This window comes from Caviibacterium pharyngocola (assembly GCF_002795405.1).
GTDB lineage: Bacteria > Pseudomonadota > Gammaproteobacteria > Enterobacterales > Pasteurellaceae > Caviibacterium > Caviibacterium pharyngocola.
The window spans coordinates 1-57,671 of sequence record NZ_PHGZ01000003.1 but is presented as its reverse complement, the minus strand read 5'-3'; the positions used below and the strand labels follow the sequence as shown (position 1 = coordinate 57,671).

The window sequence follows — 57,671 nt, the reverse complement described above, 5'->3', positions numbered from 1 at the left end:
GTTAGTCACCGAAAATAAAACCGCGCAAGCCGAAGCGTTATTAGCCGAGTTGAAAGATCTGAAAGAAGAACAGCTGTTGGATAAATCCATTATCGATGCGCATATTTCCGCAGTGAAAGGCAATAATGAAACGGCGGAAAATCAATTAAAATTGATCAATTTAGGTTTGTTATCACCGTCTCAACGTTCTCGTTATTATGAAGTGGCGGCGCGTATTGCGGAAAATCGTAATAATCCGATCGACGCAGTAAAAGCACGCATTCAAGTGGATACTTTTTTAACCGATACGCAAAGAAAACAAGCCAATAATGACCGCACTTGGGCGTTATTACGCAGTGCCAATAAAGGTGCGATCAACAATGCTTCCGCCGAAGGTAGCGCGGCATTAGGCGGTTGGTTGGCATTGGCAAGAGCCTATAACGACAATTTAAATCAGCCTTCGCAGTTAAGTATGGCGTTACAAAATTGGAAAGCCGCCTACCCTAACCACAGCGCCGCTTATTTATTCCCGACGGAATTACAAGGTTTGTTCAATTTCCAACAAACCAATTTAAATCAAATTGCGCTGTTATTGCCATTAAGCGGCGACGCGCAATTAATCGGTAATACGATCAAAAAAGGCTTTGACGACGCAAAAGGCGATTCCGCCGTTCAGGTTCAAGTATTCGATACGATGTCCGCTTCTATCGATGATATTCTTGCCCAAGCGAAGCAACAAGGTATTTCTACCGTTGTCGGGCCGTTATTAAAACAAAATGTGGATATGATTTTAAATAATCCGTCTGCCGTGCAAGGATTAAATGTGCTTACCTTGAACTCCACAGCCGGCGCGCGTGCTATCGGACAACTTTGTTATTACGGTTTAGCGCCGGAAGACGAAGCGGAATCCGCCGCCGATCGCATTTGGAACGAAGGTATTCGCAATCCGTTGGTGATTGTACCGCAAAGCGATTTAGGTCAACGCACCGCCTCCGCCTTTAACGTGCGTTGGCAACGTTTGGCGGCGACCGATGCGAATATTAAATTCTACAATCAAGCCGACGATATTAATTTTGCCTTGCAATCCGGTTTAAGCGAAAACGCCCAAGCCCTTTATATCGTGGCGACCAGCGAACAATTAGCGGAAATCAAAACCGTTATCGACAATGCGGGAACGAACTTAAAATTGTACGCCAGCTCACGCAGCAATTCGCCGAACAACGGCCCGGAATATCGTTTATTGATGAACGGGTTACAATTTAGTGATATTCCGTTCTTCAAAGACATTGATTCCGATCAATACAAAAAAGTCGCTGCATTTACCAACGGGGATTATTCCTTAATGCGCTTGTATGCAATGGGATCGGATGCGTGGTTGTTAATCAATCAATTCAATGAGTTACGTCAAGTTCCGGGCTTTAGCATTACCGGTTTAACCGGCAAATTAAGCGCAGGCCCGAACTGTAACATTGAACGCGATATGACGTGGTTCCAATATCAAAACGGCGAAATCGGCATATTAAGTAATTAACAATGTTTACTTCCAAACGCCAAAAAGGGGCGAGCTTTGAGCATCAAGCTCGCCTTTTTTTACAATCGCAAGGATTGAAATTTATTGCCGCCAATCAATATGTGAAAGGCGGCGAATTGGATTTGATTATGTCCGATCAATCCACTTTGGTTTTCGTGGAAGTGCGCCAACGCAAAAACGATCGATTCGGTTCGGCTATCGAAAGCGTCGATTGGCAAAAACAGCAAAAATGGATTAATGCCGCCGCACTTTGGCTCGCCAAACAAGGGCGCAGTTTAGAAGATACGGATTGTCGTTTTGATTTGGTCGCATTCGGTCAATCGGCGACCGATATTGAATGGATTCCCAATTTTCTTGATGATTAATTAAATTATGTTAGATAAGCTTAAAGATCTTTATACCGAAAGTATTCAAACTCAAATTTCCGCTTCCAGCTTATTGTCGGAAACTATTGTTGCGGCGGCACAAAAAATCGTCACTTGCCTTCTCTCCGGACACAAAATCATTGTTTGCGGACACGGGCGCTCTTACGCTAATGCACAGTTTTTGGTCGCCAATCTATTAAACCGCTATGAATTGGAACGCCCGAGTTTTCCTTCCGTCTTATTAAGTCTTGATAGTGCGGTGGGTTCTGCAATTATTTCCGATAATGAATCCGGCGGCTTTTATCAGCGCCAATTTAATGCGGTCGCCGTGCAAGGCGATATTTTGGTGGCATTTACGCCTTTCGGCAATGAAGAAACGGTTTTAGACACCATTAACTGCGCTTTAAATAAAGAAGTCGATGTGATCGTATTAACCGGTGCGCATAATGATCATATTCAAGGTTTTTTAACCGAAAACGATTTGGAAATCGCCGCGCCTACCAGTAAGGAAAGCCGTATTCTGGAAAATCATTTGTTTATTGTAAATGCGATTTGTGAGCTTATCGATCACGCGCTATTTTCGCATCCGTAACTTGACAAAAGTGCCGGTTTCAAGCCAAACTTAAGGAAATAGAAAAGGAGTCTTTTATAATGAAAAACGATAAATTGAAAAAACTCGCGTTACTTTTAGGTGCCGCGTTTATCTTACAAGGCTGTGTCACCGCAACGGTCGCCGGCATTGCCGGCACGGCAGCCGTAGCAACCAAAGTCGCCACAGATCCGAGAACCGTCGGCACGCAAGTTGACGATGAAACCCTTGAAGAAAAAGTGCTTTCCGCCATTCGTCAAGACGAACAGATTAAATCGGAAGCGCGTGTGAATGTTGTCTCTTACAGCAGCCGCGTTCTTTTAATCGGACAAATTCCGAACGAAGGCTTAAAAGATATTGCCACTTCGTTGGCGAAAGGCGTGGATGGTGTGAATGACGTGTATAACGAATTGCGCGTCGCGCCGAAAATTACCGTGGGACAAATTAGTAAAGACAGCTGGATTACTACACAAATCAAATCGAAAATGTTAGTGGATTCCGCCGTGAAAACCACCGATATTAAAGTGATCAGCGAAAACGGTGAAGTTTTCTTAATGGGTAATGTCACCGCTGAACAAGGCGATGCAGCAGCAGAAATTGCGCGCAATGTGTCGGGTGTAAATAAGGTTGTAAAAGTATTTAAATACTTGAATTAACTCATTAAAACAGCGCATTACTGATACGCTGTCAGACTGATGACAAACCTGATTTAAATCGTATTTTATGGGTAGGATGGGCTTTAGCCCATCAAAAATATAATTATTTCAATATGATGAGCTAAAACCCATCCTACTTAAGTATACTTTGTCAATAAACTGACAGCGCATTACTAATGCGCTGTTTTTTTAATCGGGATATTTGATTTCAACCACTTTGCCTTGGTGTTGCCCGTCCCACTCGACGCCGACAATCGTTGCAGGATAGAAACTCGCCGGATTTTTACCGCACAATTCGGCGATAATTTCACCGACCAGCGGTAAATGCGAAACCAATAATACGCGTTCTTTTCCTTGCGCCGCCAACACACTGAGATAATCCGCTACATTGGTGCCGATACCGTAAGGCGTGATTCCGTCCCAAGTTTCCAACACATTGATAAGTTGATTTTCAAACACTTGATTAATCTGCGCAAAGGTTTCTTGCGCACGCACATAAGGGCTGACAATCACTTTATCGAATCGTGACTCAACGGATTTCAGCCAATTTCCTTGGGAATTCGCTTGAAGTTGTCCGCGCGTGGTCAATCGTCGTTCTTGATCCGATTGTGCAACCACCGCCGCCTCTCCGTGGCGCATAATAAAAATTTTCACAAATTGCTTTCTCCGAAAAATAGAAAAATAAGGCGTCGAGACAATCCCGACACCTTTAAAAATTAACTGTTACGCACCACTTCGGCGATTTCTTCCGCACATTGTTGTGCCAGTTCGCCGTCTTCACATTCCACCATTACGCGAATTAACGGTTCCGTACCGGATTTACGCAATAAAATTCGCCCTTTTCCGGCTAATTTTTCTTCGACATTCCGTGCAACGGTTTTCACCGCTTCGCTTTCCAACGGATTCGCACCGCCGGCAAAACGCACGTTGATCAACACTTGTGGGAATAATTTCACCGCACTTGCCAATTCATTTAATGATAATTTATGTTGCACCATTGCCGCCAATACCGCCAAAGATGCGATAATACCGTCTCCGGTGGTGTTTTTATCGGAAATAATGATATGACCGGAATTTTCGCCGCCTAATCCCCACTGATGTTCTTGCATTTTTTCCAACACATAACGATCGCCGACATTCGCGCGAACAAACGGAATCGCCAACTGTTTCAACGCCAATTCAAGGCTCATATTACTCATTAACGTACCGACCACGCCGCCTTTCAGACTTCCGGCGCGTAAGGCTTCACGCGCAATAATGAACAAAATTTGGTCGCCGTCCACTTTATTACCTAAGTGATCCACCATAATCAAACGGTCGCCATCGCCGTCATACGCCAAGCCGACGTCCGCTTTCACTTCCAATACTTTATCTTGTAACGATTTAATATCCGTCGCACCGCATTTCTCATTAATATTCACACCGTTCGGCGAAGTGCCGATTTCGATCACTTCGGCACCTAATTCGCGCATTACGTTCGGCGCAATATGGTAAGTCGCACCGTTGGCACAATCGACCACGATCTTATAATTTTCCAAGCTTAAATGCGCCGGAAAGGTACTTTTACAAAATTCGATATAACGTCCCGCTGCGTCTTTAATTCGGCTGGCACGTCCGAGTTCCGCCGATTCGACGCAATCCATCGGTTGTTCCAACATTGCTTCGATGGCTTCTTCTACATCATCCGGCAATTTTGTTCCTTGCGTGGAGAAAAATTTAATCCCGTTGTCGTAATAAGGATTATGCGACGCGGAAATCACAATGCCCGCTTCGGCACGAAAGGTGCGCGTTAAATACGCGATTGCCGGTGTCGGCATCGGACCGGTAAAGGCAGCGGATAACCCTGCCGCCGCAAGCCCTGCTTCCAAGGCGGATTCCAACATATAACCGGAGATACGCGTATCTTTACCGATCAATACCGTGCGCGAACCTTGGGTTGCCAGCACTTTACCGGCTGCCCAGCCGAGTTTTAACACAAAGTCCGGCGTAATCGGTGAAGTGCCGACTTTACCGCGCACGCCGTCCGTACCAAAATATTTACGTTCTGCCATAATTCATTCCTCAAATTAATTATTTCGCTACCTTCGTAGCCTGCCAAATTTTTAACGCTTGCGCCGTTTCCGCTACATCGTGTACACGCAAAATGCTCGCACCGTTGATCGCGGCGATTAATGCGCCTGTGACGCTGCCGATTAAACGTTCTTCCACCGGTTTATCCAACACCGCACCAATCATCGATTTGCGCGATAATCCCGCTAGAACAGGGAAACCTTGCGCGCAAAGACGGGATAATTGTTGCAATAACTTATAATTATGTTCGACGGTTTTGCCGAACCCAAACCCCGGATCCCAAATAATTTGTTCGCGTTTCATTCCTGCTTGTAGGCAAAGTGCGGTGCGATTTTGCAAAAATTCGATCACATCCATCACCACATCCTCATAATGCGGATTACTTTGCATTGTACGCGGTTGACCTTGCATATGCATTAAACAAACGGGTAAATTCAGCGCTGCCGCCATTTCTAATGCCGCAGGTTCTTGCAAGGCGCGAATATCATTAATTAAATCCATTCCCACCGCCGCACTTTCGCGCATTACTTCGGCTTTTGAGGTATCAACGGAAATCCAGCAATCAAAGCGTTGACGCACAGCCTCTACCAAAGGAACGACGCGTGCCAATTCTTGTTCAAGACTGACTTCTTCCGCCATCGGGCGAGTAGATTCTCCGCCGATATCAATAATCGTCGCGCCTTCCGCTAACATTTTTTCCGCTTGGTATAAGGCTTTATCCAAGCTAAAAAATTTCCCGCTGTCGGAAAAAGAATCGGGCGTAAAGTTTAAGATCCCCATTACTTGCGGTTCGGTAAGATCTAATACTTTATTGTTTGCATTGAGTTTCATAACGAGTATTTTTTAGAAAAAAGTGCGGTCAATTATAACGGAATATTGAAAGGAACAAAAATAAAAAAGCCTTTTGAAGCGGAAATCGTTTTGCTACAAAAAGGCTTTTATCTATCCGCAACGATAAATTTTATCGGCGCAGATGATTTTATTATGCGCTTATTCTTCGTCGGTTTCGTCCAATTCATCCGCGGCGGCGGCAAGAATATCACGCGATAAAACGGCTAAAGCACGATAAAACGGCAAATTCGCCTGACTTTCCGTGCGCGCTAAAAATTGTGTGGCACAAGGCAATAAAAAGCGTTCGAACAATTCTTTTTGCGCCGCAACAGAATCTAAATTATCTTCTATCCAAGAGGCGGTTAAAAAAACTAAGCCGAAATGATCCGCACTTTCCAGCGCAGGCATTCCGCGTTCTTGTCGAAAACTTTCGAATGCCGCCACATCAATGCCGTAAGCGGATAACGCGGGATTCGCCAACGGTGTTTCTCCGCCGAATAAGCGTTGATATTCTTGTTCTAATAACTGCGGTTCAAGCGGTAATTGCAGGTTTTCCAGCGCTTGTTTGCTTTGCGTATCGCCTTCCAACGCCCATACTTGCGACAGCCCGTTTTGACGCAGCCAGACAAAAATATTTTTTAAAATCGGATCCGTCGGTGCTCGGTAAAACAAGTTACCGAATAAACGACTGACGAGAGAAAAATTATTCAAATTATTTTCGGTCGTCATTGCGCGTCTCCGTTGTTCTCCGTTTGATTCAAAAGTGCGGTCAGATTTTGTCGCGTTATTTGTTCGGCGTCATCTAACATTGCTTGGCGTGCTTGATCATCCACGCCGTGAACATTGCCGAAAATGTGGTGTTGTATGTCACTAATTCCGCAATAATTAAACAGTCCATCTACCAAGCAATCACGCAACGAATCGGCAAAACCGCATTCTTGATATTTTTCCACGCTGTTGCCGAGGGTAATGAAATGCTGCATTTTTTTACCCTGTAACAATCCGACGGATACGCCGTTTTCGGTTTTATAAGCAAAGCCGTGACTTAAAATACGATCCAAATAACCTTTTAAAATCGCCGGAAAACCCATCCACCAAATCGGATAAATTAAGGTGATCAAATCCGCCTGATCAATCAGTTGCTGTTCATATTTAATTTCTGCCGGCGTAATTTTTTGATTCGCCGCTTGCAATTCTTCCCACGAAAGCACGGGATTAAAATTCATCGTGTAAAGATCCCGCACAAGGGTTTCCGTTCCCGATTGTTCGCCCGCCGCAATCACGCGATCCAAAATCGCTTTGTTAAAACTTTGATTCACGTTCGGATGCGCAAAAATCACTAAATGTTTCATTCTACTTCTCTATTTTTCGTACCAATAAGGTGATACCTTCCACTTTTTGCACTTCAATAACGTCGCCCGACTGTAAATCCATTCCTTGGATCCGCCACGTCGTATCGCCGAAATGACCGCGTCCGATACCATTCTGAGCGATTTCCTGCACGGTACCTCTCGCGCCCAACATTGCGTGATCACGCTGATTTAGCGAGGTTTGCCGTTGGTCTTTTTGATCTTTTTTATGTTGGTATTTCCACCAGCACATACTGAATAAAAGCGCCAAAACGGCATAGGCAATCGTTAATGCAATCAAGGATAAATCGGGCATCAGCGCGGCAACGGCGGAAATCACCAAGGCGGCTAATCCCCACCATAGCAAAAACACGCCCGGCAACAAGATTTCGGCAATTAATAACACAAAACCTAAAATCAACCAATGCCATAGCGTCCAAGTTGTAAGCCAATCCATTTTATGCTCCTTTTATGCGTTCGTTTAATACATAAAGTGCGGTAATAATTATTGCAATTTATTTTTATCGCCTTTTAACAATTCCGCGATACCGGCAACCGAGCCGATTAAATTTCCGGCTTCCAACGGCATTAGCACCACTTTGCTGTTATGGGATCCGCCGATTTCTTTTAAAGCTTCGGTGTATTTTTGCGCGATAAAATAATTAATCGCTTTGGTGTCGCCGTTCGCAATGGCATCGGAGACCATTTTCGTCGCCTTCGCTTCCGCTTCCGCCGCCCGTTCGCGCGCTTCCGCTTGCAAAAACGCTTCTTGACGTTCACCTTCCGCTTTTAGAATCCGCGATTGTTTTTCCCCTTCCGCGCGCAAAATTTCCGCTTGGCGAACCCCTTCCGCTTCCAAAATATCGGCGCGTTTATTCCGTTCCGCTTTCATTTGCGCATTCATCGCGGCAATTAATTCGTGCGGCGGGCGAACATCACGAATTTCGATCCGCGTCACTTTAATTCCCCAAGGATTCGTAGCTTCATCCACAATCGCCAAGAGACGACCGTTGATATTATCCCGTTGCGATAACATTTCGTCCAATTCCATTGAACCGAGTACAGTACGAATATTTGTCATCGTCAAATTAATAATGGCTTGTTCCAAATGATTCACTTCATAAGCCGCACGGCGTGCGTCAATCACTTGCACGAAACATACGGCATCGATTGAAACGTTGGCGTTATCCTTAGAAATGACTTCTTGCGAAGGAATATCCAACACTTGCTCCATCATATTGATTTTGCGTCCGACGCGATCCACAAAGGGCACGACAAAATTCAAGCCCGGCGTTAATGTGCGCGTGTAGCGACCGAAACGTTCGATCGTCCAGTGATAGCCTTGCGGCACGGTTTTAAGGGTAGAAGTTAATACGAACACCACTAATAAAACGAAAATAATTGCGGCAATCGGTAAACCGTCTAGCAATTCCATTTTTTTCTCCTTTTATGTTGAAATGTTACAAAAGTCTAACAAATTAGACCGCACTTTGTATATAACAATATTTTCCGTTGTTTTCAACAAATTCAAACAGATGAGTAATACAATCCGGCGCATCCTGATCTTGGTGAGAGACAAACAAAAGTTGCGTGCCGCTATTTCTTACCAGTTGATCAACAAAATGTTTCACTAGCTTACGATTTACGCCGTCCAAGCCTTGTAAAGGTTCGTCTAATATCAACACGGGCGGATATTTCACCATTGCGCGGGTAATAAGTAATAAACGTTGTTGCCCCCAAGATAAGCTGCGAAACGGGCGATTCGCCAACGCTTGCATATTCAAGCGCGCCAACCATTGCATTGCGTTGATTTTTAGCGCGTCAGGAATTTTTTGATAAATGCCGATACTGTCGAAAAAGCCGGAAATAATCACATCCAGCGCAGAGCAATTCACGCGGTAATCCATATGCAGTTGGCTACTGACATAACCGATTTTTCGTTTGATTTCCCAAACGGTTTCCCCGCTACCGCGCCGGCGACCGAATAAGGTCACATCATTGGCATAAGATTGCGGATGATCGCCGGTAAGCACGGATAATAAAGTAGATTTTCCCGCGCCGTTCGGGCCTTTTATCCACCAATTTTCTTTTGGTTTCACCGTCCAAGTTAAATCGTCTAAAATCGTTTTTTCGCCGTAACGAATCGTTAACTTACGCAATTCAAAGGTGTTACCGTTCAACTCGGTAGCAGCATCGACTATTTTTGTCGGCAATGGCACATCGATCGCCGTTTCCGCATAGCGTAACTGTTGATAAACGCTTTGCGTTTCTATGCTTTTCCGTTCACCTTGCAAAATCAATTCGTTACGATCCAGTAACGCCAGATGATCCGCTTCCGGCGGAATGTTATCGAAACGATTAATAATCAGCACCAACGCCGTTTTCGTTTGTAAGGAGGCGAGTAATTGCAGCCAATCTTGCACGGATTGTTTATCTAATCCTTCGAAAGGCTCGTCTACAATAGTTCCGGCTCGTTCACCAAGGCGCGACAAAGTAAAATTTTACGACTTTCTCCGGTGGAAAGTTGAATGAAAGGTCGATCTAAAAGTGCGGTGATTTTTAGCCGAGTTGCGTAAAAATCACATAACGCGATGTTATTCGAGCGTTCTAAAATAATCTCTCTTGCCGTTTTGCCGAAATCATCGGGACTAACGCTATCGTTATTACGATCTTTAAAGGTTTGCTCGATAATTCTTTGCTGCTTTTCGAAAGATAGCGATTCGATCACGCGAAAACGATTTTCATAGTCGCCTTGTAAAAGCGGAAGTTTTTCTTGTAACGCAAGAGAAAATGCGGTTTTCCCGCTACCGTTATTGCCGACGACCGTCCAAAAACTATGCGGTGAAATTATTAAATTTTCCACCGTTAAATGTTGATGATCCGATAATTGAAATTTCGCTTGTTGAATGTGTAACATTATTCGTAACCTAGAAAAAAAGCGGATATAAAATCCGCTTTTTGTAATGAAAATAAGTAATTATGCTTTTTGGTTTTCTTCCGCCATACATACCGCCGCGGTAAATACTACGTCAGTTGAAGAGTTTAGCGCAGTTTCCGCAGAATCTTGTAATACGCCGATAATAAAGCCTACGCCGATAACTTGCGCGGCAATATCGTTAGAAATACCGAATAAGCTACAAGCTAGCGGAATTAATAACAATGAACCGCCCGCCACGCCGGATGCGCCGCACGCACAAATACTGGACACAACGCTTAATAAAATTGCAGTCGGAACGGAAACATTCACACCTAACGTATAAACGGCGGATAAGGTTAAAACGGTAATGGTAATCGCCGCGCCAGCCATATTAATAGTCGCACCCAACGGGATTGATACGGAATAAGTTTCTTCATCAAGATTTAAGCGTTTTGCCAATTCCATATTTACCGGAATATTTGCTGCGGAGCTTCGTGTGAAGAAGGCTGTTAAACCACTTTCGCGCACGCAAGTCCAAATTAACGGGAACGGATTGCGACGGATTTTCCAATACACCAAAATCGGATTAATTACAAAGGCAGTAAATAGCATTGAACCGATTAAAACGACAAGTAATTGCGCATAATCCAATAACGCACCCAAACCTTGATCCGCTAAAGTTTCCGCCACTAAGCCGAATACCCCGATCGGCGCAAGACTAATAATGAAATGTACGATCTTTGATACGCCTTCGGAAAAATCGTTCATTACGTTTTTCGTAGTTTCGGAAGAGTGACGAAGCACAAGACCCAAACCGATCGCCCAAGCCAAAATTCCGATAAAGTTCGCATTAAATAATGCGGTTACCGGATTATCCACCATATTCATTACTAGCGTACTTAATACTTCCGTTACTTCGCTTGGCGGCGACAATGAATCCGCTTGAGTTACCAAGGCAATTTTAGTCGGTAGCGCAAAACTTGCCAAGACGGCTGTAAGTGCGGCTAAAAACGTACCTAATAAATAAAGTACGATAATGGATTTCATATTGCTTTTCGTGCCGATTTGTTTATTGGCAATCGCGGAAATTACCAATAAAAAGACCAGAATCGGTGCCACCGCACGTAAAGAACGGACAAAGACTTTACCTAAAAAACCGACTTTTTCGGCAATATTAAATCCGAGCGATTGTTGCAATGTCGGTGCGATTAAGGCAACCAACAATCCGAGAACCAAGCCCACGGAAATACGTTTTACCAAACTTCCGTGAAAAAATAGTGAATATAAGCGTGATGAATTCATAAATCTATAACACAATGTTGGACAAGATAATCTTGTCGTTAATCTTCGGATCCGTTTAGAGATCCCCCTGACAAGAGTAAAGATAGCTTACTTTTTATCTAAAGAAAATATCGAATTATAAATTTTTTCGGAATTTCTAAATAAAATTACAAAAAATCACAATAAATTTAAAAATAATCTATTTTATAAAAATTTATCATTTCTCTATTGACGACCTGTATGAAAAAACAGTATTATAAAACTGTATAAATTAACAGGTAAATTTAAGAGGTATATGATGAGTTATGTCACCGAAACAATGGCGCAACGCGATAATTTATATTCCTATCGTCCTATGCCGTTTTATAATGATACCAATCGCCCTATGCGATCTTTTAATAAAAAATTGGATTTAAACCTTTATTGTATTAAACGCCCTCAGCAAACCTGTTTTATTCAAGTCAGCAATCCGAATATGTTGGCTTGGGGTATCGAAACCGGTGATATTCTGGTTGTTGAAAAAAGTAACAGTTTGTCTGTCGGTGATTTAGTCGTGATCGAATCCGACAATCAATTTATGGTGTATGAATTTATCGCGCACGATAACGGCGAATTTATTTTTCTGCCGCTTGACGCCAAAATGAAAGCGATAAAAACAGCACAATGGACAGAGTTACCGATTATCGGCGTAGTGACGAATACGATTCATCAAATTAAACCGAAGAAAACAATGAAGTTTGCCGCTTGAACAATCAAATTCAATGCAAGAAAAACACACGGAAAAGCAAAAGTGCGGTGAAATTCACCGCACTTTCGATAACTTTCGACAATCTCTTATAAATTATAAAATACGACGGGATTGTGTATAAGTTCTGCTCCAATAACTTTCGTCTAAAGAACTAATTGTGACGCCGTTTTTTGTGCTGGCGTGCATAAATTGATTGTTACCGATATAAATTCCGACGTGACGATTAGAACGGAAGAAAACCAAATCACCAGATTTTAAATCGGCTTTTCCGATTTTTCTACCTAGGTATTGTTGTTCGGAAGTCGAACGCGGCAATTCAATCCCGAAAGCCTTGGCAAAAGCAGTTTGAGTAAATCCGGAGCAATCAATACCAAGTTTACTTAAACCTCCTAAACGATAGCGTGTACCGCTCCATTCGCGATAGATTTCGGATAACCGTTTATCCATTATTAAAGAATACTCTTGCGGCTTATTGGTTTTCAACGTGCCGATAAAGCTTGTTAATTGCGCATCATCGCGAGTTTCCGCCGGCTCATTCCTCTGTACATTGTGCGAACTACCGCACGCGGTCAATAGACCTAAGCCAACAACAATTAATAGTTTTTTTAACATAAACTTAAAATCTAAATAACTAATTTACAAAAATATGGGCAAGATACTACCGAAGTTTTTATGAAATAGCCAGTTTTTATTCCGTTTTTTTATTATTTTTGCGATCTTGATCGTATTTTTTATGAGATTTTCTATCAAAAAAGCCTTTCCGTTAGAGGAAAGGCTTATCGAATAAAAACCGACGATTATTTTTTCTTCGCTTTCGGGTTCGGTAAATCCGTAATCGATCCTTCGAATACTTCCGCCGCTAATCCGACGGATTCGTGTAATGTCGGGTGTGCGTGAATCGTTAAGGCTAAATCTTCAGCATCGCAACCCATCTCGATTGCAAGACCGATTTCGCCCAATAATTCGCCGCCGTTCGTACCGACAATCGCACCGCCGATAATGCGATGAGAATCTTTGTCGAAGATCAATTTGGTCATTCCGTCGGCACAGTCGGACGCAATCGCACGACCGGATGCCGCCCAAGGGAATTTCGCTACTTCATAATTTACGCCTTCGGCTTTACATTCTTTTTCGGTTTTACCGACCCAAGCTACTTCCGGTTCGGTATAAGCGATAGAAGGAATCACTTTCGGATCGAAATAGTGTTTTTTGCCCGCAATAACTTCTGCCGCAACGTGACCTTCGTGTACGCCTTTGTGCGCTAACATTGGCTGTCCGACAATATCGCCGATAGCGAAAATGTGCGGCACATTGGTGCGCATTTGTTTATCAGTACGAATAAAGCCGCGATCATCCACCTCTACGCCGGCAACGCCCGCATCAATCAGTTTGCCGTTCGGTGTACGACCGATAGCAACCAACACGGCATCATAACGACGGGTTTCATTCGCAGCTTTGCCTTCCATTGAAACATAAATACCGTCTGCTTTCGCTTCTACGGCGGTGACTTTAGTTTCAAGCAATAAGTTGAATTTCTTCTCGATACGTTTGGTATAAATTTGAACAATATCTTTATCCGCAGCAGGAATAACTTGATCAAACATTTCTACCACATCAATGGAAGAACCTAGCGAGTGATAAACCGTTCCCATTTCAAGCCCGATGATCCCGCCGCCCATAATCAAGAGATTTTTCGGCACTTCTTTTAATGCTAACGCGTCGGTAGAATCCCAAATACGAGGATCTTCGTGCGGAATAAACGGTAATTGAATCGGACGCGAACCTGCTGCGATAATCGCATTATCAAAGGTAATGGTGGTTTCGCCTTCTTCGCCTGCAACGATAATGGTGTTCGGGCCGGAGAATTTACCGTAGCCGTTTACCACTTGGACTTTACGCTGTTTAGCCATTCCCGCCAAACCGCCGGTAAGTTGCGTGATTACTTTTTCTTTCCAGCCGCGAATTTTTTCAATATCGGTAGTCGGTTCGCCAAAAACGATACCGTGTTCAGATAAAGATTTCGCTTCTTCAATCACTTTGGCGACGTGTAATAATGCTTTAGACGGAATACAACCCACGTTTAAACATACACCGCCCAGTGTTGAAAAACGTTCAACGATAACCGTTTCTAAACCTAAGTCGGCACAACGGAAAGCAGCCGAATAACCTGCAGGCCCTGCACCTAATACAACAACTTGAGTTTTAATTTCTTTGTTCATTTTTTCTTCCTCTGTTGTGTAGGGACGCACCGAGTGCGTCCGCGGGCGTATGTCATACGCCCCTACATCAATTACATCACTAAACGACGAAGATCGCTTAATACGCCATTAATGAAAGTAATAAATCTTGCACCGTCGGCGCCGTCAATAACACGGTGATCGTAAGATAAGGATAACGGCAACATTAAACGCGGTGTAAATTCTTTGCCGTTCCATACCGGTGACATTTCGGACTTCGATACGCCTAAAATCGCCACTTCCGGCGCATTGACGATCGGAGTGAATTGCGTTCCGCCGATACCGCCTAAGCTTGAAATGGTAAAACAACCGCCTTGCATATCGGCTGCGGTTAATTTACCCGCACGCGCTTTTTTAGACACTTCCGCCAATTCGCGCGAGAGTTCAATAATACCTTTTTTGTTTACATCTTTAAATACCGGTACTACAAGTCCGTTCGGCGTATCCACCGCCACGCCGATGTTAACATATTTTTTCAAAATCAGGCTTTGAGCATCTTCCGATAATGAACTGTTAAAACGCGGATAAGCTTCAAGCGCTTTCGCCACGGCTTTCATAATAAACACTAACGGCGTAATTTTCACGTCAAGTTTTTGTTTTTCCGCTAACAGGTTTTGTTCTTTACGGAATTGTTCCAAATCGGTAATGTCCGCTTTATCCCATTGCGTAACGTGCGGAATCATTACCCAGTTGCGGTGTAAATTCGCACCGGAAATTTTCTGAATACGACCCAATTCCACTTGTTCGACTTCGCCGAATTTGCTGAAATCGACTTTCGGCCAAGGTAATAAGCCTAAACCTGCACCGTTTGCCACACCGTTATTTGCCGGAGCCACAGCAACCGCGCCGCTCTCAACCGCTTGAATCGCCGCTTTGACATAAGCCTGTACGTCTTCTTTTAAGATTCTACCTTTACGTCCGGTTCCCTTCACTTTATCCAAGTTTACGCCGAATTCGCGTGCTAATCGGCGAACGACCGGTGTTGCGTGAGCAAAGACCGAACTTGCCGTGACATCAGCTTGGTTTGTCGGTGCTGCTTGTTCGGCGGCTGGTGCTGCCGGTTTATTTTCTGCAACAGGTTGTGCCGCCACCGCAGTCGGTGCAGCGCCTTGTACTTCAAAGCGCATAATTAATGAACCCGTTGAAACTTTATCGCCGGATTTCACCAAAATTTCTTTTACCACACCGGCGAAAGGTGCAGGGACTTCCATTGAGGCTTTATCGCCTTCCACGGTAATCAAGGATTGTTCTTCGGAAACGCTGTCGCCGACGGCAACCATAATTTCAGTCACGTTCACTTCATCACCGCCGATATCCGGTACATTCACATCTTGTACCGCACTTGCGCTTGCAACCGGTGCTGCCGCTACAGGTTGTTCGACCGCCGGTGCCGCGCCGCCCGCCACTTCGAATTTCATCACAAGCGAACCGGTCGAAACTTTATCGCCGACTTTAATTAAAATTTCTTTTACCACACCGGCTACAGGCGCAGGAACTTCCATTGAAGCTTTATCGCCTTCAACGCTTAAAATAGATTGTTCTTCCGCGACTTGATCGCCGACATTCACTAAAATTTCGGTGACATTTACTTCGTCGCCGCCGATATCCGGTACTTGAATTTCTATCACAGAATTGACCGCACTTTGTTGTACCGCCGGTTCGGCATTTTGCACCGGTGCGGCGGCAGCTTCGGCTTGTGCACCTTCCAAAATAAACATCGGTGTGCCGGTAGAAACTTTATCGCCCACTTTCACCAACACTTCTTTCACGATACCCGCTTCCGGCGAAGGTACTTCCATTGATGCTTTATCACCTTCAACACTGATGACGGACTGATCAAGTGCAACCGCATCGCCCGCTTTCACCATAACTTCCGTTACGGTCACTTCATCTCCGCCGATATCGGGGATTTGAATTTCTTTAGCCATATTATCTTATCCTTTACTTGTAGGGCGGGAATCACCCGCCATTAGAAAATTTACTACAAATTATGCATATAACGGATTGATTTTATCCGCATTGATACCGTATTTAGCAATCGCTTCCGCAACGACGTTTTGCGCAATAACACCTTGTTTCGCCAATTCGGTTAATGCCGCCACAACAACATAATGCGCATTCACTTCGAAATGTTCGCGTAGGTTTTCACGGCTGTCGGAACGACCGAAACCGTCGGTACCCAACACGCGATAGCTTTGTGCCGGAATATAAGCACGAACCTGTTCAGCGAATAATTTCACATAGTCGGTCGCCGCAATCGCCGGTGCATCGTTCATTACTTGCGCGATATAAGGCACGCGATTTTCTTCATTCGGATGTAAGAAATTCCAACGTTCCGCGTCGGCGCCGTTGCGCGCCAATTCGGTGAACGAAGTTACGCTATATACATCGGAAGTCACACCGAAATCATTCGCCAATAATTTCGCTGCTTCGCGAACGTGACGTAAAATCGCGCCGGAACCGAGTAATTGAACTTTACCTTTTCCTTGTCCGGTGACGGTTTCGAATTTATAAATACCTTTACGGATACCTTCTTCCGCACCTTTCGGCATTGCCGGTTGATCATAGGTTTCGTTCAAGGTTGTGATGTAATAATAAACGTTTTCCTGTTCCGGTCCGTACATACGACGCACACCGTCTTGCATAATCACGGCAACTTCATAAGCGAACGCCGGATCATAAGCGATACAGTTAGGAATCACGGAGGCTTGAATATGGCTGTGACCATCTTCGTGTTGCAATCCTTCGCCGTTTAAGGTGGTACGACCGGAAGTTCCGCCGATCATAAAGCCGCGCGCTTGTTGGTCGCCCGCCGCCCACATTAAATCGCCTACGCGTTGGAAACCGAACATTGAGTAATACACGAAGAACGGAATCATAGGGACGTCATTGGTAGAATAAGACGTCGCCGCCGCTAACCAAGAGGCCGTCGCACCTTGTTCGTTGATCCCTTCTTGTAATACTTGACCGTCCACCGCTTCGCGATAATAAGATACTTGCTCGCGATCTTGCGGGGTATAGTTTTGACCGTGCGGGTTGTAAATTCCGATTTGACGGAATAAACCTTCCATACCGAAAGTACGCGCTTCATCCGCAATAATCGGCACAATATGTTTGCCGACGGATTTGTTTTTCAATAACACGTTCAAGGAACGCACAAATGCCATTGTGGTCGAAATCGGGCGCGCTTGTTCTTCGAATAATTGCGCGAATTCTTCCAACGCTGGTACGTCTAATTGTTGCGTGAAGCGCGGTAAACGCGTCGGCAAATAGCCGTTTAACGCTTGGCGGTGTTCGTGCAGATATTTATATTCTTCGGAACCTTGTTCGAATTTGATATAAGGCAGTTTTTCGATTTCTTCATCGGATACGTTAATATTGAAACGATCGCGAACGTGTTTCACGCCGGACATATCCATTTTCTTCACTTGGTGCGCGATATTTTTACCTTCCGCCGCGTCACCCATTCCGTAACCTTTAATGGTTTTCACCAATAACACGACCGGTTTGCCTTTTACTTGTTTCGCTTTATTGAACGCAGCAAAAACTTTTAACGGATCGTGACCGCCGCGATTTAACGCCCAAATTTCATCATCGGTCATTTCCGCTACTAAGGCTTCGGTTTCCGGATAGCGTCCGAAGAAATGTTTACGCACATAAGCGCCGTCTTTCGCTTTGAAAGTTTGATAATCGCCGTCAACCACTTCCATCATTAATTGAAGCAATTTGCCGGACGTATCGCGTTGTAATAAGCGATCCCAACGACGACCCCAAATCACTTTGATCACTTCCCAGCCCGCGCCGTTGAATTGACCTTCAAGTTCTTGAATAATTTTACCGTTACCTGTTACCGGCCCGTCTAAACGTTGTAAGTTACAGTTGATGACAAAGACTAAATTATCTAATTTTTCACGAGCCGCAAAGGCGATCGCACCGCGAGATTCCACTTCGTCCATTTCACCGTCGCCTAAGAATGCGTAAACGGTTTGATCGGAAGTATCTTTTAAGCCGCGATTATGTAAATATTTTAAGAAACGTGCTTGATAAATCGCATTTAGCGGCCCAAGCCCCATTGATACGGTCGGGAATTGCCAAAATTCAGGCATTAATTTCGGATGCGGATAGGAAGATAAGCCTTTACCGTGGGTTTCTTGACGGAAATTATCTAATTGTTCTTCCGTTAAGCGACCTTCTAAAAAGGCACGCGCATAAATTCCCGGTGAAATATGGCCTTGGAAAAAAACTAAGTCGCCGCCATTTTTCTCGGTACGCGCTTTAAAGAAATGGTTAAAACAGACTTCATAAATGGTTGCGGAAGATTGGAAAGATGACATATGACCGCCCAATTCCAAATCTTTTTTCGAGGCTCTTAATACCATCATAATCGCATTCCAACGAATCGCTCCGCGGATTCGACGTTCTAAATCCAAATTTCCCGGATAATTCGGTTCTTCGGAAGCGGGAATCGTATTAATATAATCGGTGGTAATACCCGTCGGTAAAGAAACCGAATTTGCTCTCGCGTGTTGCATTAGCTGTTCAATAATAAATTGCGCTCTTTCAACACCTTCTTCACGAATTACTGAATCGATCGCCAACAACCAATCATTGGTTTCGACCGGATCTACGTCATTTCTTAAAATATCTGACATAGTCTTTTCCTTATTTGTTAAGTTAAAATTAAGTTTAATTATGACAATTAAACGCTGATAGATAACAAAATTCTTTAAATTTGACTTCTTATACGGGTATTCTACATCGGACGAAACCCATTTACAAATTTTTAACAAATTTTATAAATATTATTAAATTTTTTGAAAGAAAGATAGTCTTTTTTTGCCATAAAATAACGAAATTTTTATTCCGACGCGAATAGAATTCGACTATCAATTAAATAGCAAAGGCAACTTGTTTGATACAAAATAAAATAAACGGGAAATTGTTAAAGTGCGGTTAATTTTTACCGCACTTTTAACAATTTTTTAGAACGAATGTTCTTATGGATTTAATAATTTCTTGTTTGCCAATTTAAAACTCGGCAAACTTTTGTACTATAACGTCGTTACATTGCAAGAGTAACGGAGATTTTAATCGTTATGATGAATCAAGTCTTTGTGCAAGTGTCGCATAATAACGAACTTTTTCAGTTTTCCGGATAGCGGAAATAAAAAACCCGCCTTATAACAAAGCGGGTTTTCCACATAATAATAAAATTATTTTTTCAATACCAACACGACGGATTCGCCGGCAATAACCTCACCGGTTTTCTTATCCATATGGCTGATTTCGTCCATATTGGAAATCACGACCGGTGTTAATACCGATTTCGCTTTGTTTTCCAATAATGCCAAGTCAAACTCAATAACCACATCGCCGCGTTTAACCGCTTGACCTTCTTGCGCTACTCGGGTGAAGCCTTCGCCTTTCAACTCAACGGTATCAATACCGAAGTGAACGAATAATTCGACACCGTCTTTCGATTCCATTGAAAATGCGTGATTGGTTTCAAAAATTTTACCGATGACGCCGTCAACCGGAGCAACGATTGCGTTGCCGGAAGGACGAATCGCCACGCCGTCACCGACGATTTTCTCTGAAAATACGACATCAGGAACATCTTCGATATTAACAATTTCACCGGAAAGCGGCGCATAAATTTCCACTTCAACGGCTTTGTTGTCTTTTGAACCAAACAATTTATCAAAAAAACCCATTTTTAGTCTCCTACTAAGTGAATGCTGTATCTATTCTAGCGCAAAAAATTAGCGATTGGTATCTAGTTTAACGCTTTTTCAGCTAAAAAATCTACAACTAATCTCTCGATATCCGCCGCAGTCGGTTGTTGTAGGGCTTTATCCGCCAATTCTTTCGCATCTTGGTAGTTGACGTTGCGAATTAATTTCTTGATACGCGGAACGGAAATAGCACTCATACTGAACTCATCCAATCCCATACCTAACAACAAGATTGTCGCGCGCTCATCTCCGGCTAATTCGCCACACATACCAGTCCATTTACCTTCGGCGTGCGAAGCGTCGATCACTTGTTTGATCAAACCAAGCACTGACGGAGTCATCGGATTGTATAAGTGAGAAATCAATTCGTTACCGCGATCCACCGCCAAAGTATATTGCGTTAAATCGTTTGTTCCGATACTGAAGAAATCCACTTCCTTGGCTAAGAAACGAGCATTCACCGCAGCAGATGGTGTTTCCACCATTACGCCCACTTGAATATTTTCATCAAAGGCTTTTCCTTCATTGCGTAATTCGGTTTTTAAAGATTCAATCACGCTTTTAAGTTCGCGAATTTCTTCCACGGAAATAATCATTGGGAACATTACCGCCAATTTACCGAATGCGGAAGCGCGTAACACGGCGCGTAATTGTGCGTGCAAGATTTCACGACGATCAAGCGCAATACGAATCGCACGCCAGCCTAAGAACGGGTTCATTTCTTTCGGAAGATTCAAATACGGTAACTCTTTATCACCGCCGATATCCATTGTGCGCAATACCACTAAACGACCGTGCATTGCTTCTACCACTTCTTTGTAAGCGATAAATTGTTCTTCTTCGCTCGGCAGCTGATCACGATCCATAAATAAGAATTCGGTACGATATAAGCCCACGCCTTCCGCGCCGTTACGATCCGCACCTTCCACATCGCGAATCGTACCGATATTAGCCACCACATCGACACGATGACCGTCTAATGTCAATGCAGGTAAATCTTTCAATTTCGCCAATTCCGCTTTTTCTTCGGCAAGTTGTGCTTGTAAGGTTTTTAAACGTTCGATATCTTCTTGTTTCGGATTAACATAAACCGCGTTATTCACCGCATCCAAAATCAAGTAATCGCCGGTATTCACCGATTGGGTAATGTTATTGGTTCCCACAATCGCCGGTAATTCCAAGGAACGCGCCATAATAGACGTATGTGAAGTTCTGCCGCCGATGTCGGTGATAAAACCGAGCACTTTATCAAGATTCAACTGTGCGGTTTCGGACGGAGTTAAATCATATGCGACTAAAATCACTTCTTCGTTAATCTCGCCCAAATCGACGATATGCATTCCCAAAATGTTTTTAATCAAACGATTACCGATATCTCGAATATCGCCGGCACGTTCTTTCAGATATTCGTCGTCGATTTCGGACAACATCGCTACTTGCTGATCGATAACCGCACTTGATGCCACGCCCGCGTTGACTTTATTGCTGCGTAGATAATCGATGATTTCTTCTTCAAGTTCTTCATCTTCAAGAATCATCAAATGACCTTCGAAAATCGCCGCTTTTTCTTCACCTAAAGACGCATAAGCACGATCTTTAATCGCCGTTAATTGCGCAACCGCCGCTTCACGACCTGCATAAAAGCGTGCGATTTCGGCTTCAATTTGATCATCCTTGATTTTTTGCATATCAAGAACGATTTTTTCTTCTTTTAACACTAATGCTTTACCGAAAACAATGCCCGGTGACGCCGCAATACCTGAAATCATATGTACCTTCTGAAAATAATAAATTAAATTAACCCGTTAAATACGACAACAGCCATAAAACACGATGTTTACCCATAGGATAAAGCGACGGTTTTATGGCCGACTTCGAATTATTCTAAAGTAGGAATTAACGCAACTAAATGATCAACCGCTTTTTGTTCGTCTTCACCTTCTGCGGAAATAGTAATGACAGTGCCTTGCGTTAAGCCTAAAGTTTGTAATTTAAATAAACTTTTCGCACTAGCACTTTTGCCGCCGGAAGTCACGGTAATATCTGAGGCGAATGCTTTTGCTTCTTTAACGAATTGAGCTGCCGGACGAGTATGTAAGCCATTTGGAGCAATGATTTCAACATCTTTTGAGTACATAGGTGAATCCTCTATTTAGTAGTTATTTAAATTAAACAGTTGATAACGGATTTAAACCGCAAACCCATTAATTAATTTTATATTTATTTTAAATTAAAAAATAAATCTGTTGTAGTATCAGGCTTAGACAGAAATTAATCAAGGCAAATCATTGTAAAATTTGAAGCTCGTCACAAAAAAATGCTTAATTTGCCTATTTTTTAATCTAAACTTAACTTTTGTTTAACCGTTTCAGCTAGTGGAAAAATGCCGTTGCGATTTATTTTCTTGCAGTCCGGCAATCAAGCGATGATAGTTTTCAAAGCGCAACGGATGAATTTTTCCCTGCTCCACCGCAGCCCGCAAAGCACAACCCGGATCATTTTCGTGCTTGCAATCGCGAAATTTACAGGTGCCTAAAAAATATTGAAATTCTCGATAACCTTTGGTGATTTTATCTTGATCCAAATGCCATAAACCGAATTCTCTGATGCCGGGTGAGTCGATCAGATCGCCGCCTTGCTTCAAATGGTATAGGCGTGAAGAGGTCGTCGTGTGCTGCCCTAATCCGGACAGCTCGCTCACTTCGCCGATTTGCGCTTGTACGTCAGGTAAAATGTGATTAATCAAACTGGATTTTCCCACGCCCGATTGTCCTACCAAAATCGACGTACCTTCGGATAAAAGTGCGGTGAAATTTTCCATATTTTCACCGCTCTTTGCCGAAATCATCATTGTTTGATAACCGATCGCCTGATAGATTTGTAATTGGTGCGCCGCATTTTCGTATTCTTCCGGCGTTAACAAATCCGTTTTGTTCAATACGATCACCGCCGGAATATTTGCCGTTTCGCAAATAACTAAATAACGATCAATGATATTCAATGACAAAGCCGGCAGCACGGCGGAAACGATAATAATGCGATCGATATTTGCCGCAATCACTTTTAAACCGTCGTAATAATCCGGACGGGAAATTTCGTTCTTGCGCGGTAGTACCGCCTCAATCACGCCGCTAATTCCCTGTAATTGCTCGTTGCCCTTGTGCCAAATGACACGGTCGCCCACCACGACGGAAGATAGAGTTCGGCGTAAATTGCAACGAAAAATCTCGCCCGATGCATTTTCCACATCCGCGTGCACGGAATAACGTGTGACGATCACACCTTCTTGCGCGTCATCGAGCATTTCGTCCGACCAATCGATATCCGCTTTCTGTTTTCGATGATAACGTTGCAATACCTTCGTATTATTCGATTGAATACGACGTTGTTGATTCTGAGTTAATTTACGTTTAGCCAATATAAATCCTTAAAGTGCGGTCTATTTTCAGATAAAATAATCAAATATATCATCAATAGGATACCTTATATTATGCAATTAGATAAACAAAATCTTATTTGGATCGATTTGGAAATGACCGGTTTGGATCCGAATAAAGAACGCATTATCGAAATCGCCACCATCGTGACGGATAAAGATTTAAACATTTTGGCGGAAGGTCCGGTGTTAGCCGTTCATCAATCGGACGAACTGCTCGATAAAATGAGCGATTGGTGCGTGAAAACCCATACGGCGAACGGTTTGGTCGAACGTGTACGCGCTAGTAAACTCACCGAGCGAGCGGCTGAATTGCAAACCCTTGATTTTTTAAAAAAATGGGTGCCAAAAGGCGCTTCGCCGATTTGCGGCAACAGCGTGGCGCAAGATAAACGTTTTTTATTCAATTATATGCCGGAATTAGCAGATTATTTCCATTACCGCCATTTAGACGTCAGCACGCTAAAAGAATTGGCGTCTCGCTGGAAACCGGAAATATTAAAAGGTTTCGAGAAGCAAAATACCCATTTAGCATTGGACGATATTCGTGAGTCTATCGCCGAATTGGCGTATTATCGAACACATTTCATCAATCTGACTGATAAATAACGGACAATCTGTCGAATATATAGGCAAGCGCATTATTTTTTTAATCTTGTTCTTGCCTAGGATAAAATTTTTCGTATAATAAGCTTCGTTGTCTTGCTTAAGATGGCGAATGCGGGAATAGCTCAGTTGGTAGAGCACGACCTTGCCAAGGTCGGGGTCGCGAGTTCGAGCCTCGTTTCCCGCTCCAATCTCAAATCTTTAATTCGAAAACACCTCAACGCGGGAATAGCTCAGTTGGTAGAGCACGACCTTGCCAAGGTCGGGGTCGCGAGTTCGAGCCTCGTTTCCCGCTCCAATTTTTACTGAATAGCAAATCATTCATATAATCAACGATAATAATATTTTTAAATATATTGTTTTAGCAATTATTTTGTCCGTTTTAACTATCGCTAGAAAATGGGTATTCTCTCAAAGCAGACAAAACAAAAGGCTGATCCGGCAAAATAGCCTAATCAACCTTGTGATTTCATTGATTTTAACGCACGATCAAATCGCGCAGCGGTAATTATTCGGAATCGGATTCTTTCGAATTTTCAACCGCACTTTTCGTTTCCGCTTTCTCATTGTCCGTTTCCGGTTTCACTGTTTCCGAGGCTTGTTGTTTCGCCGAGCCGCTTTCTTCCCACCCTGCCGGCGGTGTAACCGGTTCGCGATTCATTAATTGCTTGATTTGCACTTCTTCAATGGTTTCATATTTCACTAGCGCATCTTTCATCGCGTGTAAAATATCCATATTATCAACCAATAGTTGACGGGCGCGGTCATAATTTCGGGTCACAATCGCACGCACTTCTTCATCGATCGTATGCGCGGTTTCATCGGACATATGTTTCGCTTTCGCCATCGAACGCCCTAAGAACACTTCGCCTTCGTCTTCGGAATAAAGAATCGGCCCTAATTTATCCGAGAAGCCCCATTGCGTCACCATATTACGCGCAATATTAGTAGCAACTTTAATATCATTCGACGCGCCGGTGGAAATATTTTCCTCACCGTAAATCAAATCTTCGGCCAGACGACCGGCATATAACGTGGATAATTTACTTTCCAACTGTTTCTGGCTAATGCTGACTTGATCGCCTTCCGGTAAGAAGAAGGTTACGCCCAAGGCACGACCGCGCGGAATAATCGTTACTTTATGCACCGGATCGTGCTCAGGCACCAAATAACCGACAATCGCGTGTCCCGCTTCGTGATAGGCGGTAGATTCCTTCTGTTTCTCCGTCATAATCATCGTGCGGCGTTCCGGTCCCATATTGATCTTATCTTTCGCTTTTTCGAATTCCAACATCGTCACCACGCGTTTGTTGGTTCGTGCGGCAAATAATGCTGCCTCGTTCACCAAGTTTGCCAAATCCGCCCCCGAATAGCCCGGCGTACCACGCGCTAAAGTCATCGGATCCACATCCGGCGCAACCGGCACTTTACGCATATGCACTTTTAAAATTTGCTCGCGTCCGCGCACATCCGGCAAACCGACGACCACTTGACGGTCAAAACGCCCCGGACGGGTTAATGCCGGATCCAATACATCCGGACGGTTGGTCGCCGCAATCACGATCACGCCTTCATTTCCTTCGAAACCGTCCATTTCCACCAACATTTGGTTTAAGGTTTGTTCACGTTCGTCGTGACCGCCGCCAAGACCCGCACCGCGTTGACGACCGACCGCATCGATTTCGTCGATGAAAATCAAACAAGGCGCATTTTTCTTTGCTTGTTCGAACATATCGCGCACACGTGAGGCACCGACACCCACAAACATTTCCACGAAATCGGAACCGGAAATGGTAAAGAAAGGCACTTTCGCTTCACCGGCAATAGCTTTTGCCAATAAGGTTTTACCTGTTCCCGGCGGACCGACCATTAAAATCCCTTTCGGAATTTTACCGCCGAGTTTTTGGAATTTTGACGGATCACGTAAGAAATCGACGATTTCGCCCACTTCTTCTTTCGCTTCGTCACAACCCGCCACATCGGCAAAAGTGGTTTTAATCTGTTCTTTGGTCAGCATTTTTGCGCGGCTTTTACCAAAGCTCATCGCTTTGCCGCCACCACCTTGCATTTGACGCATAAAGAAGAACCACACGCCGATCAATAACACCATCGGGAACCAAGAGATCAAAATCTGTGATAAGAGTCCGCGTTTTTCCGGCGGTGTTCCTTCGACTTTCACTTTTTTATTCAATAAATCGTTTAACAATTTATCGTCGTAAATCGGCATTACGGTCGAATATTTGGAACCGTCGGATTTCGTCACCACCAATTCGCTGTCTTCAAAGCGAACTTGGCGAACCTGATCATTACCGACATCGGTAATAAAGGTCGTATAATCGGTTAAATTTCCGCCGGAACTGCTGTTAAATCCTTGATATGCCGTCATCATCACGACAGCGACAACCACCCAAAGGACTAAATTTTTTACCATATCGTTCAAGGTTTGACCTCGTTTTTTATTTAGTTAACAATTTGTTACAAGATTACTATATTCGGATTAAAATTTAAAGCTATCAAATCTATCGCTAATATTTGTAACCCGTTGCAACGATATAAACTTCTCTGGACCGACCACGAGACGCCTCAGGTTTACGAACTTTCACAACACTAAAAAGAGAACGAATTTCTTTTAAGTAATCGTCAAACCCTTCACCCTGAAAAACTTTCACGACAAACGCACCTTTTGTCGCCAAGACTTGCTTACACATATCCAACGCCAGCTCGACCAAATACATCGCGCGCGGAATATCCACCGACGGCATTCCGCTGAAATTCGGCGCCATATCGGACATCACCACATCGACTTTCGCTTCGCCCACACGCGTTAACAAGGCGTTTAGCACGTTTTCGTCACGAAAATCGCCTTGCAGAAAATCCACCCCCACAATGGGATCCATTTCCAAAATATCGCACGCAATCACGCGACCTTTTGCGCCGATTTGGCTCACCGCATATTGCGACCAACCACCGGGCGCGGCGCCGAGATCCACCACGGTCATTCCGTGTTTAAACAAGCGATCCGTTTGCTGAATTTCATCCAACTTAAAATAAGCGCGCGAACGCAGTTTTTGCTTATGCGCTTTTTGGACAAACGGATCTTTAAAATGTTCATTTAACCAGCGAGTCGAACTCGCCGAACGTTTTTTCTTTCCCATAATTTTTAAATTCTGTGGTAGTTTTCTCAATATGAGGTTAAAATTTGCCTGTTCAAGTCGGTTTTATTATTTTTTATAAAAACGACCGCACTTTTCTTATTATTTAGGATAAATAAATCAATGACATTATCAACTAAACAAAAACAATTTTTAAAAGGTTTGGCACATCACCTTAATCCTGTCGTTATGCTCGGTGCGAACGGCTTAACCGAAGGCGTACTTGCCGAAATCGACAACGCGTTAAATCATCACGAATTGATCAAAGTGAAAATCGCCGGCGCGGAACGTGAAACCAAACAGTTAATCATCGACGCTATTGTGCGCGAGACCCAAGCCAGCGCAGTGCAAACCATCGGACATATTCTCGTGCTTTTCCGTCCGAGTGACGAAGCCAAAATTCAGTTACCGAAAAAGTAATCCGTTAAAAAGCGATTTAGCGAAAAAAGTGCGGTGATTTTTGACCGCACTTTTTTGTTATTATGATCCGTCGCCGATTCGAATTTCGTTTCTATTTGTATTCCACTTCAACGATTTCAAATTCCACCGTGCCACCCGGTGTCACGATATTGACCGTATCGTCCGTTTCTTTCCCGATTAAACCGCGCGCAATCGGCGAATTGACGGAAATCAACCCTTGTTTAATATCGGCCTCGTCGTCGCCCACGATTTGATAGGTCACTTCATCCTCGGTCGCCGTATTTAGCAACACCACCGTCGCACCGAAAATCACTTTGCCGTTATTCGGTAATTTAGTGACATCAATTACTTGGCAATTCGATAATTTTCCTTCGATTTCTTGAATACGCCCTTCGCAAAAACCTTGCTGCTCGCGCGCCGCGTGATATTCCGCATTTTCTTTCAAATCGCCGTGTTCGCGCGCTTCGGCAATCGCTTTAATAATTTCCGGCCGACGGACATTTTTCAAAAAATCCAATTCTTGTCTTAATTGTTCCGCACCGCGTACGGTCATAGGAATTTGTTGCATAAATAACATTCGTCCTTTTTTAAATAAAAACAAAACGACGGCAGAATGATTCATCCTGCCGAAGTTTAAATTAATTCTATTTTAACGAGAAACTATTTTACTCTCGTTCGTTCAGGTACTATTATTGTTCGTCTGAAAAAAAATAGCAACCTTCACCATCGTTTATGTATAAATTATCGACAGTCGTCAAACTCGGACTTCTTACTCTCGGATTCACTCAAGCTTTTAATGCCACAGCGGTGCTGGATGTCAATCCTATCGCGCCGGTTTTGCCGGAAGGCGCTTCCCTCGGCTTTATTGCAAAAAATCTCAATCAAAATCAAGTTATCGCCGAATTTAATCCGCAAACCTTTATGCTGCCCGCCAGCACGCAAAAAGTATTTACCGCATTAACCGCCAAATTGGCGCTAGGCGATCAATTTCGTTTCGAAACTACCCTGCTCACCAACGGAAAAATTCAAAACGGCACACTGAACGGCGATTTAATCGCCAAATTCAGCGGCGATCCGGATTTAACCAGCGGACAACTTTATAATTTGTTGGCGCAACTCAAAACACAAGGCGTAAATAAAATCAACGGCGATTTGATCTTAGATACCTCTGTTTTCGTCGGACACGATCGCGGTTTAGGTTGGATTTGGAACGACTTGACAATGTGTTTTAATTCGCCGCCCGCCGCAGTAAATTTGGATAATAACTGTTTTTATGTGGACTTAGACGCCAATCAGCCGGTAGGCGAAAACGTCAAATTCAACGTGCCGTCGCAATTTCCGATTCAAGTGTTCGGTCAAGTGCGCGTTGCGTCGAAAGAAGAAGCGCCTTATTGCCAGCTGGATGCCGTGGTGCACGACAATAACCGCTATCAAATCAAAGGCTGTATCGCCCGCCAAACCAAACCTTTCGGCTTGAGTTTTGCCGTGCAAGATCCGGACGCTTATGCCGCCGCGACGATTTTACGCCAACTCAAACGCTTAGGTATTCAATTCGACGGCGTTGTGCGCCAGCCGCATCAACCGCAGCAAGGCACAATTTTGGCGCAACACTTTTCTAAACCTTTGCCGGATTTATTGAAAAAAATGATGAAAAAATCCGACAACCAAATTGCCGACGCCTTATTCCGCACCATCGCATATCAATATTATAAACGTCCGGCGTCCTTCCAATTAGGCGCCTTGGCAATGCGACAAATTTTGGCGTCAAAAGCGAAAATCAAATTCGGCAACAGCATTATCGCCGACGGTTCCGGCTTATCCCGCCATAATTTAATTGCGCCGCAAACAATGTTGCAAGCTTTGGAATACATTGCACAAAACGATTCGGAATTGCATTTATTGGAAACCTTTCCCGTCGCCGGCGTGGACGGCACATTAAGCGGGCGCGGTTCGATGATTAATCCACCGTTGGTCAAAAATATCACCGCCAAAACGGGCGCGCTTAAAGGCGTATATAATCTTGCCGGTTTCTTAACCAACGAACGCGGCGAACGCATTGCTTTCGTACAGTTTATCAACGGCTATTCTACCGGCGATTTGGAAAGCAAAACCAAACGCGCGCCGCTAGTACAATTTGAAAATCGACTTTATCTCGGTCTCTATCAGGATTAACAATGCAATTACAACATATTTATCTTTACCCGATAAAATCTACGCAAGCTTACGGCGTCGAACAAGCCGTCGTGCAAACGCAAGGCTTGAATTTTGATCGCGAATTTATGCTGACCGAGCCGGACGGAAAATTCATCACCGCGCGCAAAGACGGCGCGCTTTACGATTTCGCCGCCTTTCCCGTGCCGCTTGGATTGCAAGTTCATCACCGCGACGGCAGTGTAATTTTCGTGCGCTATCAAGATTTTCAACAACAAAGCGAATGTGAAGTATGGGGAAATCAGTTTGCCGCTTTCGTCGCACCGGAAACAATCAACCACTGGTTTAGCGAAAAAATAGGACGCGCGGTGCAATTACGTTGGCTCGGCGAACATTCTCAACGCCGCATAAAACGCTATCCGGACACGCCGCTTTCTTTCGCCGACGGCTACCCGCTTTTGTTATGTACGCGTCAATCTTTCGATTTTCTGCAGCAAGCCTGTCCAAGTCCCATTACGATTAATCGCTTTCGCCCGAGTATCGTGATCGACGGCGAAGTGCCTTTTGCCGAACAAACTTGGGATAAAATTCGTATCGGTGAGGTCACCTTTTTGCATACTAAACCTTGCGAACGCTGCGTATTAACCGCGCGTGATCCGCAAACTAAAGAGATCGATGCAAAAATGGAACCCTTCCGCACCTTGAAAAAAATCAATGCCAACGAAGAAGGCAAACCGCTTTTCGGTATTAATTTAATTCCATTAAATCACGGCATTATTCGCCTGCACGATTCCGTTGAAGTTTTATCTTATCGCTAGGCTTAAAAGTGCGGTCAATTTTGTGAAAAAAATTTACCGCACTTTAACTGATATAGATCAAAGATTACAAAATTTGATCTACTGCACAAATTTTAATAATACAATTTTAACGCCGACACATTTTTTTCTTATTTATAAGTAAGTTATTTCCTGTCAACATTATTCGCGTAAAATTTTGTTCTTGAAGTTTTTTCTAGAACACATTATCTTGTACCGGATTTTAAGATTATACCTATATATTGTGTTTTAATATTACTCATTAACTGTTCGGAATCATCTATGAATAAAGCGTTGATGGTCACTAAACGTGACGGAAAATCGGAACCTATCGATTTAGACAAAATTCACCGAGTCATTACTTGGGCGGCGGAAGGGCTGGATAACGTCTCCGTTTCACAAGTAGAATTGCGTTCCCACATTCAATTCTATGAAGGCATTCGCACTTCGGACATTCACGAAACGATCATTAAAGCGGCAGCGGATTTGATCAGCAAAGACGCGCCGGATTACCAATATTTAGCGGCGCGTTTAGCCGTGTTCCATTTGCGTAAAAAAGCTTACGGACATTTTGATCCGCCGCGTTTATACGATCACGTCAAAAAACTCGTTCGAATGGGAAAATACGATCCGGCGTTATTAACCGATTATTCCCGCGAAGAATGGGACAAAATGGACGGCTTTTTGGATCACTGGCGCGATATGACCTTTTCTTACGCCGCCGTGAAACAGCTTGAAGGCAAATATTTGGTACAAAACCGCGTTACCGGCGAAATTTACGAATCGGCGCAATTCTTATATTTATTGGTCGCCGCCAGTTTATTTTCCAATTATCCGGCGGAAACCCGTTTGGATTACGTTCGCCGTTTTTACGACGCTACGTCCACCTTCAAAATTTCTCTGCCGACACCGATTATGTCCGGAGTGCGCACGCCGACGCGTCAATTCAGTTCTTGCGTATTAATCGAATGCGGCGACAGTTTGGATTCCATTAACGCCACCGCCTCGGCGATTGTGAAATATGTTTCGCAACGCGCGGGAATCGGTGTCAATGCCGGTGCAATTCGCGCGCTAGGCAGCCCGATTCGCGGCGGCGAGGCTTTCCATACCGGTTGTATTCCGTTTTATAAATATTTCCAAACCGCGGTAAAATCCTGCTCGCAAGGCGGTGTGCGCGGTGGTGCGGCGACGGTTTATTATCCGATTTGGCATTTGGAAGCGGAAAGCCTATTAGTGTTAAAAAATAACCGAGGCGTGGAAGATAACCGCGTGCGTCATATGGATTACGGCGTTCAATTAAACAAATTGATGTATCAACGTCTGATTAAAGGCGGCGATATTACCTTATTCAGCCCGTCCGATGTGCCGGGGCTGTACGCGTCGTTTTTTGCCGATCAAGAAAAATTCGAACAGCTTTATGTACAATACGAACAAGATCCGAACATTCGTAAACGCACGGTAAAAGCAGTGGAATTGTTCTCGTTATTAATGCAAGAACGCGCGTCAACCGGACGAATTTATATTCAAAACGTGGATCACTGTAATACCCATTCGCCGTTTGATCCGGCGGTGGCGCCGATTCGTCAATCCAATTTATGTTTGGAAATCGCCTTACCGACCAAACCATTGGAACATATTAACGATGAAAACGGCGAAATCGCTTTATGTACGCTATCCGCGTTCAACTTGGGCAAAATCGACGATTTGGATGAATTGGAAAATCTCGCGGATCTCGCCGTGCGCGCGTTAGACGCCTTATTAGATTATCAAGACTACCCTGTCGCTGCAGCGAAACGCAGTTCGCTTGCTCGTCGCGCCTTAGGAATCGGCGTGATTAACTATGCCTATTATCTGGCGAAAAACGGCGTGCGTTATTCCGACGGCAGCGCCAACAATTTAACGCATCGCACCTTTGAAGCCATTCAATATTATTTATTGAAAGCCTCGATGAATTTGGCGAAAGAACTCGGCGCGTGCGATTATTTCGGCGAAACCACTTATGCTAAAGGTATTTTGCCGATCGATACCTATAAAAAAGATATCGATAGTTTAACCGACGAACCGTTGCATTACGATTGGGAAAGCTTACGCAAAGATATTCAAACCTTCGGCTTACGCAATTCCACCTTAACCGCGTTAATGCCGTCGGAAACTTCGTCGCAAATTTCCAACGCCACCAACGGTATCGAGCCGCCGCGCGGACACGTTAGCGTGAAAGCCTCTAAAGACGGTATTTTGAAACAAGTGGTGCCGGATTATGAAAACTTAAGCGACAATTATGAATTGCTGTGGGATATTCCGAGCAACGACGGATATTTGCACCTTGTGGGCATTATGCAAAAATTTGTCGATCAAGCGATTTCCGCCAACACGAATTACGATCCGAAACGCTTTGAAGACGGCAAAGTGCCGATGAAAGTGTTGTTAAAAGATTTGCTCACCGCATATAAATACGGCTTAAAAACCCTTTATTACCAAAACACCCGTGACGGCGCGGAAGACGCGCAAGAGGATTTGGACGACGGCTGCGCAGGCGGTGCGTGTAAAATTTAGAGTTTGGCATGGAAAAATTTTAGATATGTTAAAAACATCATGGTATTGGATATTCTCACTGAACCCTAAAGAGATATATATCGGATCCTATAGACAAATTACTAAATACGATGAAGATAACATCAAAAAGTAGATTCAATGCTTCTACTAGGATTTTTTTCATTAGTAAAATTTCTTTTATAACAACAACTATTCTATCGTTAGGATTAATATTAATCCCAATGCTGAGTATGATCATAAAAGAAGAAACGTTTAGCTCTCAAACTCTAAATATCGTGCAAGTATTTTTAGCTGTTTCAGTTTTAGTTTACTCCACTATTATTGGGACAGCTAAATACGAAGTTAGAGCTAAAGAGCTTGACTCGTGTGGCGTAAAAATTAAAAATTTAATCCGTGAAATAAGGGCTCATAGAGCAAAAACAAATGATGATGCTCTAATGAATGAACTAGATAAATACACGGAAAAATATAATGAATTAGTTGAATCTTGTGAAAATCATAATCGAGCTGATTATATTTATGCACAATTAGATTTAAGTGATATATACACTATTACTGGACTACATAGAATGGCGCTATTCTGCAAATTTATATTTTTATACATTTTTCCATATATAATTCCATGTATCCTAATTCTATTAGAAGTGTTTTTTTTATCTGATTTATTAGGGATAACACAAATTTTTGTAAATTATTTAAAATAAAGGATAATAGGCTGTGGCATATACGACTTTTTCCCAACATAAAAACGATCAATTAAAAGAACCGATGTTTTTCGGTCAGAATGTTAACGTCGCGCGTTACGATCAACAAAAATACGAAACCTTTGAAAAACTGATTGAAAAACAACTTTCTTTCTTCTGGCGTCCGGAAGAAGTGGACGTTTCGCAAGATCGTATCGACTATCAAGCGCTTCCTGAACACGAAAAACATATTTTTATCAGTAACTTAAAATATCAAACGTTATTGGATTCCATTCAAGGACGCAGCCCGAATGTGGCTTTGTTGCCGTTGGTGTCCATTCCCGAATTGGAAACTTGGATTGAAACTTGGACGTTCTCGGAAACCATCCACTCGCGTTCTTACACCCATATTATCCGCAATATCGTCAATGATCCGTCCATTGTGTTTGATGACATCGTGACCAACGAAGAAATCATTAAACGGGCCAAAGATATTTCTGCTTATTACGATGATTTAATTCGCGACAGCCAACTTTACGGCTTGTACGGCGAAGGCGTTTATCAGGTTGACGGCAAAGAATGCGCGGTAAACTTGCGCAACTTGAAAAAACAACTTTATTTATGCTTAATGAGCGTAAATGCCTTGGAAGCCATTCGTTTCTACGTGTCTTTCGCCTGCTCTTTCGCCTTTGCCGAACGCCAATTAATGGAAGGCAACGCGAAAATCATTAAATTCATCGCCCGCGATGAAGCCTTGCACCTCACCGGCACGCAACATATTTTGAACATTATGGCGGCGGGTCAAGACGATCCGGAAATGGCAGAAATCGCCGAAGAATGTCGTCAAGAAGCCTATGATTTGTTCGTCGCTGCGGCGGAACAAGAAAAACAATGGGCGGATTATTTATTCAAAGACGGATCGATGATCGGTTTGAATAAAGATATTTTGGTGCAATATGTGGAATATATCACCAATATCCGTATGCAGGCAGTCGGCTTGCCGTTGCCGTTCCAAGCGCGTTCCAATCCGATTCCTTGGATCAATGCGTGGTTGGTTTCCGATAATGTACAAGTAGCGCCGCAAGAAGTGGAAGTAAGTTCTTATCTTGTGGGGCAAATCGATTCGAAAGTCGATACCAGCGATTTCGGCGACTTCGATCTGTAAAAACCGACTTATTTTTCACCGCACTTTTTCGCATAAAGTGCGGTGATTTTTCGAGACAAAATGAAACAAGTTTATATCGTTCACGGTTATACCGCCTCACCGAATTCCCATTGGTTTCCTTATTTAAGCCGAGAATTGCAGCGCCGTCACATTCGTTGCGACAGCTTGGCAATGCCGAATTCCGCACAGCCGAACGAACGGGAATGGCGTGCTTATCTTTCCGCGCATACCGAATTAAGTGAAGAAACCCTGTTTGTCGCGCACAGTTTGGGTTGTATCGCCACGTTAAATTTTTTAGCCGATCGCTATTCGACGCATAATCTGCCCCCGATTCTCGGCGGAATTTTCGTTTCTGGCTTTTATCAACCGCTTGATAATTTACCCGAACTCACGCCGTTCGCTACGGCTTTCGCACAACTGCCGCACGATCATTTCGCGCAAATTTTTCGCCGCACGCCGACAGTTATCGCCGCTTGTGATGATCCGGTGGTGGCGCATTCTCACAGCGATCAACTCGCTCGCTTGTTAAATGCCGAATACATTCGTTTGCCGCAAGGCGGGCATTTTTTAGATCGTCAAGGCTGGTATGAATTTCCTCTGGTTTTAGCGAAACTTTGCGCATTATTTGAAGAAAAATAACCGCACTTTTTATGGCTTGTCGAAATGAAAATTTATTTACTCCGTTCCGATTTGACGATCGAACATCATAATCAGCTTTCTTTATTGGAGAATCTGGAACGCCACGGTATTCATCACGAATACCAATGCCGTGCCGGTTATTGCGGTTCTTGTCGGGTAAAAATGCGAAAAGGCAAGGTGTCCTATAAAGAAACGCCCCTTGCCTTTGTTAATCCCGATGAAATCCTGCTGTGCTGCTGTCAGGTTGAGCAGGATTTGGAGTTGGAACTTTAAAAATTACAGCGAATTTAAGCTTAACACATCCGTCATATCGAATAATCCGGTGTCTTTTTGCGCTAGCCATTTTGCCGCACGAACCGCGCCGTTTGCGAAAGTCATTCGGCTGGAGGCTTTGTGAGAAATTTCCACCCGCTCGCCGATATCAGCAAACCATACGCTATGCTCGCCGACTACATCGCTGGCGCGAATAGTGGCAAAACCGATTTCATCACGTTTGCGTTCGCCGGTAATTCCTTCGCGGCAAAATACGCCGTGCGTTTTTAAATCGCGCCCTAAGGTTTTCGCAATATGCTCGCCCATTGACAGCGCCGTGCCGGACGGTGCGTCCACTTTATGACGGTGATGCGCTTCAATAATTTCGATATCGCAATAATCGCCCATTACTTTCGCCGCCTTTTCCAACAATTTGAACACCAAATTTACGCCGACGCTAAAATTGGAAGCGAACACAATCGCAGTTTTTTCCGCCGCACTTTGAATTGCCGCTTTGCCCGCGTCATCAAAGCCGGTGGTACCGATGATCATTTTTTTGTGATTTTCGACACAGAATTGAATATGCGCCAAAGTGCCTTCCGGACGGGTAAAATCGATTAATAGATCAAATTGATCTTTTTGCGCAGCCAAATCGTCGGAAACTTTCACGCCCAGCGTGCCGACACCCGCCAATTCGCCGGCGTCCGCGCCGATTAAAGAAGAACCTTGACGTTCGAATGCGGCGCCGAGTTCCACGTCTTCCGCCGCTTGAACCGCTTGAATTAATTGGCGACCCATTCGTCCGCCCGCGCCTGCTACGGCAATTTTTAATGTCATTATCGTTTCCTCATTTTAAGATGTGATGTTGATGATTGCGGATATGCCCGAGTAAATCAATTCCACGCCGAATAATAAGAACACGGCGCCGGAAAAGTTATCGATATATCGATTATATTTTGCATAAAAATTTCGCACCGGCGTGCGTGAAAACAAAAAAGCGACCAAGGTAAAATAAGCGAATGTTTCTAAACAGAGCAGAAAAATGATCGCGATCATTTCCGAAATCGATGCAATATTCGCCATAAAACCGGATAATACGCTGGTAAAAAAGACCACGACTTTCACGTTGCTTAAATTAATCAGCAAGCCTTTTAAAATTTCTTGTCCGAGATTACGCCGCGCGTGCGATGGTTTGCCAGCCGACAGCAAAGCATTTTGCGTGACGCGCAACATTTTAATGCCGCAATACGCCAAATAGCCGCCGCCCAAGCACATAATTACATATTGAATCAAATTATTGGCGCGGTTAATTAAGGATAATCCGAAAATAACCACCGCCGCCCAAAATAAGATGCCCAAGCCGATTCCGAATGCGCCGGCGATAGCATTATTGCGCGTATCGCTCGCCGCTTTGCGACTGATATAGAAAAAATCAGGGCCGGGACTAAGTAAGCCGGCTAAATTTACAAGTAATACGGTAAACATAATTAAACAAATGCCACGATTAAACGCAAAACAATCACTGCATAAATCGCCGCCAGCACGTCATCGATCATTATGCCGAATCCGTTTTCCAATTTTTGATCGAAATAACGAATCGGATAAGGTTTTAAAATATCAAAAAAGCGAAATAACCCGAATGCGGCAAGATACCAATACCAAGAAAAATCGGGCAATGCCGCAAGAACGATAAAAATGCCGACGAATTCGTCCCAAACGATAGCGCCGTGATCGTGCACGCCCATATCATCGGCGGTTTTTTGGCAAAAATAACAACCGAATACGAAACAAAGTGCGGTCAAAATAATAAATAAAACGGGCGAGAGATAAGGTTGCAACAACGCGCCTAATATGACTGCCGCCAGCGATCCCCAAGTGCCCGGCGCCGGGTGCATTAATCCCGAACCGAATCCGAGGGCACAAAAATGAATCGGGTTACGCAAACTTAGGCGTGATAAAGGCGAATTTTTCGAGTGCATAAGAGCTCCTAACGAAAATGATCAAAGCCGGCGGTATCGACTAATTCCACCAGTTGTCCGTCGCGCTGAAAACGCAAGCGTTTTTTATGATGCGGGTTAAAGCCGTGAATTTGTCCGACACAGGTATAAGCCACGCCCATATGCATTAAAGCGCGCTCCAATTTGGCGCGATTATGTTCCGAAACCGTAAAACACAATTCGTAATCTTCACCGCCGGTCAAGGCAAATCGTTCCGCTTGTTGCGCACCGAAAACCTTGATTAGCGATGCGGACAACGGCAATTTTTCCAGATGAATTACCGCACTGCATTGGCTACGCTCTAAAATATGGGTTAAATCGGCGAGAAACCCGTCGGAAATATCAATCGCCGCATTGGCGAGCGACGATACCGCAAGTTCGAAACCGAGCAACACGCGCGGTGTCGGGCGTAAATGACGTTGAATTAAATAGCGACAATCATATTCATTAAGCGAAGAAATCGACACATTTTCCACCGCACTTTTGGTCGTCGCGCCGTTTTCCCGCAACAATAACGCTAAACCGCCCGCGCTGTCGCCCAAAGAACCGGAGATATAAATCCAATCGCCGACTTTAGCGCTGTGTCGGCATAAGGCTTTGCCTTTGGGAATAATGCCTTGCGCGGTAATGGTGATAACGTGCAACGCGCCTTTTGTGGTATCGCCGCCGATCAAATCGACGTTGTAATGATTCAACACCTCAAAAAAACTTTGGCTGAATTCATCCAGCCAAAGAGAATCGATTTTCGGCAAGGTTAACGCGAGAGAAAACCACGCGGGTTCCGCGCCCATTGCGGCGAGATCGCTTAAATTCGTCGCCGCCGCTTTGTAAGCCAAATCGGCGGGACGAATAGTCGGGAGGAAATGCGTATTTTCCACCATCGTATCGGTGGTAATCGCAATACGTTGATTTCGGCTGTGTTCGGTAATAGCGCAATCGTCGCCGATGGACACAATCACATCCTTACGGCGCGGGCGTTTCGAGGCGGTGAAATAACGTTGAATCACATCAAACTCGCCATTACTCATCAGATACCTCTCAAACAATGGTTATTATGCCTATTACAACCGATTATGCGGCTATTTTCGCGCCAATGCCGGCGCAACTTTGTCTAATACGCCATTGACGTATTTATGGCTTTCATCGGCACCGAACACTTTCGTGACTTCGATTGCTTCATTAATCACCACTTTATAAGGCACGTCCGTTTCAAACTGCAATTCGTAAACCGCAAGACGCAAAATCGCTTTTTCGATCGGATCCAATTCATCCAAATTACGATCCAAATGCGGCGCTAAAGTGCGGTCAACTGTGTCAATGTTTTCTATGGTTTGACGGAATAATTTACGGAAATAAGGCAAATCCACGCCTTTCATTTCTTGTTCGGTAACGAAATTTAATTCCACCGTTTCCGCCGGATTTTGCGACACATACCAAGAATATAACGCTTGCACTGCACATTCTCTGGCGCGACGACGAGGCGAGGCTTTTTTTACTTGTTCAGTCATATCGTTACGCCGTTTCGATTTGAGCCAATAAATTTACCATTTCTAAGGCAACAAGCGCGGCTTCCGCACCTTTATTGCCAGCTTTGGTACCTGCACGCTCGATGGCTTGTTCGATATTTTCCGTGGTCAACACACCGAACGCCACCGGAATTTCCGCTTGCATCGCTACTTGACCCAAGCCGCTGCTCGCTTCGCCCGCCACATATTCAAAATGCGCCGTACCGCCGCGAATCACCGTGCCTAATGCCACGATAGCATCGTATTTTTTGCTTTCTGCCAAACGACGCGCCACCAACGGCAATTCATACGCACCCGGCGCACGAACCAACGTAATGTTTTCGTCTTTCACTTGACCGATACGCTTTAATGCATCCAACGCGCCTTCTAATAAACTTTCGTTGATAAAACTGTTAAAACGCGCAATTACAACCGCGATTTTGGCATTCGGTGCCGCCACGGCGCCTTCTAATACTTTCATATACCTTCCTAATAGTCATTTATTCAGTAAAAAATCGGTTACGGATTTTAACATAAAAAGCCCGTCGATGTAACAAAATACCGAGCTTCCCTTTTAGGCAATCGGTGAAATTTACGCCGAGCAGTGTCTTTTTTCTTCGAATCCTTGGTAAGGTGTATAAAAATCCTAACAAGTGTAAAAATAACATTACATCATAAATAATTTACGCTAAAATGACCGCACTTTTCACTACAATGGGACTCTATCAATGAATAAAACACTAGGTAGTACATTAATTGTTGCGGGTACGACTATCGGCGGCGGAATGTTGGCAATGCCGTTGACCTCCGCCGGAATCGGTTTCGGTTTCACCGTTACTTTATTGATTTTATTATGGTTATTGCTTTCTTTCGCCGCATTGCTTTTCGTCGAACTATATCAAACCGTCGAAAGTGACGCGGGAATCGGCTCCTTGGCGGAAAAATATTACGGTCGTTTCGGACGTATTTTATCCACCGCCGTGCTGTTGACTTTTCTTTACGCGTTGGTTTCCGCTTATGTCGCCGGTGGCAGTTCGTTGTTGGCGGCACTGTTGCCGGTAATCAATGACGCCGAAACTACATCGCGTATTGCCGGCGTGATTTTCACTGTGGTATTCGGCATTTTTATCGTGCTCGGCACAAGCAGCGTTGATAAAATCAACCGTATTATTTTCTTCAGTAAAATCGTTTTCTTCATTTTGGTTTTATTCTTGTTGTTGCCGAAAGTGCGGTTGGAAAATTTATTAGAAATTCCGATCGATAACGCGTTGATTATTTCCGCCAGCCCGATTTTCTTTACCTCATTCGGCTTTCACGGATCGATTCCGAGTTTAAATAAATATTTGGACGGCAATGTCAGAGCATTACGCATTTCGGTTTTAGCCGGTACGTTTATTCCGCTTGTCGCCTATATTTTATGGCAATTAGCAACGCACGGCGTGTTAAGCCAAACGGAATTTTTAGCGATTTTGCAACAAGATCCAACCTTAAACGGACTTATCACCGCCACCACTCAAATCACCGGCAGCGAAATGATCGGCGGCGCAGTGCGTTTATTCTCCGCTTTAGCCTTGATCACCTCGTTTTTAGGTGTGGCGCTCGGTTTGTTCGAATGTTTGGAAGATTTGTTGAAACGCGTCAATGCGCCGACCAACCGAGTTTTCTTAGGCGTGCTGACCTTTTTACCGCCGCTTGCTTTTGCCCTGTTTTACCCGCAAGGATTTATCGCTGCCCTCGGTTATGCAGGACAAATGTTTGCTTTTTACGCCATTGTTTTACCTATCGCAATGGTATGGAAATTGCGCAAAATGTACCCGAATTTGCCTTATCAAGTAAAAGGCGGCACGCCTTCTTTAGTGATCACCTTAATTATCGGTGTATTTATCGTAATCGTGCCGTTTTTAATTCAAGCGGGTTACTTGCCGAACGTGGTCGGTTAAAGGCTCTTATATAAATCGTAAAGAAATTAAAACACTAACGTAAAAAAATAATTACAATCACCAAAAAGTGCGGTAGAATAACCGCACTTTTTTATGTAATAAAGGAATTTCTTTATGAAAAACAAAACCTTCGGAAGCGCCTTATTAGTCGCAGGAACCACAATCGGTGCGGGAATGTTGGCAATGCCGCTTACTTCCGCAGAAATGGGATTCACTTACACGCTTGCGCTGTTATTTGCGCTATGGATTTTACTTTCTTACAGTGCCTTACTGTTTGTCGAGGTCTATCAAAAAGCAGAACGAAAAGACGCGGGTATCGCCACCCTCGCCGAACAATATTTCGGAATGACGGGTCGCGTATTAGCCACGCTCTCTTTAGTCATCTTTATGTACGCCATTTTATCCGCCTATGTCACCGGCGGCGGTTCCTTATTGGCGGGGATTCTGCCGTTTTTAGGCGACAACGCCACACCGATTTCCATTGTGTTATTTACCGTGGTGTTAGGTATATTCATTGTAATCAGTACCGGTGCGGTGGACGGACTCACTCGTTTGTTATTTATCATTAAACTGGTGGCTTTCGTTTTAGTGTTGGGAATGATGTTGCCGTTAGTCAAATCAGACAATCTTATGGCAATGCCGTTAAAAGATTTTTTGATCATCTCCGCCAGTCCGGTATTTTTCACTTCTTTCGGTTTCCACGTGATTATTCCGAGTATTAACAGCTATTTAGACGGCGATATTCGTCGTTTACGCATTGCCATTATTACCGGTACGGCGATTCCGTTGGTGGCTTATATTTTATGGCAAATGGCGACGCACGGCGTGTTCCCGCAATCGCAATTCGTGCAAATTATTAATACGGATCCGACCTTAAATGGCTTAGTTAACGCCACTTATCACGCAACGGAAAGTTCGTTAATCAGCGGCGCGGTGAGAACGTTCTCCACCCTTGCCTTAGTGACGTCTTTCCTTGGTGTGGCGCTGTCTTTATTCGATTGCTTGGACGATTTGTTAAAACGCGTCAATATTCGCGCCGGTCGTATCGGATTAGGTTTATTAACCTTCCTGCCGCCGCTTGCTTTCGCTCTATTCTATCCGGACGGTTTTATCGCAGCATTAGGTTATGCAGGTCAAATGTTCACCTTCTACGGTTTAGTGTTGCCGGTGGGAATGGCGTGGCGCGCAAGAAAAATCTATCCGGATTTGCCGTATCGCGTATTAGGCGGAAATATCAGTTTATTTATCGCCTTATTATTAGGCTTATTAATTATGAACGTGCCATTCTTAATTCAAGCGGGTTATTTACCGGCGGTTGTCGGCTAATTCAAACTTTATTTTAATAAACCTTGGGCGGCAAATTTGTCGCCCGATTTTCATTGGATTTTCCCTTTTTCATTTCTTCCGTGCAAATTACGCGCTAAAATAACGTCATTTTCTTTTTATCGTTAAATGATTATGTCTTTATTGCCGCCTCCTTCGGAAAAACCACTTAATTTAATCGCCTTTGCGTTTCTATTAATTGCATTTTTAACCGGTATCGCCTCCTCCTTTCAACAACCGACGCTGAGCTTGTTTTTATCGCAAGAAATTCACGCCTCGCCTTTTATGGTGGGCTTATTTTATTCCGCCAATGCGATTATCGGGATCTTGTTAAGCCAACTTATCGCCGCTTATTCTGATAAGCAAGAAGATCGCCGCAAAGTCATTATGATTTGCTGTTTGTTATCCATTATCGGTTGTGTGATTTTTGCTTATTGTCGCAATTATTGGATTTTAATTATTTTAGGCACGACATTGCTCGGACTCGGTTCGGCAAGTAATCCGCAATCTTTCGCTTTGGCGCGCGAATATACCGAAAGTGCGGGTAAAGAAAGTGTGATGTTCACCACCATTATGCGCACGCAAATTTCCTTGGCGTGGATCGTCGGTCCGCCGTTATCTTTCGCGATCGCGTTGAATTGGGGATTCAGTTATATGTATTTGGTTGCCGGCGCCGCCTTTTTGCTTTGCGCCTTGGCAACAATTTGTTTATTACCGAAAATCTCGCGTAACCTTGCCAAAACGCAACAAAGCGGAGAAATAATCGAAGCACCTCGAACACAGCGGAAAAGTACGGCGTTTTTATTTGCGGACTGTTTGCTGTGTTGGATGTGTAACAGTATGTATTTCATCAATATGCCGTTGTATTTAATTCATCAATTACATTTGCCGGAGCAACTTGCCGGTATTTTAATGGGTACGGCAGCGGGACTAGAAATTCCGGTAATGCTATTAGCCGGCTATTTAACCCGTTTTCTCAGCAAAAAACAGTTAATGTTCACCGCACTTTTTTGCGGCGGGCTATTTTATATCGGCTTATCCGTTGTGCAACAAACTTGGATGTTGATTGCTTTGCAGGGATTAAACGCAATTTTTATCGGCATTATCGCCACCATCGGAATGGTTTATTTTCAAGATTTAATGCCGAGACAAATGGGCGCGGCGACGACCTTATTCAGCAATACGGCGAAAAGCAGCTGGATTATCGGCGGGCCGGTGGCAGGATTTATCGCGGAATTTTGGCATTATAACAGCGTATTTTATGTGTCTATTTTGATTTTATTGGTCGCGGCGTTTTGTCTGCACAAAGTAAAATCCGTCTAAAACAAAATCCGCTCGATTTCGCAACAACGGCGACGAGCGGATTTTATTCAACTAAGGTCTGTTCGATATTCATCACATTCCCTTCACCATTGAAAGCGAAGGGAAAGAATCGATAAACTAGCATTTATAAGCAGTTTTTCTCACCGCGAGATAAACTGATTAAACCGGAACGAACAATTTCAATCAGCGAACTTTCTTCTTTAATCGCACCGACAAAAGCATCCAATTTGTCTTTCGTACCGATTAACTGAATGGTGTAAGATTTTGTCGTTACATCCACGATTTGTCCGCGGAAAATTTCGGTCAAACGTTTTAGTTCATCGCGTGAACTGCCTTGCGCGCGCACTTTGACTAACATTACTTCACGTTCGATATGTTCGCAATCGCTTAAATTAATCACTTTAAACACATCGATAAGTTTATGTAATTGCTTTTCGATTTGCTCAAGCACTTGTTCGTCGCCGTAAGCTTCAATGGTCATCCGCGATAAGGTTGGATCATCCGTCGGTGCCACGGTAAGACTTTCGATATTAAACGCCCGTTGGGAAAATAAACCTACCACACGAGATAATGCTCCTGATTCATTTTCTAATAATACTGATAAAATTCTACGCATTATGCATTCTCCGGTTTAGTTAAAATCATTTCGTTCATTGCGCCGCCACGTACTTGCATCGGATAAACGTGTTCGGTTTCATCCACTTTAATATCCACAAAGACTAATTTGTCTTTTACGGCAAAGGCTTGGGCTAGTTTTTCTTCCAATTCGTCCGGCGTATCGATTTGAATACCGACGTGACCGTAAGCTTCCGCCACTTTAACGAAATCCGGTAAGGAATCCATATAAGATTGCGAATGACGTCCGGAATAAATCAAATCTTGCCATTGTTTTACCATTCCTAAGAAACGGTTATTTAAGCTAACGATGACAACCGGAATGCCGTATTGCTGCGCGGTGGATAACTCTTGAATATTCATTTGAATACTACCGTCACCGGTTACGCATACTACGGTAGCATCCGGATGTGCCAATTTCACCCCAAGTGCCGCCGGCAAGCCGAATCCCATTGTGCCCAACCCGCCGGAATTCACCCAACGACGCGGCTGTTCGAACGGATAATGCAACGCGGCGAACATTTGGTGTTGTCCTACATCGGAGGCAACATACGCTTGACCTTGCGTCAATTTATACACCGTTTCGATGACTTGTTGCGGTTTGATTACCTTACTTTGGCGATCAAATTCCAAGCATTTTTTCGCTTTCCATTCGTCGATTTGTTTCCACCAGTCTTCAAGGCTGGCTTGCGATTTCGCCAAGCTATCATCTTCCAATAAGGTTAAGAATTCGTTTAAAACGCTTTCCGCGCTGCCCACAATCGGAATCGCCGCCGGTACGTTTTTCGAAATCGACGTCGGATCGATGTCGATATGGATCACTTTGGCATTCGGACAATATTTCGCTAAATTATTGGTGGTACGATCATCAAAACGCACGCCGATACCTAAAATCAAATCACTGTGATGCATTGCGGTATTGGCTTCGAAAGTGCCGTGCATACCCAACATCCCTAAGAACTGTTTATCCGTTCCCGGATATGCGCCTAATCCCATTAAAGAGGACGTCACCGGTAAATTTAACCGTTTCGCCAACTGAATTAATTGATCGTGACAATTCGCCGTAATCGCGCCGCCGCCTACAAACATTACCGGTTTTTTCGCGACTAACAAGGCTTTTAAGGCTTTTTTGATTTGTCCTTTATGTCCTTGCAAGGTCGGATTGTAAGAACGTAACGCCATTTCTTCCGGATAATGATAAGGGAATTTATTCGCCGGATTGACTACGTCTTTCGGTACATCGATTACCACCGGCCCCGGACGACCTGTCGAAGCAATATAAAAAGCTTTTTTAATGATTTCCGGAATTTCTTCCGCATTTTTCACTAAAAAGCTATGTTTTACTACCGGACGAGAAATGCCGACCATATCGCATTCTTGGAACGCATCGCTACCGATTAAATTCGACATAACTTGACCGGAGAACACCACTAACGGCACCGAATCCATATAAGCGGTGGCAATACCGGTAATCGCATTGGTCGCGCCCGGTCCGGAAGTCACCAATACGCAACCCACTTCGCCGGTAGAACGCGCATAGCCGTCCGCCATATGTACCGCCGCTTGTTCGTGACGAACAAGGATATGCTCGATACCGCCTAAAGTATGAATCGCATCATAAATGTCCAATACCGAACCGCCCGGATAACCGAACACAAATTTAACGCCTTGATCACGCAAGGATTGCACAATCATTTCCGCACCGGATAATTTTTTCATTTTTACCTCTCAAATCCACCGCACTTTTGCTAAGAATGACTAAGTTTGTATTTCATTGGTGTTAGTTTTACCCGAATAGAAAATTTTTGTCTATGAAAATTTTACCAAAAATACGAGAAAAAACCCCATTTCATTAATATAAAAATATCGAGTTTATAAAAATTTCGATATTTTATAAACAAAAATAAACTTAAAAATAAAAAAATGCGACATTATGCCGCATTTTATAAAATTCACAAAATTAAAAATTTTTATTTAAAAATTTGCGCAAGATCACATTTTTAACGTTTCTTAAATAAGAAAATCATTCCCGCCAAAGCAACGCCGGTTGCAACAAAGCCGAGTAAGCCGGATTCGGTTATCCCGACCACTAAATAGCCGATTGTCGTTGCCGCTGCAAGCGTTAAAGCATAAGGTAATTGCGTGGTCACGTGATCCATATGGTTACATTTCGCACCGGTTGAAGACAAAATAGTGGTATCGGAAACCGGTGAACAATGGTCGCCGCATACTGCACCCGCCATTACTGCGGATAAGCAAGGCAACATTAATTCCGGCGCGGCGTTTGCTGCAATAGCGGCGGCAATCGGCAGCATAATCCCGAAAGTTCCCCAGCTGGTACCGGTGGAAAATGCCATTACCGCACCTAAAATAAATAACAATGCCGGTAAAACCGCAACCGGTAAATTCCCCGAAACTAAGGAAGATAAGTAAGTACCGGTTTTAATATCGCCGACCACATTATTAATCGTCCACGCAAAACAAAGAATTAAGATTGCACCGAGCATTGATTTCATTCCGACTGCGTAAGATTTGAAGTAATCCGCCAAACCGACTTGTTTGTCGAATAAAATGCATAATGTCGCAACCAAAATAGAGGCGGAACCGCCGACTACCAAGGAAATCCCTACGGTAGTATTTTCAAATGCGCCTAATACGCTGAACGGTTTGCCGTCGGCGCTTAAGGCTTGATTTCCCGTATATAACATCATCGCAATGGTCGCTATAATCAGTACGACAATCGGTAAAACCAAATTACGCACGTGACCGACCACGCCGTTTTGTTCTTCTTCCTCGGCATCCGCACTTTCCAACGCGAGTTTTTCGTGTCTTGCCATCGAACCGATGTCAAAAGAAAAATATGCCACGAAGAACACCATAATAATGGAAAAAATCGCGTAGAAGTTCATTGCGCTCATCGCCATAAACGCGCCGATCGGTGAATATTCCGTCATCGCATAAGTAGCTAATAAGCCGGAAATTAAGGTGATGATATAAGCGCCCCAGCTGGAAACCGGCATCATTACGCACATCGGCGCGGCGGTGGAATCCAGAATATAGGCTAATTTTGCGCGGGAAACTTTAAATTTATCCGTCACCGGACGCGCAATCGCCCCTACCGCCAAACTGTGGAAATAGTCATCGATAAAGGTGACGAAAACTAATGACGCCGCCATTAATTTCGCCCCGCGACGACCTTTAATACGTTTCTGTGCCCATTCTGCAAAAGCACGGTTGCTGCCGGAAACGGTTAAAAGTGCGGTTAAAATTCCTAATAATAATAGGAATAAAATGATATTGATCGTATCGAAATTAAATCCGTCTTCACCGTAAACCAATGACGACACGTTGTTGAATAAATAAGAGACCGTATTGCCGAGATTAAAATCGGCTAACATTAACGCCCCGATCACAATACCGACGGTTAAAGATAAAATCACTTTACGGGTGATAATCGCTAAAAATAATGCTAAAAGCGGCGGTACGACCGACCAAATCGACGTGGAATAATCTGCAAGTTCCATTATGTTCTACCTAAAATTAAGGGAGAACCACTGAGGTTACTATTTTAAAGAATGGTAAAAAATTTAAAATAAAGGCAGGTGAAAAAGAACCTAACCTAACCAAGTAGCACTCCATAGTGACTAAAAAAGACTATGACAGTGACGTTTCTTTCAAAGACGCCCCCAACCAGTTAAAATGACTTTCAACTGATTTCGGCAACCATTCCTTTCATTTTTCCTCATCGTTATCCACTCAGAAAAAATACTTATAATGGCTGCACCTCTACACAAGTAGGATGCTGCAAAGATTACAATAAGATAGCTCAAATGCCAATAGTGCGGACGAATATTTTTCATCGAATAAAATAAAAACGCCGAATTTGCAGAAAAAACCAAATTTAATTTAATTTTGGATTTACCTGAAAACATATTTTAGTTATTATGCGAGAATCTTTTAAAGATATAAAATTATAAACAATGAAAAAGACAAGGAGTAAAAATGAGTGATCTATTAAAAGTATTAAATAATATTCGTAACTTGCGCGTTGCTACCCGTGAATTAACATTAGAGCAACTTGAAAGTATCGCGGAAAAAATTTCGTCCGTTTTAGAAGAAAAACGTGCCGAAATCGAAGCAGAACAACGTAAAGAACAAGAACGCCAAGAACGCATCGAAAAATATAAAGAATTATTAAGACAAGACGGCATTACCGCGGACGAACTTGCCGAAATCGTCGGCTCAAGCGTGGTGACTCAACGTAAAAAAAGAGAACCGCGTCCGGCAAAATACCGCTATACCGATGAAAACGGTAATCAAAAAACTTGGACAGGTCAAGGCAGAACGCCGCGCGCCATTCAAAGCGCATTAGACGCCGGTCGCTCATTAAACGAATTCGAAATTTAATTCGCCCGTTTCGGAGTAAAACCCATATATATGGGTTTTACTTTTTTATAAACCCTGATATTTAAATTTGTTCCGACTATGATTGAAAATAAAATATTATTAACCGATTGCCCCGACGATAAAGGATTAATCGCTAAAATTACCAATATATGTTACAAACACCAACTCAATATCATTCATAATAACGAGTTTGTGGATTTTGAAACCAAACATTTTTTTATGCGCACCGAATTACAGGGTATTTTTAATGAAGAAACCCTCTTGGCGGATTTAAATTTCAGTTTACCGGCGGGAACGAATTGTCGTTTACTCGGCACAGCGAGAAAACGTATCGTGATCTTGGTCACCAAAGAAGCGCATTGTATCGGCGATATTTTAATGAAAAATTATTACGGCGGATTAGACGTTGAAATTGCCGCCGTTATCGGAAACCACGACACCTTAAGAACCTTGGTCGAACGCTTTGATATTCCGTTCCATTGCGTCAGCCACGAAGGATTAACCCGCGTCGAACACGATAAACTATTGGCGGCAAAAATCGACGAGTACGCGCCGGATTACATCGTGCTTGCCAAATATATGCGCGTGTTAAATCCGGAATTCGTCGCACGCTACCCGAACCGCGTGATCAATATTCATCACTCGTTTTTACCGGCATTTATCGGCGCCAAACCTTATCAACAAGCCTATGAACGCGGAGTGAAAATTATCGGCGCCACCGCCCATTTCATTAATAACGAATTGGATCAAGGCCCGATTATTATGCAAAACGTGATCAACATCGATCACACCTACAGCGCCGAAGCAATGATGCGCGCCGGTCGCGACGTAGAAAAAACCGTTTTAAGCCGCGCCTTGGATTTGGCGTTGCACGATAAGATTTTTGTCTATCAAAACAAAACCATTGTGCTTTAAATGCAAAAAGTGCGGTTTTTTTACCGCACTTTTCTCTATTTTCACGCTTTTCGCTATTTTCATTCTTTCCGTTATTTTTTTCGTTCCACAAACTGTGAAAACGCTTGCAAGCCTTGCGCATTGCCCGCACGAACCATTGTTTGCATTGCTTGCGTCGGTTGATGAATCAGTTTGTTCATTAATTTATAACTTAATTCTTGCAACACTTGTTCGGCGTTTTCGCCTTGTTGCAACGCCGATAAGGATTTTTCCAATAACTCTTGCCGCGTTTGTTCGGCATCTTCACGATAGGCACGAATCAAATCGGAAAACTGATGTACTTTTAGCCATTCGAAAAAATCATCGCTTTCTTCTTGGATAATTTTTTCCGCTTGCGCCGACGCTTGTTCACGGCGACTTAAATTGCGTTGAATGATCGTTTGTAAATCATCCACCGTATAATGATACACGCTATCCAACTCGCCGACCGAACTTTCCACATCACGCGGTACGGCAATATCCACGATTAACATCGGTTTACCGCGACGGATTTTTTGCGCTTGGCGCACCATTTCTTGGCTGATCAACGTATGCGGGCTGCCGGTGGAGCTGATGATAATATCCGCTTGATCAATACCTTCTTGTAATTGTTGCAACGAAAGCAGACGAATTTCCTGATTGCTATCTAATTTGTCCACCAACGCTTGCGCGCGCGCCAAAGTGCGGTTGGAAATCGTTAAACTTTTGACGCCGTGACGCAATAAATGACGACTGACCAACTCGATGGTTTCGCCTGCGCCGACCAGTAAAATATTTAATTTGCGCAAGCTATCAAAAATCTGCCGTGCTAAGGTACAGGCGGTATAAGCGACGGAGACCGCATTTTCGCCGATATCGGTTTCCGTGCGCACACGTTTTGCCGTAGAAAAGGTTTTTTGGAATAAGCGCAACAACTCGCCCGACATTGCTTGTTGTCGATCCTGATAATATTGCTCGCTAATTTGAAATGCTTGTTTGACTTGCCCCAAAATTTGCGGCTCGCCCAGCACTAAGGAATCCAATCCGCACGCCACGCGCATTAAATGATGCGCCGCATTTTGATTTTGTTGCGAATAAAGGCTCGGCATCAGATCATCTTTGCGTAATCGGTGCACTTCCGCCAACCAATCGATGCATTGTTCGATCCATTGCGGATTATCTTGCGGCGCAACGGTTTTATTATGCAAATACACTTCCGTTCGGTTACAAGTGGATAAAATCACCGCGCTGTCCGCTAAGGCGGATTGCGCAATACTTTGCAACGCCGTCAAACGCTTTTCCTCGGGAAACGCCACTTTTTCGCGCAAATCCACGGAAGCCGTTTTGTGATTAATACCCAGAACAAGAATTGTCATAATTTATTGAAATTTAACCGCACTTTGCGGTTATATCGCCCACAAGAAAAATAAAAAAGAAAACCCGATCATTTTAATAAATTGTCTCTCATTGAGCAAACCTTCCCGTCAAATTTTTAACAAAATGTTAAAAATTATCCTTTGCTTGACGCAGGCGAATAAATTCATTTTCGTCTGCCGCTTGTAAAAACGGATTGATTTGTTTTTCAAAACTTAGCAAAGTCGGCACGGACGGGCGATTTTGCGCACGCCGATTTTCCACTTCATTCATATAGGCTTTGATCCGCGCATTTTCCGGCATTACGGCTTCGGCAAAACGTAAATTACCGAGGGTATATTCGTGCGCCGGACAAACCAAAGTATCGTCCGGCAGCGCCTTCAGCCGTTGCAAAGATTCGAACGCTTGATGATAATCACCGGTAAACACGCGTCCGCAACCGGCAGAAAACAAACAATCGCCGCAAAATAAATGCCCGTCCACCACAAAACTGAGGTGCTGCGCCGTATGCCCGCCGGTGGGTAACGCTTGAATACGATAATTAGTAGTACGAATTTCGCCTTCGGCAACAATATGGGTCGCGCCTTTGGATTGGGTTTCCGCCGAACCGAAAATCGGCACGTTCGGATAACGTTGTTTAAATGCCGCCACGCCTGCAGTGTGATCATCGTGATAGTGAGTCAACAACACCGCTTCAGGTTGCAAATTTTGTTGCTGAAAATAAGCGAATAATTGCACGGTTTCAGCGGGATCGATCACAATTACGGATAAATTTTCTCGTCCGTAAAGCCAAATATAGTTATCATTAAGAACAGGAATCGGAATTAGCATAAATACTCCTTGAAGGTGGCAAAATGAAACGAAACGACCTTTTTGCAACGGTTCGCTTGCCCGCAAGCTGGCAAGAAATACCGCAGGGCGAGCAATATTGTACCCTACTCGGTGACTTTTTTGCGCCTTATTTTTCCACCGTCGCGGAGGAACAATTTTTACAACTGGGCGGGTTAAGCGGCGAAATACCGTGCGCACCGCATTGCCATCAAATAATTCTTCATCCGGAAATTCACGAAAATTTGACCGCACTTTCCGCCCGCCCGAATTTTTCCGTCATCCAAGCGGAATTCACCGCCTTGCCTTTCGTGCAAGGTTCGATCAATGCGTGTTTATTAGCGAATACGCTAAATTTTTGCGCAGATCCTTATGTCTTATTAAGAGAAATTTTGCGCGTTTTAAGTGATGACGGCTATTTGTTTGTTTCCCTGTTTAATCCGTACAATCCGACAATGTTAAAAAACGCTTTCGGTATCGGACAACACGCCGTGCCGTTTTATCTGCGTTTTCCTCATCTTATTGTGCAATGGTTGGAGCAACGCGGTTTTCGCCTTCAGCTTCAACAAAATTTATCCTTAAGCAAAAACGACCGCACTTTTGCGCCTTTCAGCATTTTAATCGCACAAAAGCAAACTTATCGCGTTATTTCCGCAGATCCGCAATTAAATTTCAATTCGACCAAAGAACTTGCCACTGCAACCGCGTTTCGCAGAATTAAAGAGCATTAAAAAAGGCGATAAACTTGCTCTATCGCCTTTTGCTATTTTGCAGATATTTACTCCGCCGTTTTATCTTTAATCACCGTCGTCGCGGCATTATTCATCACGGATTTCACCCCGTTTTCAGCGGCGACTTTGGACGAATAATACTCGCTGCGCCCGATTTCTTGATGATTTTTTGCTTTCAAAATGAAATAAGGCTGCCCGTTCACCGTGGCTTTGTATTCGAAATTCGCTTCATCGCCGCCGTTTTTTTGCACGGAAGCAATGCCGTTTTCCGCCGCGGCGCGCGATTTATACCGTTCGCTGGTCAAAATCACCTGACTATTCGCCGCTTTCAGGTTAAACATAAATTGACCGTCTTTCGCTAATTTTAATTCATACCAACCTAATGCCATTTTTCCCTCCGATTATTTGGAAATAGTTGAAAAAATAGCATAAAACGATTTTTTCCGTTTGCAAATCATTAATTTATTAATTTGTGATAATCGTCATATTATACTTGCCGAACACCTCAATCTCCCCTATTATTGCCGCTTTCCATTACCGAAAGAGAATCAAAAATGACCGAACAAACTTTTATTCCGGGTAAAGATGCCGCCCTTGAAGACAGTATCGCAAAATTTCAACAAAAACTGACCGCACTTGGCTTTAATATTGAAGAAGCTTCGTGGTTAAATCCCGTTCCGAACGTTTGGTCGGTGCATATTCGCGACAAAGATTGCCCGCAATGTTTCTCCAACGGTAAAGGCGCAAGCAAAAAGGCGGCGCTGGCTTCCGCATTGGGCGAGTATTTCGAGCGCCTTTCCACCAACTACTTTTTTGCCGATTTTTATCTCGGTCAGGATATTGCTAACGGCGATTTCGTTCATTATCCGAGCGAAAAATGGTTTCCGATTGAAGACGACGAAACTTTACCGGAAGGCATTTTAGACGATTATTTATCGAATTATTTCGATCCGGATTGCGAATTAACGCCGGAATTATTGGTGGATTTGCAATCGGGAAATTACGATCGCGGCATCGTGACGATGCCTTATGTTCGTCAATCGGATCAACAAACCGTGTATATTCCGCAAAGTATCATCGCTAATTTATACGTTTCCAACGGAATGTCGGCGGGTAATACCAAAAACGAAGCGCGTGTACAGGGTTTATCCGAAGTATTTGAACGTTACGTGAAAAATAAAATTATCGCCGAAGCCATCAGTCTTCCGTTGATTCCAGATGAAGTAATGGCGCGTTATCCGTCCGTTCAAGCCTCCATTCAAAAATTGGAAGACGAAGGTTTCCCGATTTTGGCGTATGACGCCTCTTTAGGCGGACAATATCCGGTGATTTGCGTGATTTTATTAAACCCGAATAACGGCACGTGCTTCTCCTCTTTCGGCGCGCATCCGAATTTCCAAGTGGCATTAGAACGTACCGTCACGGAATTATTACAAGGGCGCAGTTTAAAAGATTTGGACGTATTCACCCCGCCATCGTTCAACAATGAAGACGTGGCGGAACACGCCAACCTCGAAACCCATTTTATTGATTCGAGCGGTTTAATTTCGTGGGATTTATTCAAACAAGACGCGGATTTCGACTTTGCCGATTGGGATTTTTCCGGCACGACGCAACAAGAATACGACAATCTTATGGCGATTTTCCGAAAAGAACAAAAAGAAGTTTACATAATGGATTACAACCATTTAGATGTTTACGCCTGTCGGATTATCGTGCCCGGAATGTCGGATATTTATCCGCCGGACGATTTAATCTACGCCAACAACAATATGGGAATGGATTGGCGTGAAATCCTGTTGGATCTACCGCACTTTCATCACGATCAAGGCACTTACGAAGAATTATTAGCCGAACTGGATGAGCAAGGCATTGACGACGCCACACGCGTGCGCGAATTTATCGGCATCGTTGCACCGCCGCAATCCGGCTGGACAACCTTGCGTATCGGCGAATTAAAATCAATGCTGTATCTTGCCTTAAATGATCTTGACGCCGCATTGGATTGGGCAAACTGGACAATGAATATGAACGGCTCAGTATTTACGCCGGCGCGCGCAAACTATTATCGCTGTTTGATTAGTAGTATCGAATTATTCTTGGATCAAACACGCGAACCGGAACAATATCGTATGGTTTTTGAAAAAATGTACGGTAAAAGTGCGGTGGATTTTGCGTGGAAAGCGGTGCAAGGCGGCAATCCGTTCTATGATTTGCTTGCCGACGACGAGCATTTGCAACATTTCCAAGCACATCAAAAACTACTCGCCGCTTACGCAAAATTGCAAAAAGCCAAACGCGAAAACTGGAAGTAAAACAATGTATTACGTGCCGATTAAAAAATTTTTGGCGCGTAATATTTAATATTGTGATCCGGTGCAAAGAAATTTTCTTCATTTAACGTTATGATAACAAAGTTATTTTTATAATGATGAGGAGTATTTTATGCAAAATTTATCACCCGAAGTCTGGCAAGGTATCTTAATCGGTTTGGTTGTGGGCGTGGTTATCGGCTATATTCTTGTGCGTTTAACCAAGGGTTCCGTGAAAAAACAAGTGAAAACGGAAGCGGAATTAAATCAGGTGAAAACCGAATTAAACGAGCAAAAACAACAGCTTGAAAAACATTTTGCCGAAAGTGCCGATTTGCTTAAAACCTTGGCGCAAGACTATCAAAAACTCTATCGTCATTTGGCGAGTTCTTCCGTCGCGCTATTGCCGGAACAAGCCGATAAAGAATGGTTCGGAAAAAATCTGATCGCGGATCATTCGGCGCCTGCAAACGCGGAAAATCCGGCGGAAGATCAAGATAGCCCGCCGCGCGATTATTCGGAAGGATCGTCCGGTCTCTTAAAAACGGAAAAATAATACAATCGAACGGCGGGACGACTCGCCGTTTTTTATGTTTCATTACAAAAAGCGATAAATTTCGCTAATATAAGATCGATTTTTACGATTTCCAGTCCGTTTCAACTTTTTTTCAACTTTATTGCATTTCCGCCTAAAACCCCCGAACATTCCCTTGTTTTTCTTGTCTTAGTGCATACATTGTTAACGCAATGATTCTTTTTTATTTGAAATGGAGAACTCAAAGTGAAGAAAAAAACCTTTCTATTAAGTAGTATTATGCTCGGATTATCCGTCTTAACGGCGTCAGTTTCAGCCCAAGCCGCCCTTCCCTCTTTCGTGGAAAATCAAGCAGTACCAAGCCTTGCGCCGATGTTGGAAAAAGTATTGCCGTCGGTTATTTCGATTGCGGTCGAAGGTAAACAAAAATCCTCTTTCCAAAACGATAATATTCCGGAAGAATTTAAATTTTTCTTCGGACCGGATGCTTTCGGCGACAGCTCGCCGCGTAATTTTAAAGGCATCGGTTCGGGCGTGATCATTAACGCAGAAAAAGGCTATGCCTTAACCAATAATCACGTTATCGATCAAGCGGATAAAATCACCGTCAAATTACAAGACGGACGCGAATTTAAAGCCAAAGTCGTGGGTAAAGACGAAATGTCAGACGTGGCATTAATTCAGCTGGAAAACCCGAAAAACCTCACCGAAATTAAAATTGCCGATTCCGATAAATTACGCGTCGGCGATTTCACCGTTGCTATCGGTAATCCTTTCGGTCTCGGACAAACCGCTACTTCAGGGATTGTCTCCGCATTAGGTCGTTCAACCGGTTCCGACAGCGGTACTTATGAAAATTATATTCAAACCGATGCCGCCGTTAACCGCGGAAATTCCGGCGGCCCGTTGATTAATTTGAACGGCGAGCTAATCGGTATTAACACCGCCATCATTTCCCCAAGCGGCGGAAATGCGGGTATCGCCTTTGCTATTCCGAGCAATATGGCGAACAGTTTAGTTCAACAAATTCTTGATTTCGGCGAAGTGCGTCGCGGATTGCTCGGCATTAAAGGCGGCGAATTAAATGCCGATTTAGCCAAAGCTTTTAACGTAGAAGCGCAACAAGGCGCCTTTGTCAGCGAAGTGTTACCGAATTCCGCGGCGGAAAAAGCCGGCATTAAAGCGGGCGATGTGATTACGGCAATCAACGGTCAAAAACTCGCCGGTTTTGCGGAATTACGCGCGAAAATCGCCACCGCCGGCGCGGGTAAAGAAATCGAATTAAGCTATTTACGCGACGGTAAAAGCGCAACGACAAAAGTTACCTTACAATCCGACGAGCAAACACAAGCCAATGCAAGCGGCGTGCTGCCGGCATTAGACGGTGCGGAACTTAGCAATTATGACAGCAAAGGTCAAAAAGGCGTATCAATCGGCAAAATTAAAGCCCGTTCAATGGCGGAACAACGCGGATTGAAAAACGGCGATATTATTATCGGCGTAAATCGCCAACCGATTGAAAATCTTGCTCAGTTGCGTAAAGCGTTGGAAGATCAAAAATCCGCCGTTGCGTTAAATATTTTACGCGGCGATTCGAATTTCTATTTGCTGATCCAATAATATTAAACTGATAAACGGCACATAATGTGCCGTTTTTGACTGATGACAAACCTGATTTAAATCGTATTTTATATGTAGGATGGGCTTTA

General features: G+C 43.8%; 54 protein-coding genes, 2 tRNA genes, 1 pseudogene and 1 riboswitch (1 of these 58 running past the window's edge). Of the genes and pseudogenes, 25 read left to right on the top strand and 32 right to left on the bottom strand.

Features of this window, described 5'->3' with window-relative positions:
• The 4 genes in view from CVP04_RS00740 to dolP are tightly spaced (at most 59 nt apart) and all read left to right on the top strand, a layout consistent with a single transcriptional unit that may run on beyond the window.
• Positions 1-1,510, top strand: the 3' portion of a protein-coding gene (locus CVP04_RS00740) for a penicillin-binding protein activator (protein WP_100295611.1). Its footprint begins 215 nt before the window's first position; the window shows 1,510 of its 1,725 coding nt (coding positions 216-1,725); the start codon falls outside the window, past its left edge; the stop codon is at positions 1,508-1,510.
• Between the two features lie 2 nt (positions 1,511-1,512).
• Positions 1,513-1,875, top strand: coding sequence for a YraN family protein (locus tag CVP04_RS00735; RefSeq protein ID WP_100295610.1), 363 nt, complete (start codon positions 1,513-1,515; stop codon positions 1,873-1,875).
• Between the two features lie 7 nt (positions 1,876-1,882).
• Entirely contained in the window at positions 1,883-2,467 is a 585-nt protein-coding gene (locus tag CVP04_RS00730) for a D-sedoheptulose-7-phosphate isomerase (RefSeq protein ID WP_100295609.1), read from the top strand.
• Positions 2,468-2,526: 59 nt separating this feature from the next.
• Positions 2,527-3,120, top strand: coding sequence for a division/outer membrane stress-associated lipid-binding lipoprotein (gene dolP, locus CVP04_RS00725; protein ID WP_100295608.1), 594 nt, complete (start codon positions 2,527-2,529; stop codon positions 3,118-3,120).
• A 189-nt stretch (positions 3,121-3,309) separates the two neighbouring features.
• Here the strand turns inward: dolP and sixA are convergent, their stop codons facing one another.
• The 9 genes and pseudogenes from sixA to sstT form a co-directional block, all read right to left on the bottom strand.
• Entirely contained in the window at positions 3,310-3,774 is a 465-nt protein-coding gene (gene sixA / locus CVP04_RS00720; RefSeq protein ID WP_100295607.1) for a phosphohistidine phosphatase SixA, read from the bottom strand.
• A 62-nt stretch (positions 3,775-3,836) separates the two neighbouring features.
• Positions 3,837-5,171 carry a phosphoglucosamine mutase gene (glmM, locus tag CVP04_RS00715; protein ID WP_100295606.1) on the bottom strand — a complete coding sequence of 445 codons (1,335 nt, stop codon included), beginning with the start codon at positions 5,169-5,171 and terminating at the stop codon, positions 3,837-3,839.
• Positions 5,172-5,190: 19 nt separating this feature from the next.
• A complete protein-coding gene (folP, locus tag CVP04_RS00710; protein ID WP_100295605.1) occupies positions 5,191-6,021 on the bottom strand; it encodes a dihydropteroate synthase in 831 nt (276 codons plus the stop codon).
• Between the two features lie 159 nt (positions 6,022-6,180).
• Positions 6,181-6,750, bottom strand: coding sequence for a TorD/DmsD family molecular chaperone (locus tag CVP04_RS00705; RefSeq protein WP_100295604.1), 570 nt, complete (start codon positions 6,748-6,750; stop codon positions 6,181-6,183).
• Positions 6,747-7,373, bottom strand: coding sequence for an NAD(P)H-dependent oxidoreductase (locus CVP04_RS00700; protein WP_100295603.1), 627 nt, complete (start codon positions 7,371-7,373; stop codon positions 6,747-6,749). The genes CVP04_RS00705 and CVP04_RS00700 overlap by 4 nt, the downstream gene beginning before the upstream one ends.
• A gap of 1 nt (position 7,374) precedes the next feature.
• Positions 7,375-7,827, bottom strand: a complete 453-nt coding sequence (locus tag CVP04_RS00695; RefSeq protein ID WP_100295602.1) for an NfeD family protein — start codon at positions 7,825-7,827, stop codon at positions 7,375-7,377.
• A gap of 48 nt (positions 7,828-7,875) precedes the next feature.
• A complete protein-coding gene (locus CVP04_RS00690; RefSeq protein WP_100295601.1) occupies positions 7,876-8,805 on the bottom strand; it encodes an SPFH domain-containing protein in 930 nt (309 codons plus the stop codon).
• A gap of 43 nt (positions 8,806-8,848) precedes the next feature.
• Positions 8,849-10,287 (bottom strand): annotated as a pseudogene (gene modF, locus CVP04_RS00685) (molybdate ABC transporter ATP-binding protein ModF).
• Between the two features lie 60 nt (positions 10,288-10,347).
• The gene (sstT, locus tag CVP04_RS00680; RefSeq protein ID WP_100295600.1) at positions 10,348-11,589 is read right to left on the bottom strand and encodes a serine/threonine transporter SstT; all 1,242 of its coding nucleotides are present in this window, start codon (positions 11,587-11,589) and stop codon (positions 10,348-10,350) included.
• Positions 11,590-11,866: 277 nt separating this feature from the next.
• Between sstT and CVP04_RS00675 the strand changes: the two genes are divergently transcribed.
• Positions 11,867-12,316, top strand: coding sequence for a LexA family protein (locus CVP04_RS00675; protein ID WP_100295599.1), 450 nt, complete (start codon positions 11,867-11,869; stop codon positions 12,314-12,316).
• 93 nt (positions 12,317-12,409) lie between these two features.
• On the opposite strand, the gene CVP04_RS00670 is transcribed toward CVP04_RS00675, so the two are convergent.
• The 8 genes from CVP04_RS00670 to rsgA form a co-directional block, all read right to left on the bottom strand.
• Positions 12,410-12,928 (bottom strand): NlpC/P60 family protein, encoded by a 519-nt coding sequence (locus CVP04_RS00670; protein WP_100295598.1) that lies wholly within the window; start codon positions 12,926-12,928, stop codon positions 12,410-12,412.
• A gap of 185 nt (positions 12,929-13,113) precedes the next feature.
• Positions 13,114-14,535 (bottom strand): dihydrolipoyl dehydrogenase, encoded by a 1,422-nt coding sequence (gene lpdA / locus CVP04_RS00665; RefSeq protein ID WP_100295597.1) that lies wholly within the window; start codon positions 14,533-14,535, stop codon positions 13,114-13,116.
• 71 nt (positions 14,536-14,606) lie between these two features.
• On the bottom strand, positions 14,607-16,481 hold the full coding sequence (gene aceF / locus CVP04_RS00660) for a pyruvate dehydrogenase complex dihydrolipoyllysine-residue acetyltransferase (RefSeq protein WP_100295596.1): 1,875 nt from the start codon (positions 16,479-16,481) through the stop codon (positions 14,607-14,609).
• 60 nt (positions 16,482-16,541) lie between these two features.
• Positions 16,542-19,205, bottom strand: coding sequence for a pyruvate dehydrogenase (acetyl-transferring), homodimeric type (aceE, locus tag CVP04_RS00655; RefSeq protein ID WP_100295595.1), 2,664 nt, complete (start codon positions 19,203-19,205; stop codon positions 16,542-16,544).
• 561 nt (positions 19,206-19,766) lie between these two features.
• The gene (crr, locus tag CVP04_RS00650; protein WP_100295594.1) at positions 19,767-20,267 is read right to left on the bottom strand and encodes a PTS glucose transporter subunit IIA; all 501 of its coding nucleotides are present in this window, start codon (positions 20,265-20,267) and stop codon (positions 19,767-19,769) included.
• A gap of 62 nt (positions 20,268-20,329) precedes the next feature.
• Positions 20,330-22,057 carry a phosphoenolpyruvate-protein phosphotransferase PtsI gene (ptsI, locus tag CVP04_RS00645; RefSeq protein ID WP_100295593.1) on the bottom strand — a complete coding sequence of 576 codons (1,728 nt, stop codon included), beginning with the start codon at positions 22,055-22,057 and terminating at the stop codon, positions 20,330-20,332.
• Positions 22,058-22,167: 110 nt separating this feature from the next.
• Positions 22,168-22,425 carry a phosphocarrier protein Hpr gene (gene ptsH / locus CVP04_RS00640; RefSeq protein WP_100295592.1) on the bottom strand — a complete coding sequence of 86 codons (258 nt, stop codon included), beginning with the start codon at positions 22,423-22,425 and terminating at the stop codon, positions 22,168-22,170.
• A gap of 231 nt (positions 22,426-22,656) precedes the next feature.
• Positions 22,657-23,706 (bottom strand): small ribosomal subunit biogenesis GTPase RsgA, encoded by a 1,050-nt coding sequence (gene rsgA / locus CVP04_RS00635; protein WP_100295591.1) that lies wholly within the window; start codon positions 23,704-23,706, stop codon positions 22,657-22,659.
• 72 nt (positions 23,707-23,778) lie between these two features.
• On the opposite strand from rsgA, the gene orn reads away from it, so the two are divergent.
• The 3 genes from orn (at position 23,779) to CVP04_RS00620 (ending at position 24,628) form a co-directional block, all read left to right on the top strand.
• Positions 23,779-24,333, top strand: coding sequence for an oligoribonuclease (gene orn, locus CVP04_RS00630; RefSeq protein WP_100295590.1), 555 nt, complete (start codon positions 23,779-23,781; stop codon positions 24,331-24,333).
• Between the two features lie 111 nt (positions 24,334-24,444).
• Positions 24,445-24,520 (top strand) — tRNA-Gly (locus tag CVP04_RS00625).
• 32 nt (positions 24,521-24,552) lie between these two features.
• Positions 24,553-24,628 (top strand) — tRNA-Gly (locus CVP04_RS00620).
• 210 nt (positions 24,629-24,838) lie between these two features.
• Here CVP04_RS00620 and ftsH read toward each other — a convergent pair.
• Both ftsH and rlmE read right to left on the bottom strand, forming a co-directional pair.
• On the bottom strand, positions 24,839-26,761 hold the full coding sequence (gene ftsH, locus CVP04_RS00615) for an ATP-dependent zinc metalloprotease FtsH (RefSeq protein ID WP_100295714.1): 1,923 nt from the start codon (positions 26,759-26,761) through the stop codon (positions 24,839-24,841).
• Between the two features lie 94 nt (positions 26,762-26,855).
• Positions 26,856-27,485, bottom strand: a complete 630-nt coding sequence (rlmE, locus tag CVP04_RS00610; protein WP_100295589.1) for a 23S rRNA (uridine(2552)-2'-O)-methyltransferase RlmE — start codon at positions 27,483-27,485, stop codon at positions 26,856-26,858.
• Between the two features lie 120 nt (positions 27,486-27,605).
• Between rlmE and yhbY the strand changes: the two genes are divergently transcribed.
• Positions 27,606-27,902, top strand: a complete 297-nt coding sequence (gene yhbY / locus CVP04_RS00605) for a ribosome assembly RNA-binding protein YhbY (protein WP_100295588.1) — start codon at positions 27,606-27,608, stop codon at positions 27,900-27,902.
• A gap of 91 nt (positions 27,903-27,993) precedes the next feature.
• Here the strand turns inward: yhbY and greA are convergent, their stop codons facing one another.
• Positions 27,994-28,470, bottom strand: coding sequence for a transcription elongation factor GreA (gene greA, locus CVP04_RS00600; protein WP_100295713.1), 477 nt, complete (start codon positions 28,468-28,470; stop codon positions 27,994-27,996).
• A 164-nt stretch (positions 28,471-28,634) separates the two neighbouring features.
• Between greA and dacB the strand changes: the two genes are divergently transcribed.
• The 7 genes from dacB (at position 28,635) to yfaE (ending at position 36,181) form a co-directional block, all read left to right on the top strand.
• Positions 28,635-30,074 (top strand): serine-type D-Ala-D-Ala carboxypeptidase, encoded by a 1,440-nt coding sequence (dacB, locus tag CVP04_RS00595; protein ID WP_100295587.1) that lies wholly within the window; start codon positions 28,635-28,637, stop codon positions 30,072-30,074.
• A 2-nt stretch (positions 30,075-30,076) separates the two neighbouring features.
• A complete protein-coding gene (locus CVP04_RS00590; protein WP_100295586.1) occupies positions 30,077-30,871 on the top strand; it encodes an MOSC domain-containing protein in 795 nt (264 codons plus the stop codon).
• 279 nt (positions 30,872-31,150) lie between these two features.
• Positions 31,151-33,421: a class 1a ribonucleoside-diphosphate reductase subunit alpha gene (nrdA, locus tag CVP04_RS00585; protein WP_100295585.1), complete on the top strand. Its 2,271-nt coding sequence runs from the start codon at positions 31,151-31,153 to the stop codon at positions 33,419-33,421.
• 77 nt (positions 33,422-33,498) lie between these two features.
• Entirely contained in the window at positions 33,499-34,125 is a 627-nt protein-coding gene (locus tag CVP04_RS00575) for an SLATT domain-containing protein (RefSeq protein WP_341476043.1), read from the top strand.
• A 13-nt stretch (positions 34,126-34,138) separates the two neighbouring features.
• Complete coding sequence (gene nrdB / locus CVP04_RS00570) at positions 34,139-35,269, top strand: class Ia ribonucleoside-diphosphate reductase subunit beta (RefSeq protein ID WP_100295582.1); 1,131 nt, start codon at positions 34,139-34,141, stop codon at positions 35,267-35,269.
• A 60-nt stretch (positions 35,270-35,329) separates the two neighbouring features.
• Entirely contained in the window at positions 35,330-35,908 is a 579-nt protein-coding gene (locus CVP04_RS00565) for an RBBP9/YdeN family alpha/beta hydrolase (RefSeq protein ID WP_100295581.1), read from the top strand.
• 24 nt (positions 35,909-35,932) lie between these two features.
• Entirely contained in the window at positions 35,933-36,181 is a 249-nt protein-coding gene (yfaE, locus tag CVP04_RS00560) for a class I ribonucleotide reductase maintenance protein YfaE (RefSeq protein WP_100295580.1), read from the top strand.
• A 3-nt stretch (positions 36,182-36,184) separates the two neighbouring features.
• Here yfaE and dapB read toward each other — a convergent pair whose 3' ends face one another.
• From dapB to ribH, 6 genes are read right to left on the bottom strand one after another with little or no spacing between them, the layout of a single operon-like run.
• Positions 36,185-36,997: a 4-hydroxy-tetrahydrodipicolinate reductase gene (gene dapB / locus CVP04_RS00555; protein ID WP_100295579.1), complete on the bottom strand. Its 813-nt coding sequence runs from the start codon at positions 36,995-36,997 to the stop codon at positions 36,185-36,187.
• 15 nt (positions 36,998-37,012) lie between these two features.
• Entirely contained in the window at positions 37,013-37,645 is a 633-nt protein-coding gene (locus tag CVP04_RS00550) for a LysE family transporter (RefSeq protein WP_100295578.1), read from the bottom strand.
• A gap of 2 nt (positions 37,646-37,647) precedes the next feature.
• Positions 37,648-38,139: a phosphatidylglycerophosphatase A family protein gene (locus CVP04_RS00545; RefSeq protein ID WP_100295577.1), complete on the bottom strand. Its 492-nt coding sequence runs from the start codon at positions 38,137-38,139 to the stop codon at positions 37,648-37,650.
• Positions 38,140-38,147: 8 nt separating this feature from the next.
• Entirely contained in the window at positions 38,148-39,185 is a 1,038-nt protein-coding gene (gene thiL / locus CVP04_RS00540) for a thiamine-phosphate kinase (protein ID WP_100295576.1), read from the bottom strand.
• Between the two features lie 51 nt (positions 39,186-39,236).
• Positions 39,237-39,665: a transcription antitermination factor NusB gene (gene nusB, locus CVP04_RS00535; protein WP_100295575.1), complete on the bottom strand. Its 429-nt coding sequence runs from the start codon at positions 39,663-39,665 to the stop codon at positions 39,237-39,239.
• A 4-nt stretch (positions 39,666-39,669) separates the two neighbouring features.
• Positions 39,670-40,143 carry a 6,7-dimethyl-8-ribityllumazine synthase gene (gene ribH / locus CVP04_RS00530; protein ID WP_100295574.1) on the bottom strand — a complete coding sequence of 158 codons (474 nt, stop codon included), beginning with the start codon at positions 40,141-40,143 and terminating at the stop codon, positions 39,670-39,672.
• 247 nt (positions 40,144-40,390) lie between these two features.
• On the opposite strand from ribH, the gene CVP04_RS00525 reads away from it, so the two are divergent.
• The 3 genes from CVP04_RS00525 (at position 40,391) to CVP04_RS00515 (ending at position 44,248) form a co-directional block, all read left to right on the top strand.
• Positions 40,391-41,602: an aromatic amino acid transport family protein gene (locus CVP04_RS00525; protein WP_100295573.1), complete on the top strand. Its 1,212-nt coding sequence runs from the start codon at positions 40,391-40,393 to the stop codon at positions 41,600-41,602.
• A gap of 114 nt (positions 41,603-41,716) precedes the next feature.
• Positions 41,717-42,928, top strand: a complete 1,212-nt coding sequence (locus CVP04_RS00520) for an aromatic amino acid transport family protein (protein ID WP_100295572.1) — start codon at positions 41,717-41,719, stop codon at positions 42,926-42,928.
• A 132-nt stretch (positions 42,929-43,060) separates the two neighbouring features.
• Complete coding sequence (locus CVP04_RS00515; RefSeq protein ID WP_100295712.1) at positions 43,061-44,248, top strand: MFS transporter; 1,188 nt, start codon at positions 43,061-43,063, stop codon at positions 44,246-44,248.
• A 124-nt stretch (positions 44,249-44,372) separates the two neighbouring features.
• Here the strand turns inward: CVP04_RS00515 and ilvN are convergent, their stop codons facing one another.
• From ilvN to CVP04_RS00500, 3 genes are all read right to left on the bottom strand, one after another.
• Positions 44,373-44,864: an acetolactate synthase small subunit gene (ilvN, locus tag CVP04_RS00510; RefSeq protein ID WP_100295571.1), complete on the bottom strand. Its 492-nt coding sequence runs from the start codon at positions 44,862-44,864 to the stop codon at positions 44,373-44,375.
• On the bottom strand, positions 44,864-46,582 hold the full coding sequence (locus CVP04_RS00505) for an acetolactate synthase 3 large subunit (RefSeq protein WP_100295570.1): 1,719 nt from the start codon (positions 46,580-46,582) through the stop codon (positions 44,864-44,866). The genes ilvN and CVP04_RS00505 overlap by 1 nt, the downstream gene beginning before the upstream one ends.
• Before the next feature lie 281 nt (positions 46,583-46,863).
• On the bottom strand, positions 46,864-48,387 hold the full coding sequence (locus CVP04_RS00500; protein WP_100295569.1) for a Na+/H+ antiporter NhaC family protein: 1,524 nt from the start codon (positions 48,385-48,387) through the stop codon (positions 46,864-46,866).
• 96 nt (positions 48,388-48,483) lie between these two features.
• Positions 48,484-48,660: riboswitch (Lysine riboswitch) on the bottom strand.
• Between the two features lie 205 nt (positions 48,661-48,865).
• Here CVP04_RS00500 and CVP04_RS00490 point away from each other — a divergent pair.
• Positions 48,866-49,270: an H-NS family histone-like protein gene (locus CVP04_RS00490; RefSeq protein ID WP_100295568.1), complete on the top strand. Its 405-nt coding sequence runs from the start codon at positions 48,866-48,868 to the stop codon at positions 49,268-49,270.
• A gap of 78 nt (positions 49,271-49,348) precedes the next feature.
• The gene (purU, locus tag CVP04_RS00485; protein WP_100295567.1) at positions 49,349-50,185 is read left to right on the top strand and encodes a formyltetrahydrofolate deformylase; all 837 of its coding nucleotides are present in this window, start codon (positions 49,349-49,351) and stop codon (positions 50,183-50,185) included.
• 71 nt (positions 50,186-50,256) lie between these two features.
• Here the strand turns inward: purU and hemA are convergent, their stop codons facing one another.
• Together hemA and gloB are read right to left on the bottom strand one after the other, a co-directional pair.
• Positions 50,257-51,558 (bottom strand): glutamyl-tRNA reductase, encoded by a 1,302-nt coding sequence (hemA, locus tag CVP04_RS00480; RefSeq protein WP_100295566.1) that lies wholly within the window; start codon positions 51,556-51,558, stop codon positions 50,257-50,259.
• Between the two features lie 127 nt (positions 51,559-51,685).
• Positions 51,686-52,387, bottom strand: coding sequence for a hydroxyacylglutathione hydrolase (gloB, locus tag CVP04_RS00475; RefSeq protein ID WP_100295565.1), 702 nt, complete (start codon positions 52,385-52,387; stop codon positions 51,686-51,688).
• 23 nt (positions 52,388-52,410) lie between these two features.
• Here gloB and CVP04_RS00470 point away from each other — a divergent pair, with 23 nt between their 5' ends.
• Complete coding sequence (locus CVP04_RS00470; protein ID WP_100295564.1) at positions 52,411-53,115, top strand: methyltransferase domain-containing protein; 705 nt, start codon at positions 52,411-52,413, stop codon at positions 53,113-53,115.
• Positions 53,116-53,162: 47 nt separating this feature from the next.
• Here CVP04_RS00470 and CVP04_RS00465 read toward each other — a convergent pair whose 3' ends face one another.
• Entirely contained in the window at positions 53,163-53,504 is a 342-nt protein-coding gene (locus CVP04_RS00465) for a YegP family protein (RefSeq protein WP_100295563.1), read from the bottom strand.
• 165 nt (positions 53,505-53,669) lie between these two features.
• Between CVP04_RS00465 and ycaO the strand changes: the two genes are divergently transcribed.
• The 3 genes from ycaO to CVP04_RS00450 all read left to right on the top strand — a co-directional run bounded on the left by ycaO (position 53,670) and on the right by CVP04_RS00450 (position 57,582).
• Positions 53,670-55,430, top strand: a complete 1,761-nt coding sequence (gene ycaO, locus CVP04_RS00460; RefSeq protein ID WP_100295562.1) for a 30S ribosomal protein S12 methylthiotransferase accessory factor YcaO — start codon at positions 53,670-53,672, stop codon at positions 55,428-55,430.
• 130 nt (positions 55,431-55,560) lie between these two features.
• Positions 55,561-55,983: a Z-ring associated ZapG family protein gene (locus tag CVP04_RS00455; RefSeq protein WP_100295561.1), complete on the top strand. Its 423-nt coding sequence runs from the start codon at positions 55,561-55,563 to the stop codon at positions 55,981-55,983.
• Between the two features lie 225 nt (positions 55,984-56,208).
• Positions 56,209-57,582 carry a Do family serine endopeptidase gene (locus CVP04_RS00450; RefSeq protein ID WP_100295560.1) on the top strand — a complete coding sequence of 458 codons (1,374 nt, stop codon included), beginning with the start codon at positions 56,209-56,211 and terminating at the stop codon, positions 57,580-57,582.
• Positions 57,583-57,671 lie beyond the last annotated feature (89 nt).

Bases quoted from the DNA above. Each gene is read 5' to 3' on its own strand.
- CVP04_RS00500 (WP_100295569.1), bottom strand. From the start codon at position 48,387: ATGGAACTTGCAGATTATTCCACGTCGATTTGGTCGGTCGTACCGCCG.
- sstT (WP_100295600.1), bottom strand. From the start codon at position 11,589: ATGAATTCATCACGCTTATATTCACTATTTTTTCACGGAAGTTTGGTA.
- CVP04_RS00455 (WP_100295561.1), top strand. From the start codon at position 55,561: ATGCAAAATTTATCACCCGAAGTCTGGCAAGGTATCTTAATCGGTTTG.
- CVP04_RS00675 (WP_100295599.1), top strand. From the start codon at position 11,867: ATGAGTTATGTCACCGAAACAATGGCGCAACGCGATAATTTATATTCC.
- aceE (WP_100295595.1), bottom strand. From the start codon at position 19,205: ATGTCAGATATTTTAAGAAATGACGTAGATCCGGTCGAAACCAATGAT.
- ycaO (WP_100295562.1), top strand. From the start codon at position 53,670: ATGACCGAACAAACTTTTATTCCGGGTAAAGATGCCGCCCTTGAAGAC.
- CVP04_RS00520 (WP_100295572.1), top strand. From the start codon at position 41,717: ATGAAAAACAAAACCTTCGGAAGCGCCTTATTAGTCGCAGGAACCACA.
- ftsH (WP_100295714.1), bottom strand. From the start codon at position 26,761: ATGGTAAAAAATTTAGTCCTTTGGGTGGTTGTCGCTGTCGTGATGATG.
- ptsI (WP_100295593.1), bottom strand. From the start codon at position 22,057: ATGATTTCAGGTATTGCGGCGTCACCGGGCATTGTTTTCGGTAAAGCA.
- orn (WP_100295590.1), top strand. From the start codon at position 23,779: ATGCAATTAGATAAACAAAATCTTATTTGGATCGATTTGGAAATGACC.
- ilvN (WP_100295571.1), bottom strand. From the start codon at position 44,864: ATGCGTAGAATTTTATCAGTATTATTAGAAAATGAATCAGGAGCATTA.
- CVP04_RS00465 (WP_100295563.1), bottom strand. From the start codon at position 53,504: ATGGCATTAGGTTGGTATGAATTAAAATTAGCGAAAGACGGTCAATTT.
- dolP (WP_100295608.1), top strand. From the start codon at position 2,527: ATGAAAAACGATAAATTGAAAAAACTCGCGTTACTTTTAGGTGCCGCG.
- CVP04_RS00490 (WP_100295568.1), top strand. From the start codon at position 48,866: ATGAGTGATCTATTAAAAGTATTAAATAATATTCGTAACTTGCGCGTT.
- yfaE (WP_100295580.1), top strand. From the start codon at position 35,933: ATGAAAATTTATTTACTCCGTTCCGATTTGACGATCGAACATCATAAT.
- aceF (WP_100295596.1), bottom strand. From the start codon at position 16,481: ATGGCTAAAGAAATTCAAATCCCCGATATCGGCGGAGATGAAGTGACC.
- CVP04_RS00550 (WP_100295578.1), bottom strand. From the start codon at position 37,645: ATGTTTACCGTATTACTTGTAAATTTAGCCGGCTTACTTAGTCCCGGC.
- CVP04_RS00695 (WP_100295602.1), bottom strand. From the start codon at position 7,827: ATGGATTGGCTTACAACTTGGACGCTATGGCATTGGTTGATTTTAGGT.
- nrdA (WP_100295585.1), top strand. From the start codon at position 31,151: ATGAATAAAGCGTTGATGGTCACTAAACGTGACGGAAAATCGGAACCT.
- dacB (WP_100295587.1), top strand. From the start codon at position 28,635: ATGTATAAATTATCGACAGTCGTCAAACTCGGACTTCTTACTCTCGGA.
- CVP04_RS00515 (WP_100295712.1), top strand. From the start codon at position 43,061: ATGTCTTTATTGCCGCCTCCTTCGGAAAAACCACTTAATTTAATCGCC.
- ribH (WP_100295574.1), bottom strand. From the start codon at position 40,143: ATGAAAGTATTAGAAGGCGCCGTGGCGGCACCGAATGCCAAAATCGCG.
- gloB (WP_100295565.1), bottom strand. From the start codon at position 52,387: ATGCTAATTCCGATTCCTGTTCTTAATGATAACTATATTTGGCTTTAC.
- greA (WP_100295713.1), bottom strand. From the start codon at position 28,470: ATGCAACAAATTCCTATGACCGTACGCGGTGCGGAACAATTAAGACAA.
- lpdA (WP_100295597.1), bottom strand. From the start codon at position 14,535: ATGAACAAAGAAATTAAAACTCAAGTTGTTGTATTAGGTGCAGGGCCT.
- folP (WP_100295605.1), bottom strand. From the start codon at position 6,021: ATGAAACTCAATGCAAACAATAAAGTATTAGATCTTACCGAACCGCAA.
- CVP04_RS00670 (WP_100295598.1), bottom strand. From the start codon at position 12,928: ATGTTAAAAAAACTATTAATTGTTGTTGGCTTAGGTCTATTGACCGCG.
- nusB (WP_100295575.1), bottom strand. From the start codon at position 39,665: ATGACTGAACAAGTAAAAAAAGCCTCGCCTCGTCGTCGCGCCAGAGAA.
- glmM (WP_100295606.1), bottom strand. From the start codon at position 5,171: ATGGCAGAACGTAAATATTTTGGTACGGACGGCGTGCGCGGTAAAGTC.
- CVP04_RS00730 (WP_100295609.1), top strand. From the start codon at position 1,883: ATGTTAGATAAGCTTAAAGATCTTTATACCGAAAGTATTCAAACTCAA.
- CVP04_RS00545 (WP_100295577.1), bottom strand. From the start codon at position 38,139: ATGCACTCGAAAAATTCGCCTTTATCACGCCTAAGTTTGCGTAACCCG.
- rlmE (WP_100295589.1), bottom strand. From the start codon at position 27,485: ATGGGAAAGAAAAAACGTTCGGCGAGTTCGACTCGCTGGTTAAATGAA.
- CVP04_RS00470 (WP_100295564.1), top strand. From the start codon at position 52,411: ATGAAACGAAACGACCTTTTTGCAACGGTTCGCTTGCCCGCAAGCTGG.
- hemA (WP_100295566.1), bottom strand. From the start codon at position 51,558: ATGACAATTCTTGTTCTGGGTATTAATCACAAAACGGCTTCCGTGGAT.
- crr (WP_100295594.1), bottom strand. From the start codon at position 20,267: ATGGGTTTTTTTGATAAATTGTTTGGTTCAAAAGACAACAAAGCCGTT.
- CVP04_RS00735 (WP_100295610.1), top strand. From the start codon at position 1,513: ATGTTTACTTCCAAACGCCAAAAAGGGGCGAGCTTTGAGCATCAAGCT.
- CVP04_RS00700 (WP_100295603.1), bottom strand. From the start codon at position 7,373: ATGAAACATTTAGTGATTTTTGCGCATCCGAACGTGAATCAAAGTTTT.
- CVP04_RS00505 (WP_100295570.1), bottom strand. From the start codon at position 46,582: ATGAAAAAATTATCCGGTGCGGAAATGATTGTGCAATCCTTGCGTGAT.
- thiL (WP_100295576.1), bottom strand. From the start codon at position 39,185: ATGAGTAATGGCGAGTTTGATGTGATTCAACGTTATTTCACCGCCTCG.
- purU (WP_100295567.1), top strand. From the start codon at position 49,349: ATGATTGAAAATAAAATATTATTAACCGATTGCCCCGACGATAAAGGA.
- CVP04_RS00690 (WP_100295601.1), bottom strand. From the start codon at position 8,805: ATGGAATTGCTAGACGGTTTACCGATTGCCGCAATTATTTTCGTTTTA.
- dapB (WP_100295579.1), bottom strand. From the start codon at position 36,997: ATGACATTAAAAATTGCCGTAGCAGGCGCGGGCGGACGAATGGGTCGC.
- CVP04_RS00705 (WP_100295604.1), bottom strand. From the start codon at position 6,750: ATGACGACCGAAAATAATTTGAATAATTTTTCTCTCGTCAGTCGTTTA.
- CVP04_RS00590 (WP_100295586.1), top strand. From the start codon at position 30,077: ATGCAATTACAACATATTTATCTTTACCCGATAAAATCTACGCAAGCT.
- CVP04_RS00525 (WP_100295573.1), top strand. From the start codon at position 40,391: ATGAATAAAACACTAGGTAGTACATTAATTGTTGCGGGTACGACTATC.
- CVP04_RS00565 (WP_100295581.1), top strand. From the start codon at position 35,330: ATGAAACAAGTTTATATCGTTCACGGTTATACCGCCTCACCGAATTCC.
- yhbY (WP_100295588.1), top strand. From the start codon at position 27,606: ATGACATTATCAACTAAACAAAAACAATTTTTAAAAGGTTTGGCACAT.
- ptsH (WP_100295592.1), bottom strand. From the start codon at position 22,425: ATGTACTCAAAAGATGTTGAAATCATTGCTCCAAATGGCTTACATACT.